Raw genomic sequence first — 56980 nt, 5'->3', positions numbered from 1 at the left:
GCGCAGCGGCAACGCCGGGACGGCAAGGAGAACACCGACGCAGCACCGCCCGCCCCGGAGCCGCTCGAGGTTCCGGTGCCCGACGCGCACACGCACCTGGACCTGCAGGAGCCCGACGTCGGCGCCGCGGTCGCGGCCGCGACCGCGGTCGGCGTCCCGACGCTGATCCAGATCGGCATCGACGTCCCGTCCTCGCACTGGGCGGCGGACGTCGCGGCCGAGCACGACGCGGTGTGGGCCACGGTCGCGCTGCACCCCAACGAGGCCCCGCGCCTGGCGGACCTCGACGCCGCTCTTGCCGAGATCGACGCCCTGGCGGCGCGGCCGGAGGTACGGGGGATCGGCGAGACCGGGCTCGACTACTTCCGCACCGAGGGCGAGAACAACCACGCGCTGCAGCAGGAGTCGTTCCGCCGGCACATCGAGATCGCCAAGCGGCACGACAAAACCCTGGTGATCCACGATCGTGACGCCCACTCAGATGTCTTGCGCATCCTGCGTGAGGAAGGCGCTCCGGAGCGTGTCGTCTTCCACTGCTACTCCGGCGACGTCGGCATGGCGCGCACGTGCGCGGACGCGGGCTACGTTCTGTCGTTCGCAGGCAATGTCACGTACAAGGCGAACCAGTACCTGCGGGACGCGCTGGCCTTCGCCCCGCGGGACCTGCTCCTGGTCGAGACCGACGCCCCGTTCCTGACCCCGCTGCCGTTCCGCGGCCGGCCCAACGCGCCGTACCTGATTCCCTTGACGGTGCGGGCGATGGCGCAGGTCAGGGGCGAGGACCCCAACGAGCTCGGCGTGGCCCTCGCGGCCACGACGGAGCGGATGTTCGGCCCGTTCTGACGGTCGGCTCGGGCGTGTCGCGCGAGGCGAATTGGGCCCGTTCGGCCGAATTGCCCGCGTGAGGTATCTCGCACCGTTTTCCCCAGGTCCGAAGGTCAACAAAAGACCCGAATCGGACTTGCCTTTGGTGTCGATCAAGAACCAAAGACACGCAAAGTCCAGGGGAATTGTGTTCTGAGCGCCTCGGACACGCCCGCGACCAACTCGTAACGTCGTGCACATGACTCGTCGCCAGGAGCGCCGTTTTCGCGCGCCGAACCGCCGGGAGAGGGCTCTCAGCGGTTTGCCAGGCAGCGAAGTCGGTGCTTATCGTCCTGCGCTCAGTGGCCGGGATCGGAGTACTGGCCCGGGATCGCAGAGCCCCTCCCACCCCGGTACCGGCGTCCGCGCCGAGGCCGGCGGGGCCGAGTGGAACCGGGACCACCGTGCCCGGGTAGCTCGACGTCTGGAGCACCGTGCATACATCTGAGCCGACGTCTGCCCCCGCGCAGATGCCGTCGTCGCCCGGCCGAAAGGTGCGGCGTCGTCGTCAGTGGGCCATTCACGCGGCGATCGTGGCCGCGATGGTCGTGGGTGTGACGGCTTTCGTCAGCTTCGACAAGACCATCGAGCTGACCGTCGACGGTGAGACGAAGAAGGTGCACACCTTCGCCGGCACCGTCGCCGGAGTCCTCGAGCGCGAGGGCATTCAGGTCACTGAGCACGACGTCGTGGTTCCCCCGCTCGACCGTCCGGTCGCGGAGGGCCAGCGCATCGCGATCCGGTTCGGCCGCCCGATCGACCTCGAGGTCGACGGCGCCACCCGTCGCGTGTGGGTCACGGCGACCAGCGTCGACGCCGCTCTCGGCGAGCTGGGTCTGCGCGACGACAACATGTACGTCTCCGCGTCGCGGTCCTCCGCGATCGGCCGCGAGGGCCTCAAGCTCCGCGTCCTCACCCCGCGTGACGTCACCGTCGTCGCGGACGGCAAGACCCGCGAGCTCTCGACGGTCGCGACGAGCGTCCGCCAGGTTCTCCTCGAGGCCGGCATCTCGCTCGGTGCGCTCGACGAGGTCGGCCCGAAGCTCGACGCCGCTCCGAAGGACGGCTCGACGATCCGCGTCGTCCGCGTCGACTCGCGCCGCATCACGGTGAAGGTCGACATCCCCTTCAAGGTCCGCGAGATCAAGGACCGCACGATGTACTTCGGCGAGACGAAGGTCGTGAAGAAGGGCGTCAAGGGCGTCAAGGAGCTGACGCTCGACCTGATCAGCAAGGACGGCAAGGTCGCCAAGCGCGACACCGTCTCCAGCCGGGTTCTCAAGGAGCCGGTCGAGCAGGTCGTGCGCATCGGCACCAAGGCAGGCCAGTACGGCCGCACCGGCGCCGAGAACCTGAACTGGGCCGCGCTCGCGGAGTGCGAGTCGGGCGGGAACCCGCGTGCGGTGAACCCGGCCGGTCCGTACTACGGGCTCTACCAGTTCAACGCCCCCACGTGGCGCTCGGTCGGAGGCTCCGGCCTCCCGCACCAGGCCCCGCCGCGTGAGCAGACCTACCGGGCCCAACTCCTCTACAAGGAGCGCGGCGCGAGCCCCTGGCCCGTGTGCGGCCGCCGCCTCTTCTCCTGAGGCCCTGTCAGAAAGCTAGAGCCGACGCACGTCCAACGGCGTCTCCACGGCGCGGCCGTTCACTCCCGCAACGGAGTAGGCGGCCGCGTCGTCGCGTTCGATCAGGGCCTCGACGAACTCGGTGCCCCGGTAGAGCAGACCGGCGCCGTCGGAGGTCGCGTAGCCGTCCGGCAGCGTCCCGTCGGCGACGAGGCGGTGGAACAGCGGACGGCGCTGGGACTCGGAGTCGTAGTGGACGCCGTTGGAGAACGGCAGCAGGGCGAGGCCGTTCGTGACCGGACGCAGGTCCGGGCCGAACGAGTCGGTCGTCCCGCCGACGTGCCAGCACAGCGAGCCCGCGCTGACGCCGGTGAGCACCACGCCGGCCTCCCAGGCCGTCCGCATCGCGACGTCGACGCCGTGCAGGCGCCACATCGCCAGCAGGCCCGCGGCGCTGCCGCCGCCGACCCAGATCACGTCCTGGGCGAGCAGGTGCGCGGAAATGTCCGGGACGTTCGGCATCGGGAACAGCGCGAGATGACTGGGCACCCAGCCGGCGACCTGCGCGGCCTCGTAGAGCAGGGTCAGCATCGCGCGGTCGTCGCCGAGGGCGGTCGTGAGCAGGCAGATCCGCGGCGCCCGGCCGGCCACCCCGGACAGCTCGACGGCGTACTCCGTGAGCGGCGAGAACTCGTACCGGGTGCGGTGGCCGAGCTGGAGGCCGCCGCTGGTCGCCAGAATGGTGGGCGCGTCTGCAGGCATGAGGGAAACGTACGGGGATCGGAGCGCACGTGAGCGACGGCCTGCTGGGGCCCGCACAGATCCGCGCGCTCGCTGCCGAGCACGGGATCAGCCCCACGAAGACCCTCGGGCAGAACTTCGTCATCGACCCGAACACGGTGCGGCGCATCGTGCGCGTCGCCGAGGTCGGGCCGTCCGACGTGGTGCTGGAGGTGGGCCCCGGCCTCGGGTCGCTGACGCTCGCCCTGCTGCCGGCCGCCGCGCGCGTCGTCGCCGTCGAGATCGACCCGCGCCTGGCCGCCGCGCTGCCGGGGACGGTGGCGGCGCAGGCGCCGGAGCGGGCCGACCGTCTCGACGTCGTCTGCGCGGACGCGCTACGGGTCGCCGCGGCCGACCTGCCCGCGGAGCCGACCGCGCTGGTCGCGAACCTGCCCTACAACGTCGCGGTGCCGGTGCTGCTGCACGCGCTGGAGACGTTCCCGTCGCTCGCGCGGGCGCTGGTGATGGTCCAGGCCGAGGTGGCCGAGCGGCTCGCCGCGACGCCCGGCAGCCGCGTCTACGGCGTCCCGTCGGTGAAGGCGCGCTGGTACGCCGAGGTCAGCCGGGCCGGTTCGGTGGGGGCGGCGGTGTTCTGGCCGGCGCCGCGGGTCGAGTCCGGGTTGGTGCTGCTGCGGCGGCGCGAGCCCCCGGCCGCCGACCGCGCCGAGACGTTCGCGGTGATCGACGCCGCCTTCGCGCAACGGCGCAAGATGCTGCGCGCCGCGCTCGCGGGGTGGGCCGGGTCGTCCGCCGCCGCGACCGCCGCGCTCGAGGCCGCGGGCGTCGACCCCACCGCCCGCGGGGAGGCCCTCGACGTGGGTGACTTCGCCCGCATCGCCGCCCACAGGCCGCGCCCGTAGGGTCGGGCCGCACTAGGTTGAGCGCCGGGGGGTAGTCCGCCTCCCGAGGAGGGGAGGACCAGCGTGCGGCAGAGCGTGACCGTGCGCGCCCCGGCGAAGGTCAACCTCCAGCTCGCGGTCGGCCCCCTGCGCGAGGACGGGTACCACGACCTCGCGACGGTCTTCCACGCCGTCGGTCTCTACGACGACGTCATCGCCGAGCCCGCCGAGGACATCGCGGTCACGCTCGCCGAACCCGACCCCGAGGTCCCGCTCGACGAGGGCAACCTCGCCGTGCGCGCCGCGAACGCCCTCGCCGAGGCGACCGGGATCGCTGAGGGCGTGCACCTGCGCCTGGTGAAGCGCATCCCCGTCGCGGCCGGGCTCGCCGGCGGCAGCGCCGACGCGGCCGCGACGCTCGTCGCCTGCGACGCGCTGTGGGGCACCGCGCTCTCCCGCGAGGAGCTCGCCGGGATCGCGGCGACGCTGGGGTCGGACGTCCCGTTCGCGCTGCTCGGCGGGACGGCGATCGGCACCGGACGCGGGACGCTGCTCTCGCCGGTGCTCGGGCGCGGGGAGTTCCACTGGGTGCTCGCGGTCGCGGCCGAGGGCCTGTCGACGCCGACGGTGTACGCCGAGTGTGACCGGCTGCGCCATGCCGCGGGTGTCGAGGTTCCGGAGCCGGCCGTCGACGACGCGCTGATGGCGGCGCTGCGCTCCGGGGACGCGAAGGCGCTCGGGGCCGCGCTGTCCAACGACCTGCAGGACGCCGCGGTCGGGCTGCGGCCCGCCCTGGCCCAGACCCTCGGCGCCGCGGCCGAACTCGGCGCGCTCGGGGCGATCGTCTCCGGCAGCGGCCCGACGGTCGCGTTCCTGGTCCGCTCGCCCGAGGCCGCGATCGACGTCGCCGTCGGGCTGACCGCGATGGGCCTGTGCCGCGACGTGAAGCGGGCCGGCGGCCCCGTCCCCGGCGCCAAGGTGCTCCGTACGTGACCGAGTGCGTCCGACCATGAGCAACCTCGTCAATCTCGAAGCCGTCTCGAAGGCCTACGGCCCGACGCGGCTGCTCGACGGTGTCTCCCTCGGCCTCGCGGCGGGGGAGCGGATCGGTGTCGTCGGCCGCAACGGCGCCGGCAAGTCGACGCTGCTGCGCGTGCTGTCGAAGGTCGAGGAGCCCGACACCGGACGCGTCACGCACTCCGGTGGGCTGCGCGTCGCGGTGCTGTCGCAGGCGGACAACCTCGACCCGGAGCTGACGATCCGTCAGGTCGTGGTCGGCGATCGCCCCGAGCACGAGTGGGCGGGCGACGCCCGCGTGCGCGCGGTCTTCTCCGGCCTGTTCGGTGGGCTGTCGCTGCCGGCCTTCCCGGCGGGGCTCGACACGGTCGTCGGGCCGTGCTCGGGCGGTGAGCGGCGCCGGATCGCGCTCGCGCGTGAGCTGATCGCCGCGCCGGACCTGCTCGTCCTCGACGAGCCGACCAACCACCTCGACGTCGAGGGCATCGCGTGGCTCGCGGAGCACCTCGCCTCCTCGCCGCAGGCGCTGCTCGTCGTGACGCACGACCGGTGGTTCCTGGACGCGGTCTGCACGCGGACGTGGGAGGTCTCCGACGGCGCGGTCCACGCCTACGAGGGCGGGTATGCGGCGTACGTCCTCGCGAAGGCGGAGCGGCAGCGCGTCGCGCAGGCGACCGAGGAGCGCGCGGCGAACCTCGCGCGCAAGGAGTTGGCCTGGCTGCGGCGCGGCCCGCCGGCGCGGACGTCGAAGCCGAAGTTCCGCATCGACGCGGCGAACGCGCTGATCGAGCGCGAGCCCCCGGCGCGGGACTCGCAGGAGCTCGTCCGGTTCGCGAGCGCGCGCCTCGGCCGGACCGCGTACGAGCTGCACGACGTCACGCTGAAGGTCGGCGACAAGATTCTGTTGGACCGTCAGACGTGGAACCTCGGCCCGGGCGACCGGGTCGGCCTCGTCGGGGTCAACGGGAGCGGGAAGACCTCGCTCGTGCGCCTGCTGCTGGGGCAGCTGTCCCCGGCGTCGGGGTCGGTGAAGGTCGGCGTGACGGTGAAGGCGGCCCATCTCTCGCAGGAGGTGGGCGAGCTCGACCCGACCGAGCGGGTGCTGACCTCCGTCGAGCGGATCGCGAAATACATCACGCTCGGCAAGAAGGAGCACACCGCGTCCTCGATGCTCGAGCGGTTCGGGTTCACCGGGAACCGGCAGTGGGCCCCGGTCGGCGACCTCTCCGGCGGTGAGCGCCGGCGGCTGCAGCTGCTGCGGCTGCTGATGACCGAGCCCAACGTCCTGTTCCTCGACGAGCCCACCAACGACCTCGACATCGAGACCCTCACCCAGCTCGAGGACCTCCTCGACGGCTGGCCCGGCACCCTCCTCGTCGTCAGCCACGACCGCTACTTCCTCGAGCGGACCACCGACACCGTCCAGGCCCTCCTCGGCGACGCCCGGCTGCGCATGCTCCCGGGCGGCGTCGACGAGTACCTCGCCCTCCGCGCCGCCGCATCCGCGCCCGCCGCTGCGCCGGGCGTCGACAGCGCGGTTCCCGCGAAGGCCGCCGCGTCCGGCGCCGACGCCCGCGCCGCCCGCAAGGAGCTGACCCGCATCGAGCGCCGGCTGGAGAAGATCGCCGCCGCCGAGGCCGACCTTCACGACCAGCTCGCGACCCACGCCAGCGACTACGCGAAGGTCGCCGAGCTCGACGGCACCCTCCGCGAACTCGCCGCCGAGAAGGCCTCCCTCGAGGAGCAGTGGCTCCTCGCCGCCGAGCTCGCCGACGGCTGACCCCCGCTTTCGCGCCTCGTCTTCACCAGCCAGGACCCTGCTTCACCAGCCGGGCAGGGCCGGTGAAGAAGGGCCCAGCTGGTGAGGCGCGCGGCTCAGCCGGTGAAGCTGGCGCGCGTGTGGCCGAAGCGGGCTCAGACGCGACCGGGTCGCCGCCGAGAAGGCCTCCCTCGGGGAGCAGTGGCTCTCCGCCGCCGAGCTCGCCGACAGCTGACCCCCGCTTTCGCGCCTCGTCTTCACCAGCCAGGACCCTGCTTCACCAGCCGGGCAGGGCCGGTGAAGAAGGGCTCAGCCGGTGAAGCGCGCGGCTCAGCTGGTGAAGCGCGGGGCTCAGCCGGTGAAGCGGGGTCACTCGGGATTGTCGAAGGGGGCGACGAGGTCGCGGAGGAGGTCGGCGAGGAGGTCGCGCTGGCGGTCGGTGAGGCCGGCGAGGAGCTTCTGCTCGTGGGCGAGGAGGTCGGTGAGGGTGTCGTCGACGACGGCGCGGCCCTGGGGGGTGAGGACGACGAGGACGCCGCGGCGGTCGGCGGGGTCGGGCTCGCGGCGGACGAGTTCCTTCGCGGCGAGGCGGTCGATCCGGTTGGTCATGGTCCCGGACGTCACGAGGGTCTGGTTCAGCAGCGCGCCGGGGGAGAGCTGGTACGGCTCACCCGAACGGCGGAGCGCGGAGAGGACGTCGAACTCCCACGCCTCGAGGTTGTGCTCGGTGAACGCGCTGCGGCGGGCCCGGTCCAGGTGGCGGGCGAGCCGGGTCACCCGGCTCAGCACCTCCAGCGGCCGGGTGTCCAGGTCCGGCCGTTCGCGTCGCCACGCGGCGACGAGCCGGTCCACCTCGTCCTGCATGAACCCGAATATAGCCACGATATTTTCTTGACATCAAGAGAGTTGTCGATCACGGTGGGTCGGCGGAGGACACCATGTGGGACCCGCAGACCTACCTGACCTACGCCGACGAGCGGACCCGACCCGCGCGCGACCTGCTCGCGGCCGTCGACGTCGAGCAGCCCGCCCGCGTCGTCGACCTCGGCTGCGGCACCGGCACCTCGACGCGGCTGCTCGCCCGCCGCTGGCCGGACGCGGACGTCCTCGGCACGGACTCCTCGCCCGAGATGATCGCCGCGGCCCGGACCGAGCTCGCCGAACCCGGGGCCGCCCTCTGCCGCTACGAGGTCGCAGACGCGTCCACCTGGGCCCCGGACGAGCCCGTCGACGTGTGGTTCTCCAACGCGATGCTCCAGTGGCTGCCGGACCACCTGGACCGGCTCCCGGGCTGGCTGGGCACCGTCGCCCCCGGCGGCGCGCTGGCCTTCCAGGTCCCCGGCAACGTCGAGTCCCCGAGCCACGTCCTGCTCCGCGAGGCCACCCGCAGCCCCGCCTGGCGCGACCGCCTCGCCGGCATCCCCGAGCGCCGGGAGGCCGTCGAGGCCCCCGTCCGCTACGCCGACGTCCTCGCCGCGGCCGGCGCCCGCCCGGACGTCTGGGAGACCACCTACCTGCACCGCCTCGACGGGCCCGATCCGGTGCTGCGCTGGACGAGGGGGACGGCGTTGCGCCCGGTGCTCGCGGTGCTGGAGGGGGACGAAGCAGCGCGCGAGGCCTTCCTCGCCGACTACGGAGCGGCTCTGCGCACCGCGTACCCTCCGAACAGCGACGGGACGGTCACGTTCCCGTTCCGGCGGATCTTCGTCGTCGCCCGCGTCCCGGCCTGATCGAACGGCCGACGCGGTCGGAGCAGGCGCCGACGTCCGTATCAGAGCGATCCGGCCCGGACGGGCAAGGTTCATCCACCGTTCGGATGGGACGCATCACAAGTGGGTGCGGTGGGTAGCTCCCGAACCGTAACCTACGGACACGTAGGTCACTTTCGACCGAGCAGTCCCCGACGAAACGAGCTTCTGCATGGCGACAACCCAGCTGCTTCCGCCGACCCCCGAGGTCAAGGGAACGATGGGATCGGAACGGAAGGGTTGGCTCGAACAGGCCGTTCTGGGGCTCGTCATCGTCGTGCCGCTTCTCGCGGTCGCCGCGATCGTCCCCGTCATGTGGGGCTGGGGGCTGCACTGGCGCGATGTCGTCATCGCCGGCGTCTTCTACGTCATCACCGGATTCGGCATCACCGTCGGGTACCACCGCTACTTCACGCACGGCTCGTTCCGCGCCAAGCGGCCGCTGCGCATCGCGCTCGGCATCATGGGCAGCCTGGCCATCGAGGGCCCGCTGATCCGCTGGGTCGCCGACCACCGCAAGCACCACCAGTTCTCCGACTCCGAGGGTGACCCGCACTCGCCCTGGGGCCACGGCGAGGGCGTCCGCGGGCTGATGCGCGGGCTGTACCACGCCCACCTCGGTTGGCTCTTCGACGAGGAGCAGACGCCGGCCCGCAAGTACGCGCCGGACCTGCTCGCCGACCCCGACATCGTCAAGATCTCGCGCCACTTCCCGACCTGGGTCGCGGTCTCGACCCTGCTGCCGGCGGTGATCGGCGGCCTGTGGTCGATGTCCTGGCAGGGCGCGCTGTCCGCGTTCTTCTGGGCGACGCTGGTCCGCGTCGCGCTGCTGCACCACGTCACCTGGTCGATCAACTCGATCTGCCACGTCGTGGGGAACCGGCCGTTCAAGAGCCGCGACCGTTCCGGCAACGTCTGGTGGCTCGCGATCCTCAGCTTCGGCGAGTCGTGGCACAACCTGCACCACGCCGACCCGACCTCGGCTCGCCACGGCGTCCTCCGCGGTCAGATCGACACCAGTGCCCGCCTGATCTGGATCTTCGAGAGGCTGGGCTGGGCCTCGAACGTCCGGTGGCCCGACGCCAAGCGCCTCGAAGCCCGACGCGCCACCTGAGTCGAGCACGCTCGTCGGCCGAAATTAGGCAGACTGGTCCCATGGCCGAACCTTCCGACTCGAACGGGCGCGCGGCGACCCGTGCCCGGATGTCGGGCAAGGAGCGCCGCCTCCAGCTCGTCGACGTCGGCCGTCGCCTGTTCGCCGAGAAGGGGTTCGAGGGCACCTCGGTCGAGGAGATCGCGGCGAAGGCCGGCGTCTCCAAGCCGGTCGTCTACGAGCACTTCGGTGGCAAGGAAGGCCTCTACGCGGTCGTCGTCGACCGCGAGATCGAGCTCCTCCTCGAGCGCATGACGAACGCGCTGACCAGCCGCAACCCGCGGCAGCTCGCCGAGCAGGCCGCGCTCGCGCTGCTGGAGTACATCGAGACCAACACCGACGGGTTCCGGATCCTCGTCCGCGACTCACCGGTCGCGCAGTCCACCGGCGGCTTCGCGAGCCTGATCTCCGACGTCGCCAGCCAGGTCGAGCACATCATGGTCGCGCAGTTCAAGGCCCGCGGCTTCGATCCGAAGCTCGCCCCGATGTACGCGCAGATGCTGGTCGGCATGGTCGCGCTGACGGGGCAGTGGTGGCTCGACGTCCGCAAGCCGAAGCGGGCCGACGTGGCGGCTCACCTCGTCAACCTCGCCTGGAACGGCCTGGCCCACCTCGAGGCCAAGCCCGCCCTGAAAACGGTCGCCCCCGACGGCACCAAGCCCGTCCGCGGGTCCGGGAAGAACGCGGACTTCCGCGCGAGCAAGTAGCCTCACCTCTGCCGATCCCGGGTCGTCTAAGGGCAGGACAAGCGGTTTTGGTCCGCTTTATGGGGGTTCGAATCCTCCCCCGGGAGCAAGTTGACCGGACGCTGGAGGACCCCGTGAAGCCCGCCGCCGTGATCGTGCTCGCCGCCGGCGAAGGCACCCGGATGAAGTCGTCGACCCCGAAGGTGATGCACACCCTCGGGGGGCGGTCGCTCGTCGGGCACGCCCTGGCCGCCGCCCGGGGCACCGACCCCGAGCGCGTGATCGTCGTCGTCGGCTCCGGCCGGGAACTCGTCACCGCGCACCTCGGTGAGATCGACGCCGACGCCGTGCCGGTCGTCCAGGAGCCCCGCAACGGCACGGGTCACGCGGTCCGCATCGCGCTCGAGGGCGGCGCCCCGGACGTCACCGGCACCGTCCTCGTCGTCTGCGGCGACGTGCCGCTGCTGCGCACCGAGACCCTGCAGGCGCTGCTCGACCACCACGCCGCCGAGGGCAACGCCGCCACCGTGCTGACCGCGATCGTCCCGGACCCGACGGGCTACGGTCGCATGGTCCGTGACGAGAGCGGGGCGGTCACCGCGATCGTCGAGCACCGGGACGCCACCGAGGTCCAGCGCGAGATCGCCGAGATCAACTCCGGCATCTACGCCTTCGACGGCGCCCTGCTGCGCGACGCCCTCGGCCGGCTGCGCACCGACAACAGCCAGGGCGAGGAGTACCTCACCGACACCCTCGAGATCCTGCGCACCGACGGCCACCGCGTCGGCGCCCTGCCGGCGCAGGACTTCAACGAGATCCACGGCATCAACGACCGCGTCCAGCTCGCGCACCTGCGCCGCCTGCTCAACGACCGGGTCTGCGAGCAGTGGATGCGCGCCGGCGTCACGATCGTCGACCCCGCGACGACGTGGATCGACGTCGAGGTCACCCTCGCCCCGGACGTCACGATCGCCCCGAACACCCAGCTGCACGGCCGGACCCGGATCGCCACCGGCGCGGTCGTCGGGCCGAACACGACGCTGACCGACGTCGAGGTGGGGGAGGACGCGACGGTGCTCGCCACCCACGCGACCGACGTCGAGATCGGCCCCGGCGTCTCGACCGGCCCGTTCACGTTCCTGCGGCCGGGCACGAAACTCGCGGCGAAGAGCAAGGTCGGCGCGTTCTGCGAGGTCAAGAACTCCAACCTCGGCATGGGCTCGAAGGTCCCGCACCTGTCCTACGTCGGCGACGGCGACATCGGCGACGGCACCAACATCGGCGCGGCGACGATCTTCGTGAACTACGACGGGCAGACCAAGAACCGCACGAGAGTCGGCGACCACGCCTTCGTGGGCTGCGACACGATGCTCGTCGCGCCGGTCACGGTGCACGACGGGGCGTACGTGGCGGCGGGGTCGGTGATCACCTCCGACGTCCCGCCCGGGGCGATGGCCGTTGCCCGCGGCAAGCAGCGCAACGTCGAGGGCTGGGTCGAGCGCAAGCGCCCGGACTCGAAGTCGGCGAAGGCGGCCGCGGCGGCGCGGGAGGCGGGCCCCGATCGGACGAACGGGTCCTGAACTCCCCCGATTCGCGCGATGAACCGGGCATGAAGGACACTGCTGCCTAGCGTCCCCACCGCATCCGACGCCAGGGCCCCGGAGGAGCAGACCCATGACGGGTATCACGACCACCGGCGAGCGGAAGCTGCTCGTCATGGGGGGCCGCGCCTACCCCGAATTGACCGAGGAGATCGCCTCGGAGCTCGGTATCGAGCCGACCCCCACGACCGCGCTCGACTTCGCCAACGGCGAGATCTACGTGCGGTTCCAGGAGTCGGTCCGCGGCGCGGACACCTTCGTGATCCAGAGCCACGCGACGCCGATCAACCAGGCGATCATGGAGCAGCTGATCATGGTCGACGCGCTCAAGCGCGCCTCGGCCAAGCGCATCACCGTCGTGATGCCGTTCTACGGCTACTCCCGCCAGGACAAGAAGCACCGCGGCCGTGAGCCGATCTCGGCGCGCCTGATCGCGGACCTGTTCCGCACCGCCGGCGCCGACCGCCTCATCTCCGTCGACCTGCACACCGCGCAGATCCAGGGCTTCTTCGACGGCCCCGTCGACCACCTGTTCGCGCTGCCGCTGCTGACCCGTTACGTCGGCAACCGCGTCGACCGCAACCGCCTCACGGTCGTCTCCCCGGACGCCGGCCGCGTCCGCGTCGCCGACATGTGGACCGACCGCCTCGGCGCCCCGCTCGCGATCGTCCACAAGCGCCGCGACCCGAACGTGCCCAACCAGGTCAAGGTCCACGAGGTCGTCGGTGAGGTCGAGGGCCGCACCTGCGTCCTCGTCGACGACATGATCGACACCGCCGGCACCATCACCCAGGCCGCCGACGCCCTGTTCGAGAACGGCGCCGCCGACGTCATCGTCGCCGCGACCCACGCGATCCTCTCGGGCCCCGCCGTGGACCGGCTGAAGAACTCCCGGATCTCCGAGGTCGTCGTCACCAACACGCTCCCCATCGAGGAGGAGCGCCGGTTCGACAAGCTCACGGTGCTCTCGATCGCTCCGCTGATCGCCCGCGCGATCCGCGAGGTCTTCGACGACGGCTCCGTCACCAGCCTCTTCGAGGGCCAGGGCTGACGCCCCACGCGGGGTAAGGGTGTGGCCGGGCGTCCGGTAGGCTTCCGGGGTTGCCCGGCGAGGGAGACCGCCCCGGATTCGGGGTAGGGCCTCCGTGATCGACGGCGAGTCCGGTCCTCCGTGGGCCAGCGCTTGCCGCGCCCACGTCGAGCATCGACCCACCGCCCCCGTACGTGAGAAACACGTTCCACGTTCGTTTGTGAAAGAGGAGTTCCACCGTGGCCGAGGTCAAGATCAGCGCCGAGTCGCGCAGCGAGTTCGGCAAGGGCGCCGCCCGGCGGATCCGCCGCGACCACAAGGTCCCGGGCGTCCTCTACGGGCACGGTCAGGACCCGAAGCACATCACCCTGCCGGGCCACGACCTGATGCTCGCCCTCAAGACGGCGAACGTCCTGCTCTCCATCGACCTGGACGGCAAGAACGAGCTCGCGATCCCGAAGGACGTCCAGCGGGACCCGATCAGGGGCGTGCTGGAGCACGTCGACCTGCTCATCGTGAAGCGCGGCGAGAAGGTCAAGGTCGAGGTCGCCCTGAACGTCACCGGCGAGCCGGTGCCGGACGCCATGGTCGCCCAGGAGCTCAACACCCTCGAGGTGATGGCCGAGGCCACCCACATCCCGTCGGCGTTCGAGGTCGACATCACCGGTCGCCCGATCGGCTCCCAGGTCCTCGCGAAGGAGATCGACCTGCCGACCGGCGTCGAGCTCGTCACCGACCCCGAGCACCTCGCGGTCAACATCATCCCCGTGCCGGTCACCGCGGAGCCGGACGCCGAGGGCGAGGCCGCCGAGGGCGAGGCTCCCGCGGCCGAGGCGGCCGCCGAGGCCGAGGGCGACGCTCCCGCCGAGGCCGCCGAGTAGTTCGACGCGCACTCCCGCGCCCGAACGCTGCACCAGAGGGTTCCCATGTCCGAGGACCGCTGGCTCGTCGTCGGCCTGGGGAACCCCGGGCCGGAGTACGTCGCGAACCGGCACAACATCGGCTTCCTCGTCGTCGAGACCCTGGCCGAGCGGGCCCGCTCGTCGTTCAAGGTCCACAAGGCGCGCGCGGACGTCGCGGAGATCCGGCTGGGCGGCCCGGGCGGGCCGCCCGTCGTGCTCGCCCGGCCGCGCTCGTACATGAACGAGTCGGGTGGCCCGGTCTCCGGGCTGTGCAAGTACTACGACGTCCCGGCCGAGCGGCTGGTCGTGATCCACGACGAGCTCGACCTGCCGTTCGCCGCCCTCCGGGCCAAGTTCGGGGGCGGCGACAACGGCCACAACGGGCTGAAGTCGCTGCGTCGGTCCCTCGGGACGGGCGACTACCACCGGATCCGGTTCGGCATCGACCGGCCGCCGGGGCGCATGGACCCCGCGGCCTACGTCCTGCGCGACTTCTCCGCCGCCGAGCGCAAGGATCTCGACCTCGAGATCGACCGCTGCGCCGACGCGGTCGAGATGCTCGTCCGCGAGGGTCTCGAGCGAACGCAAAATACGTTCAATTCGTGACGTTTCGGACCCCCGCGAGGTGGGGTACGAGCCCGGGCGTTGTGTCGTCGACGACGGTGTCGACGCCGACGTCGACGACGGTGTCGACGCCGGTACATGTCGGGACTCGTCGGGACGGCCTTACCAAGGCCTTTCCCAACCTGGCCCTGCCGATGGGAGGGGTAGGCCGCTGTCGCCCGTAGAAAAAAGTATGGGCCGTCACGCCCGCCCTCTCGGCGGTACCGAACCAGCGTGCGCCCCGGATGCTGCCCCGACGGGGGCCGTGGAGTCGCCGGGCAAAAGTTTCCCGGGCGCGACCGGCCGTCGCCGCGCTCCGCGCCCGTCCGCTGACGCTCCGTCGTCCCAACCCGTCCCCGCCGGCGGCAAGCACCGCGCCCCGAGCATCCCGGAGCCGCCGGCCGTCGTGCCGGTCGACGTGGTGCGCGCCGAGGCCCACCCCGAGACCCGCCCCGCGATCCATACCGAGCCCGCGCCCCGGCCCCGGGGCCACCGGCGGGCCCCGAAGCGCCGGATGCCGATCGCGGTGCCCGCAGCGGCGGGAGCGGCGGTGGCGGTGACCGCCGTCGGCGGCGTCACCCTCGGCGGGGTCGGCGGCAGCACGGGCGGCGTGGCCCTGGAGTCCGTGGCCGGCGCCGGCGCGGCCCCCGACGTCCAGCGGGTCGTCGTCTCCGAGCGGGCGACCCGCGACCAGATGCGGGCCGTCCTCGGCGGCAAGGCCGCGAACCAGGCCCGGGTCCGCGCGAAGGCCCTGCGGGACCAGCGCCTGGCCGTCGCGGCCGCGCAGCGGCTCGCGGCTTTGCAGCGCGCCTGCGGCTACAACCTGTACGCGCAGAAGAACGAGACGCTGAACGCCGAGCAGCAGCGCAACGCGCGGATCATCATCGACGTCGCGCAGCGGATGGGCCTGCCCCCGCGCGCCGCCGTGATCGCGATCGCGACCGCGCTGCAGGAGTCGTACCTGAAGAACCTCCGCGGCGGGCACCTCGACTCCGCCGGTCTGTTCCAGCAGCGCCCGTCGGCGGGCTGGGGCAGCTACTCCCAGGTGACGGACCCGAACTACTCGGCGCGGAAGTTCTACACCGAGCTGACGGAGGTCCGTGGCTGGCACCGGCTGCCGCTGACGGTGGCCGCCCAGGACGTCCAGGTCTCCGCGTTCCCGAACGCGTACGCCCGGTGGGAGCGCATGGCCGCACAGCTCGTCAGCTCGGTGCTGAAGGTCCCCGTCGACTCGCTGAACTGCACTCCGCTGCGCAGCACCTGAGCCGACACCCGAGACACACCCAGGGGGCGGTTACCTCGAGTTAACGCCGTGGTCCCGGTGCGGGAAAAGCGCGCTGGCACGCTCCGGCCGTGCCCCCGATCTCGTACGTCACCGTCCACGGGTACCGCCGCGCGTTCCGCACCGCCGGGAGCGGCCCGCCCCTGCTGCTTCTCCACGGCATCGGCGACAGCTCCGACACCTGGGATCCGGTGATCGACTCCCTCGCCGAGCACTACACCGTGATCGCCCCCGACCTACTCGGGCACGGACGCTCCGACCGGCCCCGGGCCGACTACTCGATCGCCGCCTTCGCCTGCGGGATGCGCGACCTGATCAGCGTCCTGGGCTTCGACCGCGTCACCGTCTGCGGGCACTCGCTCGGCGGCGGCGTGGCCATGCAGTTCGCCTACCAGTTCCCGGAGCGCTGCGAACGCCTCGTGCTCGTGTGCACCGGCGGCGTCGGACCCAAGACGCACCCGCTGTTCCACCTGGTCGCGACGCCCGGCGTCGAGACGCTCCTGCCGCTGCTGCGCCTGCCGGGGGTGCGGACGGCCGGATCGGTCGGCCTTCGGGTGCTGCGGTGGCTCGACACCGACCTCGGCCGCGACGCCGGTGACCTGATGCGCCTGTTCGACGCCCTGCCCGACTCACCGGCGCGCAGCGCGTTCCTGCGGACGTTGCGCGCGGCCGTAGACCGGCGCGGGCAGGTCATCACGATGCTCGACCGCTGCTACCTCGCCGAGGGCATGCCGACGCTGCTCATCTGGGGCGCCCGCGACGCGATCATCCCCGTCGACCAGGCCCACCTCGTCCACGAGGCGATGCCGGGCAGCCGGCTCGAGATCTTCGCCGACGCCGGTCACTTCCCGCACCACACCGACCCGGAGCGTTTCCTCGCCGTCCTCCGCGACTTCCTCGACACCACCGAGCCCGCCGACTACAGCTCCGCCCAGTGGCGCACGCTGCTCCGCACCGGCCGCGGCATGCCCGGTCCGGGCGCCACGCTCGCCGCCGTCCCCGATCCCGCCGAGGACGCGACGATCGGGGCCTGACGGGGCGTCAGTCCTCGCCGCGGCCGAACGCCGTCACCGGGGTCGCGAGCCGTTTGATCGGCTCGCCCTTCAACGCGGCCAGCATGGCGTCGCGCCAGATCGGGCCGGGAAGGGCGCCGCCGAAGAGGGTCTCGTACCGCTGCCCGTCGACGCGGACGTTCTTCAGCGGGCGGGACCCGTCGGGGTAGCCGGCCCACACCGCGGCGGCGAGCTGGGAGGTGAAGCCCGCGAACCAGACCGCGGTCGCGTCGTTGGTCGTCCCGGTCTTGCCGGCTGCGGGCCGGCGGCCGAGGGACATCTTCGCCCCGGTGCGGTCGTCGATGTCACCGTCGATCACGCTCTCGAGGAGCTCGGTCACCCCGCGGGCGACCTCCTTCGGAAGCACCTGCTCGCAGTCGCGGCCGGGAACCTCGAGCTCACCCCCGTCGGGCTCGGTGATCCCGACGATGGCGCGGGAGGCGCAGTGCTTTCCGTCCGCCGCGAACGTTGCGTACGCCTCGGCCAGCCGCAGCGGCGACACCTCGTCGACGCCGAGCACGAACGACGGCACCCGCGAGAGGTCCTCGCCGTCCGCGCGCTTGACGCCCATCTTCTCGGCGAGCTCCGGCGGCGCGCAGGTGCCGACCTCCTCGGCGAGCTGGACGTAGTACGTGTTCACCGACATCGCGGTCGCCTGGGCGAGGTCGAGCGAGCCGAAGCCGCGCTTCTCGTAGTTGCCGACGCCGTAGGGCGGGTACGTGCGGCCGGTCGCGCAGTTGGTGAAGCCGTCCACGGTCACCGACGACGGCGCGCTGAACCGCTTCGAAGGCTCGATGCCCTTCTTCAACGCGGCGGCCGCGACGAAGGGCTTGAACGCCGAGCCGGCCTGGAAGCCCGCGCTGCCGCCCTGGTTGCGGTCGAGGGCGTAATTCACGGTCGTCTCGCCGGCGTCGGTGTCCTCGCCCCAGTCCCGGTTCATCGCGATGGCCCGCACCGCGCCCGTGCCCGGCTCGGTCATCACGATCGCGCTGGCGATGTCGTGGCCGCGCTGAATGTGGTCGTCGACCGACGCCTGCGCCGCCGCCTGCACCTTGGGGTCGAGCGTCGACCGGATCGTCAGACCGCCCTCGTACAAGCGCTCCATGCGTTCGCCGGGGGAGTCGCCCAGGCTCTCCATCGCGCGGACCTCCGCCACGACGTAGCCGCAGAACCACGGGTGCACCGCGTCGGCGCAGCCGAGGCGCAGCGGCGTCGGTTTCAGGTCGAGCGACTCGGACTTGGCGGCCTCGGCCTCCTCGCGGCTGATCCGGCCGACCTCGGCCATGCGGGTCAGGACGACGTTGCGGCGCTGGGTCGCGTTCTCCGGGTTCTTGATCGGGTCGTACGCGGTGGGGGAGCGCACGATGCCGGCGAGCAGCGCTGCCTGAGGCAGCGTCAGGTCCTTCGCAGGCTTGCTGAAGTAGCGTTGGCTGGCGACCTGGACGCCGTACGCCCCGTTGCCGAAGTACACGAGGTTCAGGTACCGCTCGAGGATCTCGTCCTTGTCGAGGCGGCTCTCGACCGCCAGGGCCGCGCCCATCTCCCGGACCTTGCGGGAGATCGTCGTCTCGGTCGCGCGGCTGACGTCGTCGTCGTTCTCGGCGGCCGCGACCTGCGCCTGCTTGACGTACTGCTGCGTCAGCGTCGAGCCGCCCTCCTTGACGCCACCCGCCGCGATGTTCGCCGTCAGGGCACGCACCATGCCGACGGGGTCGATGGCGCCGTGGTCGTAGAAGCGGTTGTCCTCGATCGCGAGCACCGCGTCCTGCAGCACCGGCGCGACGTCGGCGAGGTCGACGTCGACGCGGTCCTGCACGCCGAACGTCGCAATCACCGACCCGTCGGTGGCGAGCACGCTCGAGCGCCGCGGGGCGTCGGGCGCGACCGCCGAGGACGGGATCCACTCCTCCAGCGCCACGGCCTGAGACTCCGTCAGCGAGTACAACCCGGCCGACAGCGTCGCCAGCAGGGCGAACACCACGGCCCCGATCGCGCCGACGACACGCGGTCCCCCGGCCCGGATCTGCTTCCCCAGGTTCACGCACGTTCCTCCGCGCCGGCACCCTCCGTCGGACCGCCCGTCAGGCCGACCTGGTCCACCACGCGGTGGTACCGCTCACCGATCAGACCGCCCGTGATCGCGCCGAGCGCCGCGACGCCGAGCGCACCGAGCCCGAGCACCGCCGTCGCGATGCTCGGCAGCAGGGAGAGCGCGACGTCTCGGAAGCCGAGGTCGAGCACGAGGGCGAGCAGGAACAGTGCGACCGGCACGCCCACCGTCCATCCGCAGACCGCGACGCCCTGCAGGAGTCCGTCGAACCGAGCCATGCGCGCGGCCACGTAGCCGCCGCAGAGGAAGGCGCCGAACAGGACGACCGCGAGCAGGATCGCGCCGAGGATGCTGACCGCGACCGCGTTGGACGCGGCACCGTCGGTGGCGCTGTCCGGGTCGGTGCCGAGCACGACGCCGATCGCGATCATCAGCGTGAGGACGCCGAGGGTGAGCAGCACCGTCATGCCGACCGCGGTGACCCAGCCGAAGAACGCGGCGCCGATCTTCACACCGCCGAACACCCGGCGCTGCCGGGCGATCACGGTCGCCGGGTCGAGTTGCTGCTGCCGTCGGCGTGGGCGCAACTGCGCGGGCAGGAGCGTCCGGCGCCGGTGCGTCGGCCGACCGCCGATGGTGGCGTCGGTCGGGGATCCGGTGGTGCGAATCCGGGCCGCGCTGGACCGGGCTGGGCTCACCGACACGGTTCGGCTCCTCGGGTCGTGGACGGGTGGGACCGCGGACGGGGGGTGCGCGCCGGCCCGGCGCGCTCGAGCAGGGCGAGCGCCTCGCGGGCGGAAGCCGGGCGTTCGGACGTGCGCAGGCGGGTGCAGGCGTCGATGACGTCCCAGAGGACGGGCGGCGCGCTCGCGCCGACGCAGACCTCGAGCAGCACGCCGCACGAGTACAGGTCGGAGCGGTAGGTCGGGGCGACACCTTCGAGCACCTCGGGTGCGACGTACCGCGCGGTGCCCATGACCTCGCCGGTCTGCGTCAGGCGCGCGGCGGCGGGGGAGAGCGCGATGCCGAAGTCGAAGAGCTTCGCCTCGCCGGTGTCGGTGAGCAGCAGGTTCGACGGCTTGATGTCGCGGTGCACGACCCCGGAGTCGTGCACGTAGGCGACGGCCTCCAGCATGTGCCGCGCGAGCGTCATCGCGTCGGGCGGGTCGTCGGCCTTCATCCGCTGGGCGAGGGTCTTCCCGCGCACGTACTCCATCGCGAGGTACGGGCGGCGGTGGTCGCCGCCGTCGTCGACAACCGCCACGAGCCGCGGGTGCCGCAGCGTTCCGGCGATCTGCGCCTCCCGGCGGAACCGGTCGACGAACTGGGGGTCCAGGGCCAGGGAGTCGGCGAGGATCTTCACCGCGACCGCCTCGGCCACGGGCTCGCGCCCGCCGACGTCGTCCGCGAGCCACACCGACGCCATGCCGCCGGTGCCGAGCAGCCGCCGCAACCGGTACCGGTCGCCGAGCCCGAAGGGCGCCCCCGCGACGAGTTCGCCGGCGGCGCCGGGCGCGGGTGCGGCGTCGACAGCGGCCCCGACGGCCCCGCCCACCGGCTGGGTCGCGTCGAGGTGACGCGGCGTCTGGATCCGACTCTTTGGCATTACGAAGGAGCGGCTACCCGCCGTCCCTCGGCGCACGCAGCACGCGGCGGCTGCGGAAGATTTGTCCGGTAGATCACGGTGACCTCGCGCGACACGCCGCACAACACGCGGACGAAACGGGACAGGCCGGACAGTGCTCCGGAGGGTGCTCGACGGAGACGAAAGCGGCTCGGGAACGGGTCCGAGGTGCCGATCTACGGTCCTTTCCCGTGTTCCCCACCCACCACGCGCACCGCCGGCTGTGGCCTGGCTCACCACGTCGCCTCTCGCGTTTCCGCCCGAGCCACGGCCGTCACTCCCTCGCCGCGGCCGTCGCCCTCTCCCTCGTCGGCGCGGCCCTCGCGAGCCCGGTGATCGCGGACGAACCGCACGCCGACGCCGTGGACGCGGCCGCCCTGGCGTCGCCGCTCGGCCCCGCCGGCCCGGCGCCCGCGCCCGGGGACCGGTTCCTGCCCCGGGGCTGGGAGCGGACCGCGACTCCCGCGCCGAGCGCTGCCACCCCGGGCGTCACGTCGGAACCCGTTACCGCGGACGTGCGGGCCTCCCGCGCCGCGGCGCGGCCGGAGCTGGCGCTGCGCCGGCCCGAGGTCGTGATCGGCCAGCCGCTGCCGCAGCGGGTGCTGGCGAAGCCGATTCAGCGCCGCGCCCGGCTGCCGCACCTGTCCCGCGCGTGCGGCTACACCCGGCGCATCCAGCAACTGCCTGCGCTCGACGCGCACCAGTTGGCGAACGCGCGGACGATCGTCGCCGTCGGCCAGCTGCTCGGTCTCCCGCCGCGCGCCGCGGTGATCGCGCTCGCGACTGCCTACCAGGAGTCCTGGATCCGCAACCTGAACTGGGGCGACCGCGACTCGCTCGGGCTGTTCCAGCAGCGCCCGTCCTACGGCTGGGGCACCCGCAAGCAGATCACCACCCCGGCCTACGCCGCGGCCGCCTTCTACGGGCCGCTGGTCTCGATCCCGGGCTGGGAGCGGATGCCCCTCACCGTCGCCGCCCAGGCCGTCCAGCGCTCGGCGTTCCCCAACCGGTACGCCCAGTGGGAGCTGCTCGCCGCGACCGTCGTCGACCGGCTGCTCGAGGTTCCCGACCGGGAGCTGCGCTGCCGGCGCTGAGGTCTACCGACCGGGGCAGAAGATGCCCTGGGCCTGGATGTTCTCGTCGGCGTCAGTCTCCGCGAAGCCCTCGAGAAACGCGGTGAACGCGCTCTGGAACGCGGCGTCGTCGCCGGTCTTCGCGGCGTCGACGACCTTGGCGTAGCTCTCGTCGCTGGAGCGTTGGAAGGCCTTCATCGCGTCGGCGGCGGTCCGGTCGGTGTCCGTCACCGGGAGCTCGGCGACCTCGGCGTCGAAGGTCTCGATGAGCGCCGCCAGCTTCGGCTGGTCCTCGAGGAACTGGGCGCGGGTCGGGTCCTCGCCGCCGGTGACGTCGAGGCTGTCCGCGGCGAGCTGGTCGCACAGCCGGTTGACCTTGTCCGCGTAGCTGCCGGGGGCGGGGAAGGGGCTCTCCGAGGCCTCCAGGTCCTCCCCGAGGGCGTCGGTGTCGCCGCCGTCGTCGTCGCTGCAGCCGGCCAGGGCGAGGACCAGGACGGCCCCGATCGCCACCGTGCGTCGCCAGTGCCCACTCCGCTGCGTGCTCATGCCCGCGATCCTCCCAGGCGGTCGGCCCGGACGTGTTGTCGCCGGGCCGACGTAGGCTGTGACCACCCCGGTCCGGTTGCGGATCCGGGGTGTTCGCGTTGTCCGCACCCGCATGGGAAGAGGCTCACCGTGCCGCTGTCCGGTCTCCTCGACGTCGTCGCCACCGATCCGGTGCTCGCCGACGCGCTGACGCGCGCCCAGGCCGGTGACCTGCCGAGCCTGGACCTGATCGGCCCGCCCGGGTTGCGCCCGTTCGCCCTGGCCGCGCTCGCGGCCCGCACCGGCCGCCCCGTGCTGGCCGTCGTCGCGACCGGCCGCGAGGCCGAGGACCTGCAGGCCGCCCTCTCCGCGCTGCTCCCGGCCGAGCGCGTCGCGGTGTTCCCGTCGTGGGAGACGCTCCCGCACGAGCGCATGTCGCCCCGCGCGGACACCGTCGGCCGCCGGCTGGCCGTCCTGCGCCGCCTCACGCGTCCGATGCCGGACGACCCGGCGGCGGGCCCGCTCGACGTCGTCATCTGCCCCGTGCGCAGCCTCGTGCAGCCGATGGTGCCGGGCCTGGGGGAGCTGGAACCGGTCAGCCTCCGGGTCGGCGACGAGGTCGAGCTCGACGCCGTCGTCGACGGACTCGCCGCGGCCGCCTACGCGCGCGTCGACCTTGTCGAGCGCCGCGGCGAGTTCGCCGTCCGTGGTGGTCTCGTCGATGTCTTCCCGCCGACCGAGGAGCACCCGCTCCGCGTCGAGTTCTGGGGCGACACGGTCGAGGAGATCCGCCCGTTCAAGGTCGCCGACCAGCGCAGCCTGGAGACGGGGGAGAAGGCCGAGACCCGCGAGACGCTGTGGGCGCCCCCGTGCCGGGAGCTCCTGCTGACCAAGGAGGTGCGGGACCGCGCGGCCGCGCTGCGCACCTCGCACCCGGAGCTGGAGGACATCGTCGGACGCATCGCCGACGGCATCGCGGTCGACGGCATGGAGGCGCTCTCGCCGGTCCTGGTCGACCGCATGGAGCTCCTCGTCGACCAGATGCCGCCGGGCACCCTGATCGTCGCCTGCGACCCCGAGCGCGTCCGTGCCCGCGCGGCCGACCTCGTCCGCACCAGCCAGGAGTTCCTCGAGGCCTCCTGGTCCGGCGCCGCCGTCGGCGGTCAGGCCCCGATCGACCTCGGCGCCGCCGCGCTCCGCGACCTCGCCGAGGTCCGCGACCACATCCGCGGCCTCGGGCTCCCGTGGTGGACGATCGCGCCCTTCGCCTCGACCGACACCGCCGATGACGGTGCGTCCGACGATGTGGCTGCTATTGCGACCGATCCTTCGGACGCTGCGCTGGGGGCGCGGGCGCCGGAGGCCTACCGGGGCGAGACCGCGCGGGCGGTGGCGGACGTTCAGGGCTGGCTGGCCGACGGCTGGTCGGTGGTGATGGTCGCGGCCGGGCACGGGACGGCGCAGCGCACGGTCGAGGTGCTCGCCGCCGACAGCCTCCCGGTGCGGTTGGTCGACGAGATCGCCGGTCCGCCGGAGCCGGGCATGGCGCTGGTGACGTGCGCGGAGCTCGCGACCGGGTTCGTCGACGAGGCGCGCAAGCTCGCGGTCCTCACCGAGTTCGACCTCACCAGCCGGGCGGGGATCTCGACCAAGGACCTGCGCGGCCGGATGCCGAGCCGGCGCAAGAACATGGTCGACCCGCTGCAGCTGCGGCCCGGCGACTTCGTCGTGCACTCCCAGCACGGGGTCGGAAAGTACGTGGAGATGGTGCAGCGCACCGTCGGGGGCGCGACGCGCGAGTACCTCGTCATCGAGTACGCGCCGAGCAAACGCGGCCAGCCCGGCGACCGGCTCTACGTCCCGTCGGACGCACTCGAGGCCGTCACGCGCTACGTCGGCGGCGAACAGCCGGCGTTGCACCGCCTCGGCGGCGCGGACTGGCAGAAGGCGAAGGGCCGCGCCCGCAAGGCGGTCAAGGAGATCGCGGGTGAGCTGATCCGCCTCTACGCCGCGCGCACCTCCGCCCCCGGGCACGCCTTCGCGCCGGACACCCCGTGGCAGCGTGAGCTCGAGGACGCCTTCCCCTACATCGAGACGCCCGACCAGCTCGGGGCCATCGACGAGGTCAAGGCCGACATGGAGAAGCCGTACCCGATGGACCGCGTGATCTGCGGCGACGTCGGCTACGGCAAGACGGAGATCGCGGTCCGCGCGGCGTTCAAGGCGGTGCAGGACGGCAAGCAGGTCGCGGTCCTGGTCCCGACGACACTGCTGTCCCAGCAGCACTTCCAGACCTTCTCCGACCGGTACGCGCCGTTCCCGGTGACGGTGAAGAACCTCTCCCGGTTCAACACCGCGTCCGAGGCCCAGGCCGTCCTCGAGGGTCTCGCCGACGGCAGCGTCGACGTCGTCATCGGCACGCACCGGCTCCTGGCGGCGACGACGCAGTTCAAGAACCTCGGGCTGATCATCGTCGACGAGGAGCAGCGCTTCGGCGTCGAGCACAAGGAGCAGCTGAAGAAGCTGCGGACGCACGTCGACGTCCTCACGATGTCCGCGACCCCGATCCCGCGGACGCTGGAGATGTCGATCACCGGCATCCGGGAGATGTCGACGATCCAGACCCCGCCGGAGGAGCGGCACCCCGTCCTCACCTTCGTCGGGCCGTACCAGGACAAGCAGATCCAGGCCGCGATCCGCCGCGAGCTCCTGAGGGAGGGTCAGGTCTTCTACGTCCACAACCGCGTGGAGTCGATCGAGAAGGCCGCAAAGCGCCTGGCCGAGCTCGTCCCCGAGGCGCGCATCGCCACCGCGCACGGGCAGATGAACGAGCACACGCTCGAGCAGGTCATCGTCGACTTCTGGGAGAAGCGCTTCGACGTCCTCGTCTGCACGACGATCGTCGAGACCGGCCTGGACATCTCCAACGCCAACACCCTGATCGTCGAGCGCGCCGACGTGCTCGGCCTCGCGCAGCTGCACCAGCTCCGCGGCCGCGTCGGGCGCTCGCGCGAGCGGGGGTACGCGTACTTCCTGTACCCGCCGGAGAAGCCGCTGACCGAGACCGCGCACGAGCGGCTCGCGACGATCGCGCAGCACACCGAGCTCGGCGCCGGCATGTACGTCGCGATGAAGGACCTCGAGATCCGCGGCGCCGGCAACCTGCTCGGCGGCGAGCAGTCCGGCCACATCGAGGGCGTCGGGTTCGACCTCTACGTCCGGATGGTCGGCGAGGCCGTCGCCGAGTACAAGGCGCAGGGGGAGGGCAAGGAGGCCCCGCCGTCGGAGGTGCGGGTCGAGCTGCCCGTCGACGCCCACATCCCGCACGACTACATCCCCGGAGAGCGCCTGCGCCTGGAGGCGTACAAGCGCATCGCGGACATCGGCTCGATCTCCGGGCGGGACCCGGAGGAGGACATCACCGCCGTCCGCGACGAGCTCACGGACCGCTACGGGCCGGTGCCGACCGAGGTGGAGAACCTGCTCGCCGTCGCGCGCTTCCGCTCGCTCGTCCGGGGCGCCGGGATCGAGGAGGTGACGGTCGCCGGGCCGCACGTCCGGTTCAGTCCGGTGACGCTGCGCGAGTCCCAGCAGATGCGTCTGCAGCGCCTGTACCCGAAGTCCGTGGTGAAGGCGCCCGTGCGTACGATCCTCGTGCCGCGCCCGAGCACCGCACGGGTCGGTGGAACCCCGCTCGTCGGCCTGGAGCTGCTGGACTGGGCCCGGCAGGTCGTCGAGCTGGTGACCTCCGACATCTCGAGCGCCAACACCGCCGGCAAGTCCTGAGGAGATCCGCGTGAACCGCAGCAGGCGCGTCGCGCTCCTGTTCGCCGCCGCCGTGACGTTCGGCGGTCTGTCCGCCTGCGAGCCGAGCCAGCTGGGTGCGGCCGCGATCGTCGAGGACCAGCGGATCACGGTCACGGAGATCCAGAGCTACCTCGACCAGGTTCGCGAGCAGCGGGAGGAGTTCGGGCTGCCGACCGAGCTCGACCCGGACGCCGCCCGCGTCGAGGTCGAGCGGCGCGTGCTGAACCTGGTCTTCGAGCGCGCCGCTCAGCAGATGAACCTCCGGATCACCGAGGCGGACATCGAGGAGACGCGCTCGGCCGAGAGCCGCTCGGCGGACGAGCTCGCGGAGCTCGCCGCGCAGAACAACGTCACCGTCGAGTCGCTCGACGAGGTGTACCGACGCTTCACGATCGAACGGAAGATCAGCGAGGCGATCGAGCAGCAGTTCCCGAACGCGGGCGAGACGCAGCTGAACGAGGAGTTCGCGAAGCGCCTGATCGCGGTCGCCGAGTCGCTGCGGATCAAGGTGAACCCGCGGTACGGGACGTTCGATCCGAAGGTGGGTCAGATCACCGTGACCTCCTGGGACTTCCTCAAGGCGCCCAAGGGGTGAATCGGCCCGACCGCCCCGGGGCGGCGCTGCTGGAGCTGGTGGCGGTCATGGACCGCCTCCGCTCGCCGGGCGGGTGTCCCTGGGACGCCGAGCAGACCCACTCCTCGCTGCTGAAGTACCTGGTCGAGGAGACCTACGAGACGATCGAGGCCGTCGAGTCCGGCGACCGCGCGCACCTGCGCGAGGAGCTCGGGGACCTGCTGCTGCAGGTCGTCTTCCACGCGCGCATCGCCGCCGAGGACGCCGCGGACCCCTTCGACATCGACGACGTCGCCGCCGGGATCGCGGCCAAGCTGGTCCGCCGGCACCCGCACGTGTTCGCCGACGAGGTCGCCGAGACCGCGGCCGACGTCGAGGCGAACTGGGAGAAGCTCAAGGCGGCAGAGAAGGGCCGCACCTCCGCGATGGACGGGGTGCCGCTGGCCCAGCCCGCGCTCGCGCTGGCGGACAAGCTGCTCTCCCGGGCCGAGAAGGCCCCGCTGGTCGTGCCGGTGCCGCAGGCCGACGTCCCGGCCGACGCCGACCTGGGTGAGCTGCTGTTCGCAACGGTTGCGGCCGCCCGGGCCCGCGGCCTCGACGCCGAGGCCGAGCTCCGCGCCGCGTGCCGGCGCTTCGCCGCGACGGTCCGGGACCTGGAATCGGCCGCGGCCCGCGAGCCGGGGGAGGGCGGGGGAGCATGACGACCACGGCCGACGGAGCCGACTACACCGAGGCGTTCGTCGCCGCCGCGGCGGAGATCCTCGACGAGCACCTCGCGCTCGAACCGGTCACCGCGACGGCGCTCGGCGACCACCGGTTCGACAACCAGCTGCCCGCGACCGGCCCCGTGGCCCGCGCCGACGAGCTCGCCCGGCGCTCGGCCCGCCTCGACGAGCTGGCCGCGCTGCCGCCGGCGGCGAGCGCCGCGGAGTCCGTCGACCGCGAGATCCTCGTCCACCACCTGCGCCGGCGGGTCTTCGAGCTGACCGAGCTGCGCGAGCACGCGTGGAACCCGCTGGAGGCCAACCCGGGCACGGCGCTGCACCTGCTGCTCGCCCGCGAGTTCGCCCCCGCCGCGGACCGGATCCGTTCGCTCGCGGGCCGGCTGGCGGCCATTCCGGCCCTGCTTGCCCAGGCCCGCACGGACCTCGAAGCGATGCCGGCGATCCACGTCGAGACCGCGATCGGCCAGTTCACCGGGACGCGGACGCTGATCGCCACCGAGCTCGAGCGCACCGTCGCCGCGGCCCAGGACCCCGGGCTGCGCACGCTGATCGAGCCCCTCGCCGAGGCTGCCTCCGACGCGCTCACCGAGCACCTGGCGTGGCTGTCCGACCGGCTCCCGGAGGCGTCCGGCGACCCACGGCTCGGGCCGGAGCTGTTCGCCCGCCGGCTGCGGCTCACGCTCGACACCGACGACGACCCGGACACCCTGCTGGCCCGCGCGGAGGCCGAGCTGGAGCGGATCAGCGCGGAGATCGCCGAGACCGCCGCGCGGATCGACGGCGGCCGCCCCGGGCCCGAGCAGGTCCGGCGTGTGCTGGACGGCCTCGCCGCCGAGGCCCCGACCAACGACACGATCGTCGGCCTCGCCGAGCAGACGCTGGTCGAGACGACCGCGTTCGTGCGCGAGCACGACCTCGTCACCGTGCACGACGACCCGGTCGAGATCGTCGTCATGCCGGAGATCCACCGCGGCGTCGCGGTCGCCTACTGCGACCCGCCCGGCCCGCTGGAGACCGCGAACCTGCCGACGTTCTACGCGATCTCGCCGACCCCCGCCGACTGGCCGGCGGAGCGGGTCAGCTCGTTCTTCCGTGAGTACAACTGCCACATGCTGCGGAACCTCACGATCCACGAGGCGATGCCCGGGCACGTGCTCCAGCTCGCGCACGACCGTCGCTGCGTGGCGCCGACGAAGGTGCGCGCCGCGTTCTGGAGCGGCCCGTTCGTCGAGGGCTGGGCGGTCTACTCCGAGGAGCTGATGGCCCGTCACGGTTTCGGTGGCGACGCCCTGCGGATGCAGCAGCTGAAGATGCAGCTGCGGATGACGATCAACACGATCCTCGATGTCCGCGTCCACACGCGCGGGATGACGCAGGACGAGGCCATGGCGCTGATGACTGGCCGCGGCCACCAGGAGGAGGGCGAGGCCCACGGCAAGTGGCGCCGGTCCCTGCTCACCTCCACCCAGCTCTCGACGTACTTCGTCGGGTATCTCGGCGTGCGCGACCTGGTCGCCGAGGTCCGGGCCGCGGACCCGGGACGGGCGGAGCGCGAAGTCCACGACCGCCTGCTCGCCCACGGCTCGCCGCCCCCGCGGCACCTGCGCACCCTGCTCGGTCGGTAGGCCCCGCGGTGGGCGAATCGGGCGAAGGCGGACAATCGAATGAAGCATCTTCGTGTTCACCCGGAGCCGCCGGTGCGGCTCCGCCGTCGCGTTGCGAACGCTCGGTAGTGTCGTCAGCGCTGTCTGAAATGGAGTGACGAACGTGGCCACCATCGACGAGATCGTCGCGATCGAGATCCTCGACTCGCGCGGCAACCCGACCGTCGAGGTCGAGGTCGTGCTCGACGACGGCAAGGTGGGGCGCGCGGCCGTGCCCTCCGGCGCCTCCACCGGCGCCTTCGAAGCCGTCGAGCTCCGGGACGGTGGCGACCGCTACCAGGGCAAGGGCGTCCTGAAGGCCGTCGCCGCGGTCGAGGAGGAGATCCAGGACGCGCTGCTGGGCTTCGACGCCAGCGAGCAGCGCCTGATCGACCAGGCCCTGATCGACCTCGACGGGACGCCCGGCAAGTCGCGCCTCGGCGCGAACGCGATCCTCGGCGTCAGCCTCGCCGTCGCGCGCGCCGCCGCCGAGAGCGCGGAACTGCCGCTGTTCCGCTACGTCGGCGGCCCGAGCGCGCACGTGCTCCCGGTGCCGATGATGAACATCCTCAACGGTGGCGCGCACGCGGACACCAGCGTCGACATCCAGGAGTTCATGATCGCCCCGGTCGGGGCCGAGTCGTTCTCCGAGGCACTGCGCTGGGGCGCGGAGGTCTACCACTCGCTCAAGTCCGTCCTGAAGCAGCAGGGCCTCGCAACCGGCCTCGGTGACGAGGGGGGCTTCGCACCGGACCTGCCGTCGAACCGGGCCGCGCTCGACCTGATCGCGACCGCGATCGGGGCGGCCGGTTTCCGCCTCGGTGACGACGTTGTCCTCGCGCTGGACGTCGCCGCGACCGAGTTCCACTCCGACGGCGTCTACAACTTCGAGGGCCAGAAGCGCACCGCGGAGCAGATGGCCGAGTACTACGCGGACCTCGTCGCCAGCTACCCGCTGGTCTCGATCGAGGACCCGATGAACGAGGAGGACTGGGCCGGCTGGCACGCGCTCACCGAGCGCCTCGGCGACCGGGTCCAGCTCGTCGGTGACGACCTGTTCGTCACGAACCCGGAGCGGCTCGCCCGCGGCATCGCCGAGGGCACCGCGAACGCGCTGCTGGTGAAGGTCAATCAGATCGGCACGCTGACCGAGACCCTCGACGCCGTGAATCTCGCGCACCGCAACGGGTACCGCTGCATGATGAGCCACCGCAGCGGCGAGACCGAGGACACCACGATCGCCGACCTCGCGGTCGCGACCGACTGCGGCCAGATCAAGACCGGCGCCCCGGCGCGGTCCGAGCGCGTCGCGAAGTACAACCAACTGCTGCGCATCGAGCAGCTGCTCGACGACGCCGCCCGCTACGCCGGCCGGTCCGCCTTCCCGCGGTACCAGGGCTAGGTCTGACGTGAAGGTGCCCCGCCGCGCCGCCGCGCGACCGACGTCTCGGGACCGGGCTCGCCCGGCCGCGAGCCGCGGCGCTGCGCGGCCGGCGGTGCACAGCGGCCGGGCGCGGATCCCGGCCCAGGCCGCGCCGGTCGCGGTCACGCCGCCGGGCAGCGGCCCCCGCAGCTACTTCACACGGCGGGCCGCGGTGTTCGCGGCCGTGCTGTTCGTCGTCGCGATGACGGTGGCGATCCCGGCCCAGCGCTACGTCGCGCAGCGCAACAACATCTCCGACCTTCGGCAGCAGGTCGCGCAGGACACCGAGCGCGTCGCCGAACTCGAGAGGCAGGTCGCCGCGGCGAACGAGCCGTACGCGATCGAGCGCGAGGCCCGGCGCCGCCTGCACTACGTGATGCCCGGCGAGATGGCGTTCCGCGTCTCCGACCCGATGCTCGTGCAGAAGGAGCAGGAGGCCCGCGCCAAGGCCGAGGGCCCGTGGTGGGACCGCATGCTCGACTCCGTCGACGAGGCCGCGCAGCCCGTCAGCGAGCTGCCCACGGGGCGGGCGGCTCCGTGACCTCGGGCCTCGAGCCCGCCGACGCCGCCGTGGTGAAGGCCCAACTGGGTCGACCTCCGCGGGCCGCGGTCGGCGTCGCGCACCGGTGCCCGTGCGGGCTCCCCGACGTGGTGAAGACCAAGCCGCGCCTCGACGACGGCACCCCGTTCCCGACGCTGTACTACCTGACCTGCCCCACCGCCGCCTCGGCGATCGGGACCCTCGAGGCCTCGGGTCTGATGCGGGAGATGACGGCCCGTCTGGCCGACGACCCCGAGCTCGCGGGGGCGTACCAGCGTGCCCACGAGGCCTACCTCGCGACGCGGGACGAGATCGAGGAGGTCCCCGAGATCGCGGGCACCTCCGCCGGTGGGATGCCGCGGCGGGTCAAGTGCCTTCACGTCCTCGTCGGGCACTCGCTCGCCGCCGGCCCCGGCGTCAACCCGCTCGGGGACGAGGCGCTCGAACTCCTCGGCGAGTGGTGGCGCAAGGGGCCCTGCGTGGAGGTGGACCCGTGAGAGTCGCCGGTATCGACTGCGGGACGAACTCGATCCGCCTGCTGATCGCGGAGGTCACCGACTCCGGGCTGGTCGACGTCGACCGCCGGATGCTGGTCGTCCGGCTCGGACAGGGCGTGGACGCGACCGGCCGCCTCGCGCCGGAGGCGCTGGAGCGGACCTTCGCCGCGACCCGCCAGTACGCCGAGGCGATCCGGGCGGCGGGAGCGGAGCGGATCCGGTTCGTCGCGACCAGCGCCTCCCGGGACGCGGAGAACGCCGCCGAGTTCCGGGCCGGGATCGCCGAGATCCTCGGCGTCGAGCCCGAGGTCGTCACCGGGGAGCAGGAGGCCGCGCTCTCGTTCGCCGGCGCGACCGCGGGCCTGGGCGCCGCGACCGATGCGGACCTGGCCCGGCCGTACCTCGTCGTCGACGTCGGCGGCGGGTCGACGGAGTTCGTCCTCGGCGACGTGGCCGACGGCGCCGCGAGCGTCCTCGCGTCGCGGTCGGTGGACGTCGGGTGCGTGCGGATGCGCGAGCGGCGCCTGCACTCGGACCCGCCCACCGCGGAGGAGATCGCCGCCGCCACCGCGGACATCGACGCCGCGATCGACCTCGCGGCCGAGGTGGTGCCGCTGGAGAAGGCGCGGACGCTGATCGGCGTCGCGGGCACGGTGACGACCATCGCCGCGATCTCGCTGGGCCTGGAGGCGTACGACCCGGTCGCGATCCACGGCACGCGCGTCCCCGCCGAGACGGTGCATCAGATCTCGGCCCGCATGCTGGCCGCGACCAAGGACCAGCGGGCCGCGATCGGCGTCATGCACCCCGGCCGCGTCGACGTCATCGGCGCCGGTGCCCTGGTGGTGGACCGGATCGTCCGCCGCCTCGGCGAGCTCGACCTGATCGCCTCCGAGCACGACATCCTCGACGGGATCGCGGCTTCCCTCGCCTCGTGACCGTAGGTTGGGCGGATGCGCCCGCTCCGGTACTCGATCAATCTGACGGTCGACGGTTGCTGCGACCACCTGGCGATCACCCCCGACGAGGACGTCCACCGCTTCGCGATGGAGCAGATCGCGCGCGCCGACGGGCTCCTGTTCGGCCGCGTGACCTACGAGATGATGGAGGCGGCCTGGCGGCCCCCGGGGATCCTCGCCGACGTCCCGGAGTGGATGCTCCCGTTCGCCCGCGAGATCGACGCGGCGCGCAAGTACGTCGTGACGAGCACGCTGGAAACAGTCGACTGGAACGCAGAGATCGTGCGCGGGGATCTGGAGACCTTCGTCCGCGACCTCAAGGAACAGCCGGGCGGACCGCTCTACACCGGCGGGATGCAGCTGCCGCTCGCACTAGCCGGACTCGGCCTGATCGACTCCTACGAGTTCCTCGTCTGGCCGCGGCTCGCCGGGCACGGGCCGTACCTGTTCGCGGGCCTGACCGAGCACGTCGACCTGCGCCTGGTCGGTCGGCAGGATCTCGCCTCCGGGGCCTTCATCCTGCGCTACGAGCCGGTGCGAGACTGAGGCTCAGGCCACCGAGAACTCGCACGGCATCGACTTGATGCCGTTGACGAAGTTCGCCTGCAGCCGGTTCGGCGGGGCCGTGATCTGCAGGTCGGGCAGGCTGTGCAGGATCTCGTCGAACATGATCGTCATCTCGCGCCGGGCGAGGCTCGCGCCGAGGCAGTAGTGGGTCCCGCCGCCGCCGAAGCCGACCATCTCGCCGGCGTTGGGACGCTGGATGTCGAAGCGGTGCCCGTCGGCGAAGACGTCCTCGTCGCGGTTGGCCGACCAGTACCACATCACGACCTTGTCGCCGGCCGCGATCTTGGTGTCACCGACGACGGTGTCGGTCAGCGCCTTGCGGCGCATGTGCAGGATCGGGCTGGCCCAGCGGACGATCTCCTCGACCGCGCGCGGCGCCAGTTCCTCGTAGTTCTCCGTCAGCAGCGCGCGCTGGTCGGGGTGCTCGGTGAGCAGATGCATGCCCCAGGACAGGCCGTGCCGCGTGGTCTCGTTGCCCGCGATCGAGAGCAGGACGACGAAGGCAGCGAAGTCGAACGGCGTCAGGCGCTCGCCATCGACCTCGGCCTGCATCAGCAGCGAGGCCAGGTCGTCGCCGGGGTGCTCCGCGCGCTCGACGCCGAGCCGCGCGGCGTAGCCGAGGAACTCGGTCGCGACGGTCGTCAGGTCGGAGGCGCTGGTCACCAGCTCGGTGTCGCCGAGGCCGAGCAGCACGTTGGTCCAGTGGAAGACCTGTGCCTCGTCGGACTCGGGGATGCCGAGCATGTCGCAGATGACCTGCAGCGGCAGGGGAGCGGCGAACGAGGAGACGAAGTCGCACGACCCGCCGGTCTCGCGGGCGGCGTCGATCAGCCGCCGCGCCCGGTCGCGGATCGAGGCCTCGGCCTGCGCCAGCGTCCGCGGGGTGAACGCCTTCGAGACCAGGCTGCGCAGCTGGTGGTGCCGCGGGTTGTCCATCACGATGATCGACCCGACGGCGAGGTACTCGGGGTCCGAGTCGCCGGAGATCACGCCGGACGCGGAGGAGAACACCTGCTGGTCGCGGTTGACCGTCCGGACGTCGTCGAACGTGACCGCCGACCAGTACCCGGGCCCGGGGGTGTCACTGCCCATCGGCGTGACCTCTTCGTGGAAGCACAGTCCACCCCCGCGGCGGGACTCCTCCCGCAGGGCCGCGAAGGCCCGGTCGATCTCCGACAGCGGCTGCTTCCAGAACTCCACGTCGCCGAGCTGGATGTTCTCGATCGTCCGGTAGGCCGGCATCGCTGCTCCCTGCGTGCTCTTGGGCTTGAGCTTTCGGGGGTGGTGAGCTTTCGGGCAGCCCGATCGTCCCGCACTCCCCGCCCCGCCGCCACCGCCGAATTCCGACGCCTTCTCGTCGACAAGGGGTGTCACCCCTTGTCGACGGTGCGGACGGTCGCGGGCGGGTGGCTGTTAATGTCGGTGGGTGAGTGATCGTCGGCCGTTCGTCCTACCGGGCACCGGGTGGCCCGACGACCCGGCGACGGCGGCGACGCCGGTGGCCGGGACGGCGGCCGCGGTCCGGAAGCTGGCGAGGAGCGCCCCCGACCTGGCGGAGCTGACGGCACGTCAGTCCGTGTGCCGGGCCTGCCCGCGGCTGGTGGCGTGGCGGGAGCAGGTCGCGGTCGAGCGGCGGAAGGCGTACATCAACGAGCCGTACTGGGGTCGGCCGATCGCCGGGTGGGGGGACGACCAGCCTCGGGTATTGATCGTCGGTCTGGCCCCGGCCGCGCACGGCGGGAACCGCACGGGCCGGATCTTCACCGGCGACCGCAGTGGCGACTGGCTGTTCGCCTCGCTGCACCGGGTCGGGCTGGCCGCGATCCCGACCTCGACGCACGCGGGGGACGGTCAGCGCCTGATCTCCACGCGCATGGCGGCCGCCGTCCGCTGCGCCCCGCCGCTGAACAAGCCGACGAACGACGAGCGCGACGCGTGCCGGCCCTGGCTCGACCGCGAGGTCGCGATGGTGCTGCCGCACGTCCGCGCCGTCGTCTGCCTCGGCTCGTTCGGGTGGGAGGCGGCGCTCGCCACCCTGGCCGCGAACGGCGTCGTCATCCCGCGGCCGAAGCCGAAGTTCGGGCACGCGGCCGAGTACACCCTCGACGGCCCGGCCGGCGAGCTGCTGCTGCTCGGCTCGTTCCACCCCAGCCAGCAGAACACCTTCACCGGCAAGTTGACCGAATCCATGCTCGACGCCGTGCTCGGGCGGGCGGCGGCCGTCGCTGCGGCCGACCCGGTCACGAAACCGGAGAGCCGGGGCCCTGGTCCGTCGGAGCGGGGACACCGTTGAGCCTCCGCACCACTTCGAGCACCTGGCCGGTCGCGTGGAAGTCGACGGCGACGAGGTTCGGCAGTCGTTCGCGCTCCTGCTGACACCGAATCAGGCGCTCGGCGAGCACCGGCGCCGCGTTGGCCTTCTCGGCCTTGGCGCGACTCGGCGGGGACAGGAAGTGGTTGACCAGAAACAACCGGGGATCGGTCCCGCCGCGGGCCGGTGCGCAGGAGAAGTCCTCGACCCGGGCGACCGAGAACGGGGTCTCCTGCAGGTACCGGTACGCCGCGTGCCACCACGGCGCCTCGCCGCCGGACTGCTCCGCGAAAACCACCAGCCGCCGACCGGAGTCGATCAGCTCTCCCAGCGTCGGCCACGGGTCCTCGAGGTCCTGACGATGCGCGAGCCGGGCCAGGCCCGCGCGTTCGAAAACCGGGAGGATCTGCGCGGCGGGCACCTCGTCCTGCACGACGATCACCAGCACCTCGCGGGGGTGGGCGTCCATCCACTTCCGGATGCCGCGCAGCTCCCGCTCGGCCGGTGTGGCGCCGATCTCGCACAGTGCGTGGCACAGGTAGAGGTCCCGCTCGCCGCCGGCGGCCAGCGCTCGGTCGCGGATCTCCTCGGCGGCCCGCACGGCAGCGGCTCCGATGTCCGCGATCAACGCCGCACGCTCGGGACCGCTCGGCACGGTGCGGTCGGTGATGACGACGTTCGGGGTCCGGGGATTGCGCAGTCCGGCGTACACGTCGAGGGCGAGCCCCCGGTAGCCGGCGTCGAGCTGCGACCGGATCCCGGTCACGTGGTTGGCCTTGACGTAACCGTCGGACGTGGCCGAGTTCGAGTTGTGCGTCATCGCGAGGACGACGGCGTCCAGGCGGCGGTCACAGAGCAGCACGCTCCCGTTGCACCGCGGGTCGGTCACCGCCTGCCGCGACCGCGCGTCGCCGCTGCCGCCGCCCTGGGTCACCGCCACCGCGACGCCGGCGCCGGACACGGTGGCGATCACGGCGACCGCGACCGCCGGATGCAGGCGCCACGCGCGCCGCGCGCGAGCCGAATCCCGGGCCGGGTCCACGGGCGGGTCGGCCGCGGCGTCCGGCAACGTCAGCCGCAGGATCTCCCCGACCGCGACCGTCACCAGCGCGGTACCGGTGACGACGACGCCCGCGCGCAGCGCCGCCTCCGGCTGCAGCACCATCCAGGCGCCGAGGACCGCGAGGGCCACCCACTCGACCGTCCGCCGACCGCGCCCCCGTCCCCGCAGCCACGTCCGGCGGGCCAGGTGCACGAGGTCCAGCGGGCGCACCCCACGTGCGCTGAGCAGTACGCTGCCGGCGAAGACCAGCCCGGCGGACCCGGCGAGGGTCGCGACGTAGCCCGCGCCGTCGAGCAGTTCCGCGCGGATCGCGGACTCCACGATGTCCGCCTGCGGGCCGAGGGCGCCGCGGATTCTCCTCCCCAGGACGGCGGCGGTGCCGACGAGCAGGGCGTACCCCAGGGCCGCGCCGCACGCCACGGCCACCCCGCCGGTCGCCAGCGTGCGGCGGGTGTAGCCGCCGGTGAGGACCAGGGCCCCGAGCAGGCCCAGCGCGGCGATCGGCAGGACCGGCGCGGCCCGCGAGGCCCCGTCCAGGCTCCGCAGCGAACCTCCGGGGAGGGAGTCGGCGGAGATCTGCACCAGGGAGTCGGTGAGATCGTCGGGGATCAGGTCCGCGAGCTCGGGATTGAGCACGGCCAGTTGGGTCTTGACCACGAGCACCAGGTCGACCAGGCGCAGCGTGACCGTCTCGTCGCTGCCGTCGAGGATCGTGCGGTGCAGGTCGCGGACGGCCGCGACGAAGACACCGCGAAACGCCGGGGAGGCCACGACGCCCTCCACCGCGATCTCGATGACCGGGCGGAACTCAAGGGCTCGCGGCACCCGGACCGCGAGTTCGTCGGCCACGGCCGCGGCCACCACCTGCCGCACCTCCGGCTGGGCCAGCGCGTCGACGGTGCGGTTGGCGAAGGCCCGGTCGTCGGCGATCTGGGTGTGGACCCACCCCGTCACCACCGCCAGCGCGGTGACGCCCGCGATCAGAGCGAGGAGCAGCCCGCGCAGCGGTCCTCGCACCGGCACGACAGAGCTCCTTCCGCTCCACACCGGCCCATGCTCGGTAACGTGAGCCCGCCCCATCCTGCCCGGGTGGCGTAACTGGCAGCCGCGGCGAGCTTAAACCTCGCTTCCCGCAAGGGAGTACGGGTTCAAATCCCGTCCCGGGCACCGCGCTGACCTGCGCAAACGCCGGTTTCGACTCGGTCGAGTTGTGGTTCGCGGCGCGGCCTAGTAGCAGTTCTAGTAGCAGTTCAGTAGCGGCGGCCGTCCCCGTTTGGGGGCGTCCGCCAGCGTCCAGGCCGTTCTCGCCGACCGCTGGCCCGCCACCGATCAGTCCCACAGGGCCCGCCCCATCCGGTCGGCGGCCTGGCGGGCGAGGGTGTCGGTGACGTGGGTGTAGCGCTTAGTCACGGCCAGGGAGGAGTGCCCGAGGATCTGCTGGACTACACGGATGTCGACCCCCTGCTCCAGCAGCAGCGTGGCGGCGGTGTGGCGGGCGTCGTGAAGTCGGGCGTCGGGCACGCCGCCGGCCTTGAGTAGGCCCTTCCAGGCTCGCCAGTCCTGCTCGGGGCTGAGGTGCCGGCCGTCCGGTTGGGTGAAGACCAGGTCGAGGTTGTGCCACATCGGCCCGGCGGCGGTCCGCGCGGCGTCCTGAGCGGCGCGGTGTTGGACCAGTTGGTCGGCCAATGGAGCGGGCAGGACTATGGTGCGGGCTTTGCCGCCTTTCGGTTCATGGAACCGCCAATCACCGCCGACTCGCTGGGGGCAGTAGCGGGCGTGGCCAGCGCAGCCCGATCCGCATCGGCTCCGGTGGCGGCCCTCGGCGCAGACCGCGGGTTGTTCGCAGCCGTGCCTATACGGCTCTTGTCGCAGCTGGAACACCCGGATCTGTTGGCGGTCGAGGTCGACGTGCTGCCAGCGCAGGCCCAGCGCCTCCGCCTGGCGGAGGCCGAGTGCCAGTGCGACCGACCACCGGGCGCTGTTCGGCACGTCGGCTGCGGCGGTGAGGATGCGGCGAGCCTCGTCCTGAGTGAGGGGACTCATCTCGGGCTCGCGGTGCCGTGGTGGGTCGACGAAGGCGGTGATGTTACGTCCGACGATTCCGCGGCGCATCGCCATGCGATACGCGCGGCTGAGGATCTGGTGAACCATCAGGACACTCTTGGTCGCTAGTCCCGCGGCGGCCAGATCCAGATATAGGGCGTCCAGATGCTCCGGACGTAGGCGGTCCAGTCGGTGCCCGCCGATGCGGGGGATCACCCACCGCTCGACCCGTGGACGGTAGACGGTCTCGATGGTCGTCGCGGACGCGGTCCGCGGCGCAATGGTGTCCAGCCACGTCCGCAGCCACTCCGCAACGGTGGGCACTGACCCCGCTGGCGTCAGTTGTCCGGCGTCGCGCTTCTTTTCGAGTTCGCGCACCTTGGTGGTGAGCTCTGCTTTGGTGCGGGCCATGCGGTGTCGACGGTCCGGTGTGCCGTCTGGGCGGACGCCGACGGTGACCCATCCGTGCCAATAGCCGTCGGCTCCCTCATGGATCGACGATCGGCCGTTGGCGCTGCGGCTCAACGCCGGGTCCTGGCCTGCTCCGCGCTGATGTCGGCGACGTAGTCGCGGATGGCATCGAGTGGGATCCGGCGGGCGCTACCGATCTTGACCGAGCGCAGAGATCGGGCAGCCAGAAGCTGGTAGATGGTAGTGCGTCCGACGGCCATCGCGCGCGCGGCGTCCTCGACGGTGAGCAGAACCGGTGGTTGGGCGCCTGACTGCTCTGCGGCAATCATGAGTGCCTCCTGCGCATGGGCCGACGGATACGAACGGCCGGGGGTCGCGCGCACGTAGATGTGCGCGAAAGGAGGACTGCCGACCGCGGTACGGCATGGCGATGGCGTTGCATGTCCATCTGTGTGCGCAATCGGCCCGCAGAGCGACGGCGCGGACTTTCGCAGGCCCGATGCGACTCATCGGCGGGGGCGATTTCGGGAACCCGGACAAACTCCTCACGCCGGTAGCCGGCGCGCTCGGCCTCGACGGCCCACGACTGAGCCAGCGTCGCCGGATCGGGGTGCGTCTTGCCTGGGCGGGTCTTCAACACCGCCGCTTTCGTTACCGCGGCCTGCTCGGCAGATGTGAGTGACCGGCCGAGAGAGCTCTCGTATTCAGCGATTTTCGTCGCGGCTTCGGGTTCGATTTGCGCGGTCCTTTTCGACCACAGCTTCACCAGCCCGGCCGGGATCCCGAAAATCTCTGCTTGGCCGTGGGCATTCGCTTCCTCGAAGACGACACCAAGGCGCGCGTGCAATTCGCTGCGCAGGGCCGCGTGATAAATGACGCCCGCGGATTTCTTGTGGTGATACAGCTCGGTGGCATCCAGAGTGCGCCACCGCCCGTCCTCGCACCGGACCTTGTTCACCACCAACGCGTGGGTGTGGAGTTGCGGGTCACCACAGCGGCTGGTCCGGTGCTCAAAGCTCGCCGCCGCCAAGCCCGACGTGGCGACCTGTTCCACCCCGTTCATGCCGCGCCGCGACCAAGATGCGTGCGTGTCCAGGTACGTCATGGCCGCCGCCACGGCTGCCCGGTGTGCGGCTCGAACAGCACCTGCGGTATCCGAATCTCCCAACGCCCACAGCGAACTGACGCTTCGGCGCAGAGAACGTCAAGTCAAACCTAGTTACCCCGTCCTGCCGCCACGCCCGCCCCAACCGCGCGCCGGTGACCGGGTGCAGCGCCCGCGCGAACAATGCCTCCAGCTCCGATTCGCGCACCGTCGCGCCCGGGTCCAGACCCAACTCCGGTAGGCCGCGCCCCGACCACCGGCCCGGGGCCTCGCCGATCCCGAGGTAGAACTCGGTCGCCGCGCAGGCGACGCCGGCGGTGTAGTACCGCCATGAGGCGGTTCCGATCTTCGCCGAACTCAACACCGTCGCAACGCCCTCCCCGATAAAGCCGGACGGCGACCACCGTACATTCGAAGAATGCATATGTCTGCTGACCTGGAGCGAAAGAGTTGAGTGCTGGAGTGAGAGGCCGGCAATAGCGGTTAGCAACGGTGAATTGGCGGTTGCAAAGGTAAGTGGCGGTGAATAGAACAACGAGAACGAAGATCGGAGTGAATCGCCCCGGCGTGTCCGGGGACTTGTCCTCTGAACGCAGAGTCGGCCCCAATGGCCCGCGGCGCGCAGCCCGACAGGCCGCGAGGACCCCGCGCAGTCCCGGCAGGTCGGCAGGCCGTGCCCGGTCAAGCCGTGGTCGACGTAGACCCGCTCGGGCCGACTCCGCGTCCCGCGAGGGCTTGGCGCTGCGCTTCGAGGTCCTGGGCGTCGGTGGACACCCGGGCGTAGGCGATGCTGTCCGGCAGCACCGACGTTTCCGGGACGACACGAAAGGACCGGGCTTGTGGGCCCCCGCGGCGAGCGTGGCCGGGCACATCTGACTGTCCGTCATTGGCGTACCAGTGGGGGTTCGGCTATCGGGCCGATGGATCCTTTTGCCGCTGCGGGTGTTGTGGGGGAGAAGAGCCCCGTGCTGTGTTGTCCGGTTCCGCGTCCTCGATGATCGGGCAGACGGTGGCGGTGTTGTCGGGACAGGTGTCGGCACCTTCGCGTACGGCGGTGAGGGTGTCGCGAAGTGCGAGCAGTTCCCGCACGGTGGCGTCGATCTCGGCCATGCGCGTGTCGAGTAGATCCCGCACGGCGCTGCACGGTGCGTTTCCGCCGTTCTTGATGTCCAGCACGACGCGGATGTCGTCCAGGCGCAGGCCGAGGGTGCGGGCCTGGCGGATGAAACTCAGCAACTCGATGTCGGTCGAGTTGTAGAGGCGGTAGCCGGCCGCCGTGCGATCGGCTACCGGCAGCAGGCCCCGGGTTTCGTAGACCCGGACGGCCTTGCGGGTCAACCCCGCGGCCTGGGCGGCCTGCCCGATGGTCAGTCCTTGCCGCATCATCTGGGTCTCCTCCGACCGTGCAGTTGACCTGGCCCCCGGGTCCGGGTTCTAGCTTCGCAGTCGAATCAAACGATGAGGAGGTGAGATCCATGCCGTTTCGTAAGGGCGAGATCTATCGGTGTCCGCTTGAGGACTGCGGGTGTGAGTTGACCGTGACGAAGGCGGCCCCGGCGAACTGCCAGGGCCAGCAAGCCCCGTCCTGCTGCTGCGGGCAGACCATGGTCAAGGCCGGGGGTTGACCGGCTGAGCAGCGGCCCGCGACGCGGGGAGTGCGCTGCTTCGGCGTCACACTCCCCGCGCTGCGGATGCTGCCGGTCACGGATGGGGTGAGGCCAGGGACGCCGCCGCGGTTGTCCGGGGCAGCGGTATCGACCGGTGTCGGGCCGGGGGCGCCTGCCGTGGGAGTACGGCGCGGGCGCACGCCCACCCATACTCGGCGTCGTCTTCAGCGGTATGCGGGCAGATCGAGTTGTTCCAGGGCTGCGTGGAAGCCTTCGCTGTAGGTGGGGAATTGGGCGACCTGGTCGAGGAGGACGTCGATCGGGATTCGGGTGCGGATCGCCAGGGCGGCCTGGTGGATCCACTCCCCGGCCATGGGGGCCACGGCCCAGGCGCCCAGCAGTACGCCCTTGTCGTGGTCTGCGAGCAGCCCCAGGTGGCCCTGAGGATCCTGTTCGTAGGTCCACGGCCGTGCGATCGCGTCGGCCAGGTTGAGCTCGACGCTCGCGGTTCGCAGGCCCTGCTGGTCGGCCTGGGCGGGGGTCAGCCCGACGGCGGCGACCTCGGGGTCGGTGAACACCACCCGCGGGATGCCCTCATAGGTTGCCGGATGCGGGCGTCCGAGGATGGCGTCGGCGGCGATGCGGGCCTGGTATTTGGCGACGTGGGTGAAGGCCATGATCGCGGTGACGTCCCCGACCGCCCACAGTCCGTCGCCGGCGCGACAGTGTTCGTCGACCGCGATTCCGCCCTTGTCCCCGAGGGTGACGCCGAGCGTGTCCAGACCCAGATCGGTCGTGCGGGGGCGGCGCCCGGCGCCCACCACGACGATGTCGCAGCGCAATTCGGTGCCGTCGTCGAGGGTGATCACGGTCTCGGTGCCCTCGCGGTGGGCGCGGGTGGCGGTGACGCTGGTGCGCACGTCGATGCCTTCGGCGCGCATCCGTGCGCCGAGGATTTCCCCAACCCGTGGGTCCTCCCGCGAGAGCAGCGTCGCCGAACGTTCGACGATGGCGACCTGGGCGCCGAAGCGGTGCAGGAATGTTCCGAGTTCGGTTCCGACGGCGCTGCCGCCGAGCATCACCACGTGGGCGGGGATCTCGGTGACGGTGGTGGCTTCCCGGTTGGTCCACACCGGGACGGTTTCCAGCCCCGCGACCGGAGGGAGGACGGCCGTGGAGCCGGTGGCGATGATGATGTCGGCCGCGTTCAGCACGCGCCCGTCGACCTCGACCGTGCCAGGCCCGGTGATGCGGGCGGCGCCCTTGATGACGGTGGCGCCGGATTTCTCGTAGCCGCTGATCTGGTTGGTGTCGTCGAGGTGGCGGATCATGTAGTCCCGGTAGGTGCGGGTCGCGGGCCAGTCCAGGCGGGCACCGTCTACGCCCGCGGCGCGGGCGACCTCGCCTGCCGCCTCGGGTGGGCGCAGCAGGGTCTTGGACGGGATGCACGCCCAGTAGGCGCACTCGCCGCCGATCAGTTCCGCCTCGATGACCGCGACCCGGCGTCCGGCGCTCAGCAGCCGGGACGCGGCGACCTCCCCGCCCGGGCCCATCCCGATGACGATCACATCGAACTGCTCCGTCATGCGTCTCCTTCGCGAGAATCGAATGAGGCGGGGCCGGGTCGTGGGCCGTGCGGTCCGGCGGCGGACGGGGTGCCCGGCGCCAGGTCCCGGGCCAGGCGCCGGCCCAGCTCGAACGCGTCCGCGACGCCTATCGCGACTCCGCCAGGGTGTTCGGTGAGCCAGCCGGCGGCCAGGGTGGGGGCGGCGAAGAAGTGGACCTGGTTGCAGAACGACGCACGCACCCCGGCCCCGGTGCCGGGGATCAGGACGGACACGACCGCGGTCACCGGATCTAACGACGTGATACCCGCGATGGGGTCCACGCCCACGCGCACCAGCTCACCGCTGCCCGGGGTCGGGGACATGACCTGCGCGGGCCGGTCCAGGACCGTGGGAAAGATCAGGGTATCCAGCGCGCACCAGGTGTACAGGCTGCGCCCGTCGACCTCGAAGCAGTGCGGTGTCGGGTTCTGGGTGAGGCCGCTGCCGACGACGTGGCCGTGGACGTCGTACTCCGTGTCGGGGTTCGCGGCCAGCGCTTCGCGGACCTGTTCGGGGGTCCGGCCGGTGGCCTCGGCTATCCGATCGAGGCTCACCGGCTCGCCCCGGGCGAGGAGTTGGAGCAGTGGGCGCCACAGCCAGGGGCGGGCCCTGCTGGCCCCGCCGCCGTTGAACGCGGCGGCGAGCCGAGTGGCCAGCACACCGGAATCGACGTGGTTGGTCTCGGCGTGGTGGGAGTGGGTGCTCATTTCCCGGTGCTCCTTCCCAGGGCGCGGGTGTTCAGGCGCAACAGGAGGTGGGCATCTCGTTGCGGAACAGCCCGGCGACCAGGCGCAGACTCTCGGCCATGGTCAGATACGGCGCCCAGGTGTCGGCGATCTCATCGACGGTCATCCGCGCCTTGATCGCGTACGTGGCGGCCAGCATGATCTCCCCGGCCGACTCGGCGGCGGCGTGTACGCCCAGCACTGCCCCGGTGTCGGCGTCGGCGACGAGCTTGACGACGCCGCGGGTGTCGTGGTTGGCCAGCGCCCTGGGCACGTCGGCCAGGTCCAGGATTCGGGTGTCGGCGCGGTGCCCGGCGGCCAGCGCCTGGGCCTCGGTGAGTCCGGCCGAGGCGAGCTGTGGGCGGGTGAACACCACCGCGGGCATCCCGGTGTAGTCCACGCTCGCCGGGCGTTCGCCCGCTGCCCCGGTGGCATTCAGCGCGGCCACCCGCCCCGCGGCGGCCGCGACGTAGACGTACTGCGGTGCCCCGGACACGTCCCCGGCGGCGAAGACGGCGGGGTTGGAGGTGCGCTGGTGGGCGTCGACGAGGACGAAGCCGCGGTCATCGGTCTTCACCGCGGCCGCGTCCAGGTTCAACGCGGCAGTGCGCGGCGCCCGGCCGGTCGCCACCAGCAACCGCGCAGCTCGCGCGCGCTGACCGGACCGGGTCACCACCACGACCCGGCCACCCTCGGTCTCGACGGTGGCGGCGCGATCCTCGATCAGGGTGATCCCGTCGTCGGTGAACACCGCACGCAGCGCTTCGGCGAGTTCGGGTTCGGCCGCGGGGGCCAGGCGCCCGATGAGGGTGACCCGGCTGCCCAGGTGCGCGAAGAGCTGGGCCTGTTCCATCCCGACGTAGCCGCCGCCGATCACGATCAGGGATTCGGGCACCTCGCTCAGGTCCATCGCCGTGGTCGAGGTCAGCCAGTCGACCGCGTCCAGGCCGGGTAATTGCGGGTCGGCCGGGGCGGCACCGGTGGCGATCAGGTACGCCCGGGCCGGCAGTACTGCCCCGTCGACGGTGAGGGTGTCGGCGTCGAGGAAGCGGGCCCGGCCGGGGCGCACCTCGAACCCGTAGGCGTCGGCCACGGCGGCGTACTTGGCCTGGCGCAGCGCCCCGACCAGCTCGTCCTTCTGCGCGACGAGGGCGCCCAGATCCACCGGGCCGGCCGAGGTCGGGGCGCCCGGGAACGGGTTGCTCAACGCGCCGTGCCGTGCCCCGGCGGCGGCGAGCAGCGTCTTGGACGGCACGCACCCGACGTTGACGCAGGTGCCGCCCAGGGTGCCCTCCTCGATCAGCACCACCGTCTTCCCGGCCTGGCGGGCGGTAATGGCCGCGGCCATCGCCGCGCCCCCGGACCCGATCACGGCCAGGTCGATGGCTGGGGGCTCGATCACAAGGGACCTCCTGCAGTCCGTGCGGTGGGGCCGAGCACTGCTCCGGTGCCCGGGGCAGGCGGGTGAACGCGGCCGGTGGTCCGGCGTGTGAGGTACCCGCCTGCGAACCGTCCAATCCGCATTCCCGAATGTATGGCGCGTTGTAGTATTCGTCCAGGCGGATGAGTAGGTCGCGGAAGGAACTGGAAAGCCATGGCCGGCAACGTGCGCACCATCACCCCACGAACCGCCGCGCCCGCGCCTCCGCCGCCAGTGGCTGGGGTCTCCCTGCTCGGGGATACCGGCGAGCAGGTCGCGGTGGTGGCGAAGTTCTTCCGCGCGCTGGGGGACCCGACCCGGCTGCGCCTGCTGGAGTTCCTGCTCACCACCGAACACACCGTGAGCGAATGCGTCGCCCGCATCGGGTTGTCCCAAGGGCGGGTCTCGGCGCATCTGGCGTGCCTGTCCGACTGCGGCTACATCGCAGCGCGCCGCGACGGCCGTTTCTGTCACTACCGGGTCGTCGACCCGCGGGTGGCCGACCTGATCGTGGTGGCACGGGCAATGGCCGCGGACAACGCCTCCGCGCTGGCTGCCTGCCTGCACATCCAGCCCTGCGTCCACGGGCCAGGCGCGTGACCTCCCTCTCGATCAATCTCCCGGCCCGATTTCGCGCCGCTGGCTCTACAGTGTTGTAGAGGGCCCTGGTCCATAGCAGCGAGGGAGGCAGACGCGGGTGGTGCGCTTCGATATCGCGGGCCGGCGCCTCGGTGAGCTCGAGGCCGAGGTCCTGCGCCAGCTGTGGGAGGCCGGTACCACGCTCACCGCGCAGGAGGTCGCGGCGCGACTGCCCGGGCCGTCGCGCGCCCCGACCACGGTGTTGACGGTGCTCTCCCGGCTCACCACCAAGGGCCTGGTCGAGCGCTCCAGTGATGGCCAGCGCAACCTCTACCGCGCGGCGGGCGACCACGACCAACTCACCGCGCAGGCGATCGATCGTCTGCTGCTAGCGGCGACCGATCGCCGCGCGGTGCTCGCGCACCTGCTGAGCGAACATGCGGACCCGGCGTTGCTCGAGGAGTTGGCCGCGATCCTGCACCCGGACCCGCCGCCGCCATGAGGACGCCCACCGCCCTGCTGCCGGCGCTGAGCACCCGCGGGGTCCCCGCGCCCCGCCCGCGCAAGCGGCTTGCCCGCCGGGGCGACCCCCGGCTGGTCGCCGGCATCGCGCTGCTGGCGCTGGTCAATCTCGCGCTGCTGCCGATCGTCGTGTTCGCGTGCCTCGGCGGCGGCATCGCCGTTCCCGGGGTGACGGGCTGCTGGCCGGCGCTGGCCTCCGGCGCCGCCCGAGTGGTCGAGGCGGGCCTCGCCGTGGTCCTGCTCGGCGCGCTCACCTGGCACACGGTCACCGCCGTTCGACACGCCCGCGACACCGCTCCGCGGGGCTTGGTCCAGGCCGCCTGCCGGCGGGCCCCCCTGCCCGGCGGCGGATGCGCGTGGGTGCTGCCCGCGGCCGAACCGCTCGCCTACGTCGCCGGGCTGCTCCGGCCCCGGGTGGTCGTCTCCGACGGACTGCTGCAGCTGCTCTCACCCGATGAGCAGCAGGCCGTGCTCGCCCACGAGGCCGCACATCTGCGCCTGGGTCACGCCCGGTTACTCGTGGTGGGCTCCGCGCTGGCCCGGACCTACCGGTGGATGCCCGGGGTGAGCCCGGCGTGGGCTCTGCTCCGCCGCGAGTTGGAGGCCGCCGCCGATGACGCCGCGGCCCGCGCCGTCGGCGCCCGAACGTTGTTGTCCGCGTTGGCCCGGGTCGCGATCGCCCGCGCCCGACCGGCGGTCGCCGGTTTCAACGACCTCGACGCCCCGGCGCTGCGCTACCGCATCCACCGGCTGCAACATCCCGCCCCGCCCGAGGCCCGGCGCAGCGCCGTCCCCGTGTACGGCCTCACCCTCGCCCTGGCGCTGGCCTGGTCAGGTTGCGCGCTCGCCGGCGTGGGTCAGACCGCCGCCAACCTGATCACCTGCGCGCTGGCCGCCGGCTGGCTCGCCGCCCGCCCAGCCGGTGGCCTTCGCGCCCTGCGGCGTCGGTTGCGACACGACGCCACAGCCCCCACGAGCTGAGCAGGGCGACAGGGGCGCCTGAGAGTTCCGCCCGATGACGCCAGCCGCGCGAAGTCGCCTCAGTCGATAACCGATCCGCTTCTACGAATACGTAGTAGTATGTGGGTGTCGGCAGAACACGCGAGCTGGAGGTCCCACCGTGACACCCCGAACGAACGATGCATCCGATAGAGCACACGAGCGGCCCGGCGCCGCAGGTCCCGGCCAGCCGGCCAAGCTCGGGCGCGTCGGGTTCGCGATGGGGGCGCTGATGGTGGTGTGTTGCGCCGGTCCCGCCCTGCTGGCCGCAGGCACGCTCGCCGCGATCGGCGGGGCGGTGCGCGACCCCTGGGCGATCGGCGCGGCAGCGATGCTCGTACTGGTCGCGGTCAGTCTCACCGCCCGGCGGTGGCCACGCAACGACGGGAACCGCAGCGCCGGGGGCTGCTGCCCATCCAGACCTCAGTCAACGGACGGCGCTGACCGCTCGGAAAGCGCAGACCACCGATGACGCGCCCGAAGCGCCATCTCGCGGCCGCGGTCGCGGTGAGCGTCGCGTTGTCGGTGCTGGCCGCCTGCGGTACCGGCGGTACTACCAACGCCGACACCGCCAGCACCGGCAGCGGTGCGGCCCAGACCGAACCCCCGCGCCCCGCGATCACGACCTCCGCGATCACGCCCAGGACCCAGACCGCGGCCGTTACCACAGCGATCACAACCATCGACGGGAAGACGCTGGAGATACCTGCCGGGCGCCCGGTGGCGGTGTTCTTCTTCTCCGTCAACTGCGGTTCATGCGCCGGCGGCGTCAAGTCCCTGGGCGAGGCCGCCCGGTTGGCCGAACAAGCTGGGATCCAGGCCGACTTCCTCGCGGCAGACATGGATCCGAGTGAATCGACGCAGACCATCCTGAAGTTCCTCGACTACACCGACGCCCAAAACGTGCCCGCCGCGATCGACACCGGCGCGGTGCTCACCCGGCGGTTCAAGGTCGCCGCCCTGTCCACCCTGATCGTCATCGATGCCACGGGGACGGTCACCTACCGCGGCACCGACCCTTCCGCCGAGCGGATCATCGCCGCTCTCGACGAGGCAGCCATCCCGGCGTGAACGGCCTGCTCGCCCTCGCCTTCGCCGCCGGGATGATCGCCCCGGTCAACCCATGCGGGTTCGCCCTGCTGCCGGCCTGGATCACCCACACCCTCGTCGATCGGGAGCAGGAACCGCTGCCGGTCCGGTTGCTCTACGCCCTGCGCGCCGGGGCAGCCCTGACCCTCGGCTTCGCCGGGACCCTGGCCGTCGTAGGCCTCGCGATCAGCGCCGGCGCACGGGCACTGATCAGCGCCGCACCCTGGCTCGGCCTGGCCACCGGCATCGCATTGCTGGTGCTCGGCGCCGTCATGCTCACCGGCCGATCCCTGCGCCTGCGGATAAGGCTGCCCTCCGGTTCCAGGGAAGCGGCGGGGCCACCCTCCGCGCGTCGCCTGGCCGCCTTCGGCGTCGGCTACGCCGCCGCGTCGCTGTCCTGCACCCTCGGGGTGCTGCTGGCCGTCATCGGCCAGGCCCAGGCCACCGCCAGCTACGCCGGGCTGCTCGCCGTCTTCGCCGCCTACGCGAGCGGCGCCGCCGCCGTCCTGCTGCTGGTGTCCGTAACCGCCGCCGCCGCGGGCGCCGCGCTCACCGGCAAAATCACCGCCCTGGCCCGGCACGGCACCCGCATCAGCGCCGCCGTTTTGGTCCTGACCGGTGCCTACCTGGCGTGGTACTGGTATCCCGCCGCCACCGGTGGCACTAGCAACGGCCTCGGTCTTGGTGCCTTCTCCATCACTGTCTCCACCTGGCTCCAGGCCCACACGACCACCGTCGCCACCCTGGCCGCCCTAACCGTCCTCGCCGTGACGGCCGTCGCCTTACACCACCGACTGCGCGCCGCGTCCGCGACCACCTCGGCGCCGCCCGGCGCCCCCACAGTGGACCGGCTCGCCACCGACGTTCCCCCGCAGATCTCCCCGGCCGCGGAGTCCCGGGCACGGCGCGATGGGTGAGGGTGCAGTTCGTGACGGAGCCGTCCGCGACAGCGCAACCACCTCGGTGCCCCCGGTGCGGGCCACCCGCGCCGGGATGCTTGCCGGGATCGTCGCCGCGGCGCCCGCCATCGGCCCGGCGGCGTTGAGCAGTCTGCTCGCGGCCTGCGCGGGTTGCGTGGGCGTCGCCCCGGCTGTCGCCGCAGGGACGGCAACGGGCATCGGGGTCTCAACTGGCAGTGCCCTGTACGGGCTCGCTGCCCTGCTCACCGTCTCCGGCGTTCAGGTGCTGCGGGTCAGACGCACCTGCCCCACCGGGCCCGCCCGCCGGCACGCCGTGACCCGACAGCTGCTCACCCTGGCCGTGGTCGCCGCTCTGAGTTTCGCCACGCTGCAGTGGATCGTTGCGCCCCAGCTCACACCGGACCGGACCGCGTCCATCGGGTCGACCCTCCCTTAGCCCGGATCCACCCCTGTTGATTTCGGCGTGAGTGATTCTGCGGAATCGTGAGCTGTCTTGCCAGGGGCGTGTCCGACTGCCCGAGGGCGGAGTGCCACACCCCCACGATGCGTGAGCGTGTCGACGTGCCAGATACGTGCCAGATGGAGGGGTCAAAGGCGGTTTCTCGGGGTGTCCTTCGGTCAAGCCCCGCGAGCCCGGAAACCCTTACACAGCAAGGGTTTCCGGGCTTTCAAGAGCAATTTTCGGGGTCGCCGAAAAGGCCCCTTTTCGGATTTTGAGTCCCCGGCCTCCTCCGCCCGAGGAGAGGTTCCTTCCCAGGCTGCAACCCTTGCGCCTTCCGTGGTCTCAGCCGACGATGCCCCTGGTGGGGCGCCCGTTCCGGGCTGAAAATCGGGCTGGTTGCCCGCCGAGGCCGTTCAACTGTGATCGCTTGAGGTCGTGTCTCAGCCGGGTACTGGGAGCCATGCCATGGGCCCTTCAGTGTTGCTTCGAGCACGCGGATCAGATTCGACTCCCTGGTGGCTCCTGCGGGCAACCGCCGTGCTGTGTTCGTCGGCATCGCGGAGGTGAGCAGATTGCTGGAACAGACGCAAGAGACCGAGGAGATCATCGCGCGGGTCGCCGCGCTGGATATCGGCAAGGCGGAGTTGGTGTGCTGTATCCGGGTTCCCGGGCAACGGCGGGCGGGTCGGAGGATGCAGGAGGTCTCGACCTACTCCACGATGACGCGCTCGCTGCTGGGGATGACCGACCGGCTGCGCGAGCTGGGCGTGGAGCGGGTGGTGATGGAGGCGACCTCGGACTACTGGAAGGCGCCGGTGCGCCACGAGGCGCTGTGGAATCGAGTGGAGGTGAGAGACCGCCACCGCTGGGCAGTCGCAGCTGCCTGGTGAAGCTGAGGGCAGCCGGGACGTGGGAACGCACGCGACGGTGGGAAGCAGCCCTGACAACGCACGGGACGGGTCGGCACTGCCAGACGGCCCGGGTCCGGCAAGCAGTGATGAGAAGGCGTACGAGAGGAACCGCTGTCTGAAGCCCCGTAAGTCCAGTGCCGGCTCCAACCTGGTGGATATGGGCCGGTGTGCAGTGCGTGGCCAGGTCTCGGTGATCCCGGGGCTGGTCAACTCCGAAGCCGGGTCGGCTGGTCCGGCGGGGAGGCCACGCTGAATGCCTGCGGCGTAGGCGTGGCGATGCTGTCGGGGTAAAGGCGGGCGCCTCCCTCATCGATCGATTCCGTGGTGAACGTGGGAACCGCCTTGCGGTTGCCCTCCCCAGGCGGGCAGCCAGCCCGCTCGGGTGGGCAGGTCCGTTGCCGACCGAGGACCGCTGGGCGGGGCGGAGGTCTCGTAGTAGTCCGAGCACGCGAAAGGCGTGCACATGGCGAAGGGGACCAGCAAGTCGGCAGGGAGGAACTGAAATGCCCGGAGGCCGCCGGTGAATACCGACGATCCGGAGCTGGCGCTGATCCGCGCCGAGCGACGGGTACGGGAGATTCAGACCAAGCTGCACCGTTGGGCTCGCGATGATCCTCATCGCCGGTTCGACGATCTGTTCAACCTCGTCACCGACCCGGCGTTCCTTCTGGTCGCCTGGGCTCGGGTACGGGGCAATCGGGGCGCCCGCACGGCTGGCGTGGACGGCGAAACTGCCTACTACGTGGAGACCGTGCGTGGGGTCGAGGTCGTCCTCGATGAGCTGCGCGCGCAGTTGAAGGCGCGCAGCTTCTGCCCGCTCCCGGTGCGGGAACGGATGATCCCCAAGGCCGACGGCAAGTGGCGTCGCCTGGGGATAGCCGCCGTCCGGGACCGGGTGGTCCAGGCGTCCCTGAAGTTGGTGTTGGAGCCGATCTTCGAGGCGGATTTCCTCCCGTGCTCCTACGGGTTCCGCCCGAGGCGCCGGGCTCATGACGCGGTGGCCGAGGTCCGCCTGCTGTCCTCCCGCTCCTATGAGTGGGTGGTCGAGGGCGACATCAAGGCCTGCTTCGATGAAATCTCCCATCCGGCCCTGATGGACCGGGTGCGGGCGCGAGTCGGGGACAAACGCGTCTTGGCCTTGGTGAAGGCGTTCCTCAAGGCCGGGATCCTCGGTGAGGACCGGGTCCTGCGGGAGACCGACACCGGCACCCCACAAGGGTCGATCCTTTCGCCGCTGCTGAGCAACGTGGCCCTCGCGGTCCTGGACGAGTACATCGTCCAGGCTCCGGGCGGGTCCGGAGCCAGCCGTCACCAGCGGTCTAAGCGCCGCGCTCAGGGTCTGCCCAACTACCGCCTGGTGCGGTATGCGGACGACTGGTGCCTGCTCGTGCACGGCACCCGAGCCGACGCCGAGGCCCTGCGTGAGGAGATGGCGGAGGTCTTGACCGGGATGGGTTTGCGCCTGTCTCCGGAGAAGACGCTGATCACCCACATCGATGAGGGGCTGGTGTTCCTCGGGTGGCGCATCCAGCGTCACCGCAAGCGGGGCACCAACCGGTACTACGTCTACACCTATCCCTCGCGCAAAGCCGTGATGGCCGTGACGGGCAAGGTCCGGGCGTTGTGTCGTCAGATCGGCACGAACCAGCCGCTCCAAATCCTGTTGCTGCGGATCAACTCGCTGCTGCGGGGTTGGTGCGCCTACTTCCGGCCTGGGGTGTCCAGTGCCACCTTCGCCTACCTGGGCGCCTATACCTGGGCCCGGGTCTTCGCGTGGTTGCGCCGCAAACACCGCCGGAGCACCGTGAAGGACATCCGCCGCCGCTACTGCGGCGGGCGGTGGTGGCCGACCACGGCTGAACGGATGCTGTTCAATCCGGCCACGGTGCGCACAACGCGCTACCGCTACCGGGGAGCAGCGATCCCGACACCATGGACGGCCGCGGGATGACGAATGCCACGAGACCGAGCGGGGCTTGTGGAGCGCCCGTTGCCCGGAAACGGGCACGGCGGGTGCGGGAGGCGGCCCGGGGAAACCACCGGTGGAAACACCGGCAGGGCGCCCCGGGTCGACCTCACTTCTATCTGCTGGAGGCGCTGGGCTTCGACCCGTGGCTGGTCAACGCCAAGGACGTCAAGCACCTGCCCGGGCGACCGAAGACCGACCGGTTGGACGCGGTGTGGCTGGCCAAGGTCGCTGAGCGGCAGATGATCCGGGCCAGCTTCGTCCCGCCGGCACAGATTCGTCAGTTGCGGGACCTGACTCGCTATCGGATCGACCTGGTCGTCACCCGGACCGCGGAAAAGCAGCGGGTGGAGAAGCTACTCGAAGACGCCCAGATCAAACTCAGCGTCGCGGTCAGCGACATCTTCGGGGTGTCCGGACGGGCGATGCTGGCCGCGCTGATCGCCGGGGAGCGCAATCCGAAGGTCCTCGCCGAGATGGCGCGCGGGCCCATGCGCGGCAAGCTCGCCCTGCTGGAGGAAGCCTTCACCGGGTACTTCACCGCCCATCACGGGTTCCTGCTGGGCAAGATGCTCAGCCGAATCGATGCGATCAGCGCCGATATCGCCGAGGTCGAAACCAGGATCGAGGCCCACGTCGCCCCTTTCGCCACGGCAGTGGCCCGCCTCGATGAGATCCCCGGAGTCGGTGCGATCGCCGCGCAGGTGATCATCGCCGAGGTGGGCCTGGACATGAGTCGCTTCCCCACCCCGGCCCACCTGTCGTCCTGGGCTCGGTTCGCGCCCGGGGTGAAGGAGTCCGCGGGAAAGCAGAAGGGCAAGGGCGCGACCGGGCACGGCAACTGCTACCTGGCGCGCGTTCTGGGCGAGTCCGCCGTGGCGGCCGGGCGCACCGATACCTTCCTCGGCGAGCGATACCGGCGTATCGCCCGCCGCCGCGGAAAGAAGAAGGCCATCGTCGCGGTCGGCCGATCGATCCTCGTCATCGTCTGGCACCTGCTCAACAATCCCGAGGCACGATTCGAAGACCTCGGAGCCAGCTGGTACGACTCCCGCACCAACCCCGAGCTGAAGAAGCGCAACCACATCCGCCAGCTCGAAGCCCTCGGCTACACCGTCACGGTCGAGCCCGCCGCCTGAACACACCACCACAACCCCACCGCGGTCACCGGCCGGGGTTCGCTGCCGCGCGCCACTACAGGTCCGATTTTCGGATCAGTTGTGGTCTCATTCGCCCACGTCCGGACCCGTCCGTCGGCGCCCGCCGACCGCGCAGCCGAGCGTGGCAGACACCACCGGACCTGGGAGAACGCCCGACCCCAGACTTGGAAAGCGGGTGGCTCGGAACATCAACTGCAAGTCTTCGCAGGTCACAAGGCCTTTTACGACCAGAATCGCAGGTCATCGCGCTGATCGCAGATCAGGCTCATAAGTTCTTCGACAAGGCCGGCAAGTACCGCTTCCGGCTGAAGGCCGGTAACGGCGAGATCGTCGCCGTCGGTGAGGCCTACGACTCGCTGGCTGGGGCCAAGGGCGGATGTGAGGCGGTGCAGCGCGCCGCAGATGGTGCGCCCATCGTCGAGACCGACGACTGAACAAGGCCGCCGCGACCCCGGGCATGTCGGCCCGGCGTCGCTGCGGTCGCCGCAAGCGGTGCGGCCTTGGACAGTGCGGGGCGCTACTGGGAGAGCGAGGCGACGTAGTCGTGCAACGCCTCGGGCCGGACGCGGCGCAGGCGTCCGACGCGGACCGTCTCGACGGCGCCGGCGGCGATGAGTTCGTACATGAGGCTGCGCCCGACGCCGATCGCGGCGGCGGCTTCCTCGACGGTGAGCAGCATGCGCTCGACCGGCGGCGCCGTCGGTTCGGCGGGGTGGCGGGGTGCGGGGATGGCGGTGCGAGGCATCTGGCCCTCCTGCGGGTGATGACGGTGGTCGTTGTGGCGGGTTGGTCTAGCGACTGAGGCCGGCACCGCCTCGGGGCGGCGGCGTAGACGGCGGGGACTTGACCGGGCGCGCCTGGAAGGCGTGGCGGTGGTCGGCCCGGGGCGCCTCGGTGTGGCTGAGGCCGCTGATCGCGGACTTGGCGTGCACGAGCGACGTGCCCGCTGCGGCGGTCGCAGCAGCAGCGACCTGGAGCTCCGCGACCGCCTCGATGACCGCGAGCCGGGGGTCGCCCGCGTGGGGGAACCCGGGCGCTGCCCGCAGCTGGCCGCCGACCTCGTGGTGCCCGAGGGCGGTGGCGATCTGGCCACAGATCTGGGGCAGCTTGGCCAGTGCTTCATGGAGGGAGCCGAGGACGCTGTAGATGTCGGGCACCCGTCCGAGTCGCGGGTCGCCGGGCCGAGTCGTGTAGGTCAGGGCCCGGGCCAGGTCGTCCATCTGCCGGGCGATCCGGACGGCACTCAATCGTGGGTCGTGGACGTTGACCGCGTCCGTGGGCTCGGGCGGGGTCGAGGTGGGCTCCCCTCGGGGCTGGGTGGCCGCGGGGGTCTTCGCGTCCGAATCCTGGCGGGCGCTGTCGGTGGTCATCGGTCGGCTCCTTTCGGGTCGGGTGAGCGCGTCGGCCCGGGGGTGGCCGGCATGGCTCGCGGGCTGTCCAGGATCGGAGCCGGCGGTTGTCGAGTTGCTTGACACGCGAGCCGGTGGGCACCGCCGGGCGGTTGCCGGGCCGCGGGCAATCGCGGGTCCCGGGACCGCCCTGATCGCCGTAGGCGACGTGCCGGATCCGGGGCGGGCAAGCGGACGGGCAACCGGCTGTCAAGCATCGCGACAACCGGTTGACCTGCACCGATGTGCTCGCTGTCAAGCATCGTGACAACCGCCCGTCGGGACCGTGCTGGCACCAAACACGCCAGTTAGGGGAGGTCCCGATGTCCACGAACGCGATGACGCTGGAACGCCAGGCACTACTTGATGAGGTGGAGAGCACGCCGCGGCTGCTCGCCGCACTTGACCGGGTCGAGGTCGAGGGGTGGAACGGTCCCACGGGGGATCTGCTGCTTGCCTATGCCCGCCGCGAGATCGTGGCGCCGGCGGTGCGGGCGGCCGGGTTGTGCGGGTCGGCGGCGGAGTCCGCGGAGGCGACCGGGTGGTCGGCGGCGTGGGAGGCGTTGGCGAATCCGACGCTGCGCTCGGCGTCGTCACCGTGGGGTGTGGTGACCACCGCGGTGCGCCGGGCCGTGCTCGGGGACCGGATGGCGGAGCGGTACCGCACGTCGGTGTGGACCGCGTGGCGGATCGAACGCTTCCGCACCGCCGGCGAGCGCGGCGAACAACCTCGCCACGGCGAGTGGCGGACCGTCGTCGACCCGGCCGCACTGGCCCGGCCGATGAGCCTGACCGCCCTGGTCGAGGACGGGTACGACCGGCCGGTCACCGACCACATCCCGTGCGAAGCCGACTCCGACCACGGCACCCTCGCCGAGGTTCTCGTGCGTGGCGGCTGGCCGGCGGCGACCGCCCGCGAGGTAGTGCTGCACGTCGCCGAGCACGCGCAGAACAACCGCCCGGACCGCACGGAGGTGCCGGGTTGGCGCACCCTCGCGATCACGCTCGGCATCCCGCCGTGGCAGGCCCGCCGGGTCACCGTGCTCCTGCTCGGCGCGCCGGGTTGGCCGGGCCTGGCCGAGCGCTGGGCGACCGGCGGCCCGGCCGCGCTGCGGGGACCGGCGATCGAGGCGGCGGTCCGGGCGACCCGCGCGGAGTCGATGCGCACGCCCGCCCGCACCGCCGTCACCTTGCCGCAGCACCGCCCGGACCGGCACGCCGTACTCGCCTCGTAGCGCGCCCGTTTCCAGGCCCCATGGAAGTCGTAGCCCCGGGTTGTCGATGTTGCCGGGGATCGCGCACACAGAGGAGAAGCGCTACCTGAACGCGCTCCCGCGTGCTGGGCACTTATCGGAAAGATTCCACGGATCTGGTGGAAACCCTGCGAAGTGCCCGAAACGGGTGATAGGACCGATCTGGGAGCAAGGGGGGTACGGATGTTCCTGACCAAGTCATGGTGCCGCCGGGGGGATGGCGGGGCCCGCCGGCGTGACGCCCGTGCGGTGACGGCGGCGGCCGTGATGCTTGCGCTGACGGCGAGCGCCGGGTGCAGCTCGGGGGGCGACGTCGACCTCGATCCTGCCGCTGGGCCGTTGGCCACTCCGACGGCCACGTCGACTCAGGCCGGCGTCGCCGCGTCCGAGGAGGAGGCCATCCTCGCGGCCTACCGCGAGTTCTTCGCCCGCCAGAGCGAGATCTCGATGGCGCCGAAGGAACAGCGCCGCGTTCTGCTCGAACCGTTCACCACCGACCCTGCGCTCGAGCGTGTCCTTCGGGGCATGTTCGCCGCCGAGGAGTTCGGCGAGGTCGGCTATGGCGAACCG

Annotated in this window: 51 protein-coding genes, 2 tRNA genes and 3 pseudogenes (2 of these 56 running past the window's edge); 39 read left to right on the top strand and 17 right to left on the bottom strand. The window is 71.9% G+C overall.

Going from position 1 to position 56980, the window contains the following annotated elements; translation table 11 throughout:
- A protein-coding gene (locus SPOPO_RS0102870) for a TatD family hydrolase (RefSeq protein WP_019873272.1) crosses the window boundary here: on the top strand, positions 1–843 show its 3' portion. It extends 3 nt beyond the left edge of the window; the window shows 843 of its 846 coding nt (coding positions 4–846); the start codon falls outside the window, past its left edge; its stop codon occupies positions 841–843.
- A 575-nt stretch (positions 844–1418) separates the two neighbouring features.
- Complete coding sequence (locus SPOPO_RS0102865; protein ID WP_169577147.1) at positions 1419–2450, top strand: resuscitation-promoting factor; 1032 nt, start codon at positions 1419–1421, stop codon at positions 2448–2450.
- A 15-nt stretch (positions 2451–2465) separates the two neighbouring features.
- Here SPOPO_RS0102865 and SPOPO_RS0102860 read toward each other — a convergent pair whose 3' ends face one another.
- The gene (locus SPOPO_RS0102860; RefSeq protein ID WP_019873270.1) at positions 2466–3191 is read right to left on the bottom strand and encodes a Type 1 glutamine amidotransferase-like domain-containing protein; all 726 of its coding nucleotides are present in this window, start codon (positions 3189–3191) and stop codon (positions 2466–2468) included.
- A gap of 29 nt (positions 3192–3220) precedes the next feature.
- Between SPOPO_RS0102860 and rsmA the strand changes: the two genes are divergently transcribed.
- The 3 genes from rsmA to SPOPO_RS0102845 all read left to right on the top strand — a co-directional run bounded on the left by rsmA (position 3221) and on the right by SPOPO_RS0102845 (position 6845).
- Complete coding sequence (gene rsmA / locus SPOPO_RS0102855; RefSeq protein WP_019873269.1) at positions 3221–4069, top strand: 16S rRNA (adenine(1518)-N(6)/adenine(1519)-N(6))-dimethyltransferase RsmA; 849 nt, start codon at positions 3221–3223, stop codon at positions 4067–4069.
- Between the two features lie 63 nt (positions 4070–4132).
- A complete protein-coding gene (locus SPOPO_RS0102850; RefSeq protein ID WP_019873268.1) occupies positions 4133–5041 on the top strand; it encodes a 4-(cytidine 5'-diphospho)-2-C-methyl-D-erythritol kinase in 909 nt (302 codons plus the stop codon).
- 16 nt (positions 5042–5057) lie between these two features.
- Positions 5058–6845 (top strand): ABC-F family ATP-binding cassette domain-containing protein, encoded by a 1788-nt coding sequence (locus tag SPOPO_RS0102845; protein WP_019873267.1) that lies wholly within the window; start codon positions 5058–5060, stop codon positions 6843–6845.
- Between the two features lie 348 nt (positions 6846–7193).
- Here SPOPO_RS0102845 and SPOPO_RS0102840 read toward each other — a convergent pair whose 3' ends face one another.
- Positions 7194–7688, bottom strand: a complete 495-nt coding sequence (locus tag SPOPO_RS0102840; RefSeq protein ID WP_019873266.1) for a MarR family winged helix-turn-helix transcriptional regulator — start codon at positions 7686–7688, stop codon at positions 7194–7196.
- Between the two features lie 74 nt (positions 7689–7762).
- Here SPOPO_RS0102840 and SPOPO_RS0102835 point away from each other — a divergent pair, with 74 nt between their 5' ends.
- The 10 genes from SPOPO_RS0102835 to SPOPO_RS0102790 all read left to right on the top strand — a co-directional run bounded on the left by SPOPO_RS0102835 (position 7763) and on the right by SPOPO_RS0102790 (position 16863).
- Complete coding sequence (locus SPOPO_RS0102835; protein WP_019873265.1) at positions 7763–8554, top strand: trans-aconitate 2-methyltransferase; 792 nt, start codon at positions 7763–7765, stop codon at positions 8552–8554.
- Positions 8555–8744: 190 nt separating this feature from the next.
- Positions 8745–9686, top strand: coding sequence for an acyl-CoA desaturase (locus tag SPOPO_RS0102830; protein ID WP_019873264.1), 942 nt, complete (start codon positions 8745–8747; stop codon positions 9684–9686).
- Between the two features lie 41 nt (positions 9687–9727).
- A complete protein-coding gene (locus SPOPO_RS0102825; protein ID WP_019873263.1) occupies positions 9728–10432 on the top strand; it encodes a TetR/AcrR family transcriptional regulator in 705 nt (234 codons plus the stop codon).
- Positions 10433–10447: 15 nt separating this feature from the next.
- Positions 10448–10518: transfer RNA gene (locus tag SPOPO_RS0102820), tRNA-Gln, on the top strand.
- 27 nt (positions 10519–10545) lie between these two features.
- Positions 10546–11991: a bifunctional UDP-N-acetylglucosamine diphosphorylase/glucosamine-1-phosphate N-acetyltransferase GlmU gene (gene glmU, locus SPOPO_RS0102815; RefSeq protein ID WP_033384880.1), complete on the top strand. Its 1446-nt coding sequence runs from the start codon at positions 10546–10548 to the stop codon at positions 11989–11991.
- 94 nt (positions 11992–12085) lie between these two features.
- Positions 12086–13063: a ribose-phosphate diphosphokinase gene (locus SPOPO_RS0102810; RefSeq protein ID WP_019873262.1), complete on the top strand. Its 978-nt coding sequence runs from the start codon at positions 12086–12088 to the stop codon at positions 13061–13063.
- A gap of 218 nt (positions 13064–13281) precedes the next feature.
- Complete coding sequence (locus tag SPOPO_RS0102805; protein ID WP_019873261.1) at positions 13282–13923, top strand: 50S ribosomal protein L25/general stress protein Ctc; 642 nt, start codon at positions 13282–13284, stop codon at positions 13921–13923.
- A gap of 45 nt (positions 13924–13968) precedes the next feature.
- Complete coding sequence (gene pth / locus SPOPO_RS0102800; protein WP_019873260.1) at positions 13969–14550, top strand: aminoacyl-tRNA hydrolase; 582 nt, start codon at positions 13969–13971, stop codon at positions 14548–14550.
- A 403-nt stretch (positions 14551–14953) separates the two neighbouring features.
- Positions 14954–15811 carry a hypothetical protein gene (locus tag SPOPO_RS32280; RefSeq protein ID WP_156869514.1) on the top strand — a complete coding sequence of 286 codons (858 nt, stop codon included), beginning with the start codon at positions 14954–14956 and terminating at the stop codon, positions 15809–15811.
- Between the two features lie 89 nt (positions 15812–15900).
- Positions 15901–16863: an alpha/beta fold hydrolase gene (locus SPOPO_RS0102790; protein ID WP_019873258.1), complete on the top strand. Its 963-nt coding sequence runs from the start codon at positions 15901–15903 to the stop codon at positions 16861–16863.
- 7 nt (positions 16864–16870) lie between these two features.
- Here SPOPO_RS0102790 and SPOPO_RS27375 read toward each other — a convergent pair whose 3' ends face one another.
- Genes SPOPO_RS27375 through SPOPO_RS27365 form a run of 3 tightly spaced genes read right to left on the bottom strand, consistent with a single transcriptional unit; the run spans position 16871 to position 20537 of the window.
- Positions 16871–18922: a transglycosylase domain-containing protein gene (locus SPOPO_RS27375; RefSeq protein ID WP_019873257.1), complete on the bottom strand. Its 2052-nt coding sequence runs from the start codon at positions 18920–18922 to the stop codon at positions 16871–16873.
- Positions 18919–19635, bottom strand: coding sequence for a hypothetical protein (locus SPOPO_RS27370; RefSeq protein ID WP_019873256.1), 717 nt, complete (start codon positions 19633–19635; stop codon positions 18919–18921). The genes SPOPO_RS27375 and SPOPO_RS27370 overlap by 4 nt, the downstream gene beginning before the upstream one ends.
- Complete coding sequence (locus SPOPO_RS27365) at positions 19626–20537, bottom strand: serine/threonine-protein kinase (RefSeq protein WP_019873255.1); 912 nt, start codon at positions 20535–20537, stop codon at positions 19626–19628. The genes SPOPO_RS27370 and SPOPO_RS27365 overlap by 10 nt, the downstream gene beginning before the upstream one ends.
- A 209-nt stretch (positions 20538–20746) precedes the next feature.
- Here SPOPO_RS27365 and SPOPO_RS32275 point away from each other — a divergent pair, with 209 nt between their 5' ends.
- Entirely contained in the window at positions 20747–21649 is a 903-nt protein-coding gene (locus SPOPO_RS32275; RefSeq protein ID WP_051098266.1) for a hypothetical protein, read from the top strand.
- A 3-nt stretch (positions 21650–21652) separates the two neighbouring features.
- Here the strand turns inward: SPOPO_RS32275 and SPOPO_RS0102765 are convergent, their stop codons facing one another.
- Positions 21653–22174, bottom strand: coding sequence for a hypothetical protein (locus SPOPO_RS0102765; RefSeq protein WP_156869513.1), 522 nt, complete (start codon positions 22172–22174; stop codon positions 21653–21655).
- Between the two features lie 129 nt (positions 22175–22303).
- On the opposite strand from SPOPO_RS0102765, the gene mfd reads away from it, so the two are divergent.
- The 9 genes from mfd (at position 22304) to SPOPO_RS0102720 (ending at position 32868) form a co-directional block, all read left to right on the top strand.
- The gene (gene mfd, locus SPOPO_RS0102760) at positions 22304–25939 is read left to right on the top strand and encodes a transcription-repair coupling factor (protein ID WP_019873253.1); all 3636 of its coding nucleotides are present in this window, start codon (positions 22304–22306) and stop codon (positions 25937–25939) included.
- 10 nt (positions 25940–25949) lie between these two features.
- On the top strand, positions 25950–26555 hold the full coding sequence (locus tag SPOPO_RS0102755) for a SurA N-terminal domain-containing protein (RefSeq protein WP_019873252.1): 606 nt from the start codon (positions 25950–25952) through the stop codon (positions 26553–26555).
- Positions 26552–27235, top strand: coding sequence for a nucleoside triphosphate pyrophosphohydrolase (locus SPOPO_RS0102750; RefSeq protein WP_019873251.1), 684 nt, complete (start codon positions 26552–26554; stop codon positions 27233–27235). Before SPOPO_RS0102755 ends, SPOPO_RS0102750 begins: the two co-directional genes overlap by 4 nt.
- On the top strand, positions 27232–28884 hold the full coding sequence (locus SPOPO_RS0102745) for a DUF885 domain-containing protein (protein ID WP_019873250.1): 1653 nt from the start codon (positions 27232–27234) through the stop codon (positions 28882–28884). Before SPOPO_RS0102750 ends, SPOPO_RS0102745 begins: the two co-directional genes overlap by 4 nt.
- 142 nt (positions 28885–29026) lie before the next feature.
- Positions 29027–30304 carry a phosphopyruvate hydratase gene (eno, locus tag SPOPO_RS0102740; protein WP_019873249.1) on the top strand — a complete coding sequence of 426 codons (1278 nt, stop codon included), beginning with the start codon at positions 29027–29029 and terminating at the stop codon, positions 30302–30304.
- 7 nt (positions 30305–30311) lie between these two features.
- Positions 30312–30866, top strand: a complete 555-nt coding sequence (locus SPOPO_RS0102735) for an FtsB family cell division protein (protein ID WP_156869512.1) — start codon at positions 30312–30314, stop codon at positions 30864–30866.
- Entirely contained in the window at positions 30863–31363 is a 501-nt protein-coding gene (locus SPOPO_RS0102730; protein ID WP_019873248.1) for a DUF501 domain-containing protein, read from the top strand. The genes SPOPO_RS0102735 and SPOPO_RS0102730 overlap by 4 nt, the downstream gene beginning before the upstream one ends.
- Positions 31360–32301 (top strand): Ppx/GppA phosphatase family protein, encoded by a 942-nt coding sequence (locus tag SPOPO_RS0102725; protein WP_019873247.1) that lies wholly within the window; start codon positions 31360–31362, stop codon positions 32299–32301. The genes SPOPO_RS0102730 and SPOPO_RS0102725 overlap by 4 nt, the downstream gene beginning before the upstream one ends.
- Positions 32302–32316: 15 nt before the next feature.
- Positions 32317–32868 carry a dihydrofolate reductase family protein gene (locus SPOPO_RS0102720; RefSeq protein ID WP_019873246.1) on the top strand — a complete coding sequence of 184 codons (552 nt, stop codon included), beginning with the start codon at positions 32317–32319 and terminating at the stop codon, positions 32866–32868.
- Between the two features lie 3 nt (positions 32869–32871).
- On the opposite strand, the gene SPOPO_RS0102715 is transcribed toward SPOPO_RS0102720, so the two are convergent.
- Positions 32872–34131, bottom strand: a complete 1260-nt coding sequence (locus SPOPO_RS0102715; protein WP_019873245.1) for a cytochrome P450 — start codon at positions 34129–34131, stop codon at positions 32872–32874.
- Between the two features lie 184 nt (positions 34132–34315).
- On the opposite strand from SPOPO_RS0102715, the gene SPOPO_RS0102710 reads away from it, so the two are divergent.
- Positions 34316–35182 carry a uracil-DNA glycosylase gene (locus SPOPO_RS0102710; protein ID WP_019873244.1) on the top strand — a complete coding sequence of 289 codons (867 nt, stop codon included), beginning with the start codon at positions 34316–34318 and terminating at the stop codon, positions 35180–35182.
- On the opposite strand, the gene SPOPO_RS32270 is transcribed toward SPOPO_RS0102710, so the two are convergent.
- Positions 35130–37286 carry a phosphoinositide-specific phospholipase C-related protein gene (locus tag SPOPO_RS32270; RefSeq protein WP_019873243.1) on the bottom strand — a complete coding sequence of 719 codons (2157 nt, stop codon included), beginning with the start codon at positions 37284–37286 and terminating at the stop codon, positions 35130–35132. The two genes, SPOPO_RS0102710 and SPOPO_RS32270, sit on opposite strands and share 53 nt — an antisense overlap.
- 60 nt (positions 37287–37346) lie before the next feature.
- On the opposite strand from SPOPO_RS32270, the gene SPOPO_RS0102700 reads away from it, so the two are divergent.
- Positions 37347–37430 (top strand) — tRNA-Leu (locus SPOPO_RS0102700).
- Positions 37431–37592: 162 nt separating this feature from the next.
- Here SPOPO_RS0102700 and SPOPO_RS0102695 read toward each other — a convergent pair.
- The 7 genes and pseudogenes from SPOPO_RS0102695 to merA all read right to left on the bottom strand — a co-directional run bounded on the left by SPOPO_RS0102695 (position 37593) and on the right by merA (position 45163).
- A complete protein-coding gene (locus SPOPO_RS0102695) occupies positions 37593–38831 on the bottom strand; it encodes a tyrosine-type recombinase/integrase (RefSeq protein WP_211210839.1) in 1239 nt (412 codons plus the stop codon).
- Positions 38828–39046: an excisionase family DNA-binding protein gene (locus SPOPO_RS0102690; protein WP_019873241.1), complete on the bottom strand. Its 219-nt coding sequence runs from the start codon at positions 39044–39046 to the stop codon at positions 38828–38830. The genes SPOPO_RS0102695 and SPOPO_RS0102690 overlap by 4 nt, the downstream gene beginning before the upstream one ends.
- Positions 39043–40246 (bottom strand): annotated as a pseudogene (gene mobF, locus SPOPO_RS35475) (MobF family relaxase). The gene SPOPO_RS0102690 and the pseudogene mobF overlap by 4 nt, the downstream one beginning before the upstream one ends.
- Positions 40247–40731: 485 nt before the next feature.
- A complete protein-coding gene (locus SPOPO_RS0102680) occupies positions 40732–41208 on the bottom strand; it encodes a heavy metal-responsive transcriptional regulator (RefSeq protein WP_019873239.1) in 477 nt (158 codons plus the stop codon).
- A 445-nt stretch (positions 41209–41653) separates the two neighbouring features.
- Positions 41654–43015: a dihydrolipoyl dehydrogenase family protein gene (locus tag SPOPO_RS0102675; RefSeq protein ID WP_019873238.1), complete on the bottom strand. Its 1362-nt coding sequence runs from the start codon at positions 43013–43015 to the stop codon at positions 41654–41656.
- Positions 43012–43743: an organomercurial lyase MerB gene (gene merB, locus SPOPO_RS27350; protein ID WP_019873237.1), complete on the bottom strand. Its 732-nt coding sequence runs from the start codon at positions 43741–43743 to the stop codon at positions 43012–43014. Before merB ends, SPOPO_RS0102675 begins: the two co-directional genes overlap by 4 nt.
- Before the next feature lie 31 nt (positions 43744–43774).
- Positions 43775–45163: a mercury(II) reductase gene (merA, locus tag SPOPO_RS0102665; protein ID WP_019873236.1), complete on the bottom strand. Its 1389-nt coding sequence runs from the start codon at positions 45161–45163 to the stop codon at positions 43775–43777.
- 192 nt (positions 45164–45355) lie between these two features.
- Between merA and SPOPO_RS0102660 the strand changes: the two genes are divergently transcribed.
- The 10 genes and pseudogenes from SPOPO_RS0102660 (at position 45356) to SPOPO_RS35470 (ending at position 54203) form a co-directional block, all read left to right on the top strand.
- Positions 45356–45781, top strand: a complete 426-nt coding sequence (locus SPOPO_RS0102660; RefSeq protein ID WP_084670855.1) for an ArsR/SmtB family transcription factor — start codon at positions 45356–45358, stop codon at positions 45779–45781.
- A 97-nt stretch (positions 45782–45878) separates the two neighbouring features.
- Positions 45879–46262 carry a BlaI/MecI/CopY family transcriptional regulator gene (locus SPOPO_RS0102655; RefSeq protein WP_019873234.1) on the top strand — a complete coding sequence of 128 codons (384 nt, stop codon included), beginning with the start codon at positions 45879–45881 and terminating at the stop codon, positions 46260–46262.
- A complete protein-coding gene (locus SPOPO_RS32265; protein ID WP_019873233.1) occupies positions 46259–47263 on the top strand; it encodes a M56 family metallopeptidase in 1005 nt (334 codons plus the stop codon). The genes SPOPO_RS0102655 and SPOPO_RS32265 overlap by 4 nt, the downstream gene beginning before the upstream one ends.
- A 525-nt stretch (positions 47264–47788) precedes the next feature.
- Positions 47789–48352, top strand: coding sequence for a TlpA family protein disulfide reductase (locus SPOPO_RS0102645; protein WP_245541690.1), 564 nt, complete (start codon positions 47789–47791; stop codon positions 48350–48352).
- Positions 48349–49287: a cytochrome c biogenesis CcdA family protein gene (locus SPOPO_RS0102640; protein ID WP_019873231.1), complete on the top strand. Its 939-nt coding sequence runs from the start codon at positions 48349–48351 to the stop codon at positions 49285–49287. The genes SPOPO_RS0102645 and SPOPO_RS0102640 overlap by 4 nt, the downstream gene beginning before the upstream one ends.
- 55 nt (positions 49288–49342) lie before the next feature.
- The gene (locus tag SPOPO_RS0102635) at positions 49343–49726 is read left to right on the top strand and encodes a hypothetical protein (protein WP_156869511.1); all 384 of its coding nucleotides are present in this window, start codon (positions 49343–49345) and stop codon (positions 49724–49726) included.
- A gap of 578 nt (positions 49727–50304) precedes the next feature.
- Positions 50305–50547: pseudogene (locus tag SPOPO_RS34120) on the top strand (IS110 family transposase); the annotation flags it as partial.
- Between the two features lie 616 nt (positions 50548–51163).
- Complete coding sequence (gene ltrA / locus SPOPO_RS0102625; RefSeq protein ID WP_019873228.1) at positions 51164–52594, top strand: group II intron reverse transcriptase/maturase; 1431 nt, start codon at positions 51164–51166, stop codon at positions 52592–52594.
- 119 nt (positions 52595–52713) lie between these two features.
- Positions 52714–53748 (top strand): annotated as a pseudogene (locus tag SPOPO_RS0102620) (IS110 family RNA-guided transposase); the annotation flags it as partial.
- A 272-nt stretch (positions 53749–54020) separates the two neighbouring features.
- Complete coding sequence (locus SPOPO_RS35470; protein WP_084671632.1) at positions 54021–54203, top strand: DUF1508 domain-containing protein; 183 nt, start codon at positions 54021–54023, stop codon at positions 54201–54203.
- A gap of 83 nt (positions 54204–54286) precedes the next feature.
- On the opposite strand, the gene SPOPO_RS0102615 is transcribed toward SPOPO_RS35470, so the two are convergent.
- Together SPOPO_RS0102615 and SPOPO_RS0102610 are read right to left on the bottom strand one after the other, a co-directional pair.
- On the bottom strand, positions 54287–54514 hold the full coding sequence (locus tag SPOPO_RS0102615) for an excisionase family DNA-binding protein (RefSeq protein ID WP_019873226.1): 228 nt from the start codon (positions 54512–54514) through the stop codon (positions 54287–54289).
- 46 nt (positions 54515–54560) lie between these two features.
- Positions 54561–55139 (bottom strand): hypothetical protein, encoded by a 579-nt coding sequence (locus SPOPO_RS0102610; RefSeq protein WP_019873225.1) that lies wholly within the window; start codon positions 55137–55139, stop codon positions 54561–54563.
- Positions 55140–55480: 341 nt separating this feature from the next.
- Between SPOPO_RS0102610 and SPOPO_RS0102605 the strand changes: the two genes are divergently transcribed.
- Both SPOPO_RS0102605 and SPOPO_RS0102600 read left to right on the top strand, forming a co-directional pair.
- The gene (locus SPOPO_RS0102605) at positions 55481–56392 is read left to right on the top strand and encodes a hypothetical protein (protein WP_019873224.1); all 912 of its coding nucleotides are present in this window, start codon (positions 55481–55483) and stop codon (positions 56390–56392) included.
- Positions 56393–56593: 201 nt separating this feature from the next.
- Positions 56594–56980: the 5' portion of a hypothetical protein gene (locus tag SPOPO_RS0102600; protein ID WP_156869510.1), read on the top strand. The gene runs 210 nt beyond the window's last position; only the first 387 of its 597 coding nucleotides appear in the window; its start codon is at positions 56594–56596; its stop codon lies off the right edge, out of view.

The organism is Sporichthya polymorpha DSM 43042, from assembly GCF_000384115.1.
GTDB lineage: Bacteria > Actinomycetota > Actinomycetes > Sporichthyales > Sporichthyaceae > Sporichthya > Sporichthya polymorpha.
This window is presented reverse-complemented; position numbering and strand designations above follow the sequence as displayed.

What these genes read in the sequence shown, in the direction of transcription:
- SPOPO_RS0102860 (WP_019873270.1), bottom strand. Translation starts at nt 3,191, where the DNA reads ATGCCTGCAGACGCGCCCACCATTCTGGCGACCAGCGGCGGCCTCCAG.
- SPOPO_RS0102845 (WP_019873267.1), top strand. Translation starts at nt 5,058, where the DNA reads ATGAGCAACCTCGTCAATCTCGAAGCCGTCTCGAAGGCCTACGGCCCG.
- SPOPO_RS0102840 (WP_019873266.1), bottom strand. Translation starts at nt 7,688, where the DNA reads ATGCAGGACGAGGTGGACCGGCTCGTCGCCGCGTGGCGACGCGAACGG.
- SPOPO_RS0102835 (WP_019873265.1), top strand. Translation starts at nt 7,763, where the DNA reads ATGTGGGACCCGCAGACCTACCTGACCTACGCCGACGAGCGGACCCGA.
- SPOPO_RS0102830 (WP_019873264.1), top strand. Translation starts at nt 8,745, where the DNA reads ATGGCGACAACCCAGCTGCTTCCGCCGACCCCCGAGGTCAAGGGAACG.
- SPOPO_RS0102825 (WP_019873263.1), top strand. Translation starts at nt 9,728, where the DNA reads ATGGCCGAACCTTCCGACTCGAACGGGCGCGCGGCGACCCGTGCCCGG.
- SPOPO_RS0102810 (WP_019873262.1), top strand. Translation starts at nt 12,086, where the DNA reads ATGACGGGTATCACGACCACCGGCGAGCGGAAGCTGCTCGTCATGGGG.
- pth (WP_019873260.1), top strand. Translation starts at nt 13,969, where the DNA reads ATGTCCGAGGACCGCTGGCTCGTCGTCGGCCTGGGGAACCCCGGGCCG.
- SPOPO_RS27365 (WP_019873255.1), bottom strand. Translation starts at nt 20,537, where the DNA reads ATGCCAAAGAGTCGGATCCAGACGCCGCGTCACCTCGACGCGACCCAG.
- SPOPO_RS0102765 (WP_156869513.1), bottom strand. Translation starts at nt 22,174, where the DNA reads ATGAGCACGCAGCGGAGTGGGCACTGGCGACGCACGGTGGCGATCGGG.
- SPOPO_RS0102745 (WP_019873250.1), top strand. Translation starts at nt 27,232, where the DNA reads ATGACGACCACGGCCGACGGAGCCGACTACACCGAGGCGTTCGTCGCC.
- SPOPO_RS0102720 (WP_019873246.1), top strand. Translation starts at nt 32,317, where the DNA reads ATGCGCCCGCTCCGGTACTCGATCAATCTGACGGTCGACGGTTGCTGC.
- SPOPO_RS0102715 (WP_019873245.1), bottom strand. Translation starts at nt 34,131, where the DNA reads ATGCCGGCCTACCGGACGATCGAGAACATCCAGCTCGGCGACGTGGAG.
- SPOPO_RS0102690 (WP_019873241.1), bottom strand. Translation starts at nt 39,046, where the DNA reads ATGATTGCCGCAGAGCAGTCAGGCGCCCAACCACCGGTTCTGCTCACC.
- SPOPO_RS0102680 (WP_019873239.1), bottom strand. Translation starts at nt 41,208, where the DNA reads ATGATGCGGCAAGGACTGACCATCGGGCAGGCCGCCCAGGCCGCGGGG.
- SPOPO_RS0102675 (WP_019873238.1), bottom strand. Translation starts at nt 43,015, where the DNA reads ATGACGGAGCAGTTCGATGTGATCGTCATCGGGATGGGCCCGGGCGGG.
- merB (WP_019873237.1), bottom strand. Translation starts at nt 43,743, where the DNA reads ATGAGCACCCACTCCCACCACGCCGAGACCAACCACGTCGATTCCGGT.
- SPOPO_RS0102660 (WP_084670855.1), top strand. Translation starts at nt 45,356, where the DNA reads ATGGCCGGCAACGTGCGCACCATCACCCCACGAACCGCCGCGCCCGCG.
- SPOPO_RS32265 (WP_019873233.1), top strand. Translation starts at nt 46,259, where the DNA reads ATGAGGACGCCCACCGCCCTGCTGCCGGCGCTGAGCACCCGCGGGGTC.
- SPOPO_RS0102615 (WP_019873226.1), bottom strand. Translation starts at nt 54,514, where the DNA reads ATGCCTCGCACCGCCATCCCCGCACCCCGCCACCCCGCCGAACCGACG.
- SPOPO_RS0102610 (WP_019873225.1), bottom strand. Translation starts at nt 55,139, where the DNA reads ATGACCACCGACAGCGCCCGCCAGGATTCGGACGCGAAGACCCCCGCG.
- SPOPO_RS0102605 (WP_019873224.1), top strand. Translation starts at nt 55,481, where the DNA reads ATGTCCACGAACGCGATGACGCTGGAACGCCAGGCACTACTTGATGAG.